The sequence below is a fragment of the Nostoc sp. JL33 genome (assembly GCF_017114985.1).
GTDB lineage: Bacteria > Cyanobacteriota > Cyanobacteriia > Cyanobacteriales > Nostocaceae > Nostoc.
This window is the reverse complement of the sequence record NZ_JABXKP010000069.1, coordinates 1-48392: the sequence shown is the minus strand read 5'-3', so window position 1 is coordinate 48392 and position 48392 is coordinate 1. Positions and strand designations below refer to the sequence as shown.

The 48392-nt window shown below is 41.3% G+C and carries 48 protein-coding genes and 2 pseudogenes; 33 read left to right on the top strand and 17 right to left on the bottom strand.

All coding sequences use genetic code 11. The features are described from left to right. Nucleotides 1-56: 56 nt before the first annotated feature. From HWQ23_RS19625 to HWQ23_RS19610, 4 genes and pseudogenes are all read right to left on the bottom strand, one after another. Entirely contained in the window at nt 57-1433 is a 1377-nt protein-coding gene (locus tag HWQ23_RS19625) for a DUF2330 domain-containing protein (RefSeq protein WP_292831461.1), read from the bottom strand. Nucleotides 1434-1638: 205 nt separating this feature from the next. Then, a pseudogene (locus tag HWQ23_RS19620) lies at nt 1639-1770 on the bottom strand (Na+-transporting NADH:ubiquinone oxidoreductase, subunit NqrB); the annotation flags it as partial. Between the two features lie 430 nt (nt 1771-2200). Then, nucleotides 2201-3574 carry a DUF2330 domain-containing protein gene (locus HWQ23_RS19615; RefSeq protein ID WP_292831458.1) on the bottom strand — a complete coding sequence of 458 codons (1374 nt, stop codon included), beginning with the start codon at nt 3572-3574 and terminating at the stop codon, nt 2201-2203. Nucleotides 3575-3994: 420 nt separating this feature from the next. Continuing rightward, the gene (locus tag HWQ23_RS19610) at nt 3995-4861 is read right to left on the bottom strand and encodes an RnfABCDGE type electron transport complex subunit D (RefSeq protein WP_292831455.1); all 867 of its coding nucleotides are present in this window, start codon (nt 4859-4861) and stop codon (nt 3995-3997) included. A gap of 45 nt (nt 4862-4906) precedes the next feature. Between HWQ23_RS19610 and HWQ23_RS19605 the strand changes: the two genes are divergently transcribed. The 4 genes from HWQ23_RS19605 (at nt 4907) to HWQ23_RS19590 (ending at nt 7595) form a co-directional block, all read left to right on the top strand. Next, nucleotides 4907-5047: a hypothetical protein gene (locus HWQ23_RS19605; RefSeq protein WP_292831452.1), complete on the top strand. Its 141-nt coding sequence runs from the start codon at nt 4907-4909 to the stop codon at nt 5045-5047. Between the two features lie 129 nt (nt 5048-5176). Continuing rightward, a complete protein-coding gene (locus HWQ23_RS19600) occupies nt 5177-5857 on the top strand; it encodes a polysaccharide deacetylase family protein (protein WP_292831449.1) in 681 nt (226 codons plus the stop codon). A 65-nt stretch (nt 5858-5922) separates the two neighbouring features. After that, entirely contained in the window at nt 5923-6834 is a 912-nt protein-coding gene (locus HWQ23_RS19595) for a HipA domain-containing protein (protein WP_292831446.1), read from the top strand. Next, on the top strand, nt 6831-7595 hold the full coding sequence (locus tag HWQ23_RS19590; RefSeq protein WP_292831443.1) for an HIRAN domain-containing protein: 765 nt from the start codon (nt 6831-6833) through the stop codon (nt 7593-7595). Before HWQ23_RS19595 ends, HWQ23_RS19590 begins: the two co-directional genes overlap by 4 nt. On the opposite strand, the gene HWQ23_RS19585 is transcribed toward HWQ23_RS19590, so the two are convergent. Further along, complete coding sequence (locus HWQ23_RS19585; RefSeq protein WP_292831440.1) at nt 7592-8569, bottom strand: carbohydrate kinase family protein; 978 nt, start codon at nt 8567-8569, stop codon at nt 7592-7594. The two genes, HWQ23_RS19590 and HWQ23_RS19585, sit on opposite strands and share 4 nt — an antisense overlap. A 364-nt stretch (nt 8570-8933) precedes the next feature. Between HWQ23_RS19585 and pedR the strand changes: the two genes are divergently transcribed. The 5 genes from pedR (at nt 8934) to rfbB (ending at nt 12694) form a co-directional block, all read left to right on the top strand. Continuing rightward, nucleotides 8934-9197 carry a photosynthetic electron transport-dependent transcriptional regulator PedR gene (gene pedR / locus HWQ23_RS19580; RefSeq protein WP_292764399.1) on the top strand — a complete coding sequence of 88 codons (264 nt, stop codon included), beginning with the start codon at nt 8934-8936 and terminating at the stop codon, nt 9195-9197. A gap of 330 nt (nt 9198-9527) precedes the next feature. Beyond that, a complete protein-coding gene (locus tag HWQ23_RS19575) occupies nt 9528-9656 on the top strand; it encodes a hypothetical protein (protein ID WP_292831437.1) in 129 nt (42 codons plus the stop codon). Further along, nucleotides 9653-10357: a DUF6391 domain-containing protein gene (locus tag HWQ23_RS19570; RefSeq protein WP_292831435.1), complete on the top strand. Its 705-nt coding sequence runs from the start codon at nt 9653-9655 to the stop codon at nt 10355-10357. Before HWQ23_RS19575 ends, HWQ23_RS19570 begins: the two co-directional genes overlap by 4 nt. Before the next feature lie 98 nt (nt 10358-10455). Further along, nucleotides 10456-11457, top strand: a complete 1002-nt coding sequence (locus tag HWQ23_RS19565) for a glycosyltransferase (protein ID WP_292831432.1) — start codon at nt 10456-10458, stop codon at nt 11455-11457. 175 nt (nt 11458-11632) lie between these two features. After that, entirely contained in the window at nt 11633-12694 is a 1062-nt protein-coding gene (gene rfbB, locus HWQ23_RS19560; protein ID WP_292831430.1) for a dTDP-glucose 4,6-dehydratase, read from the top strand. Nucleotides 12695-12909: 215 nt separating this feature from the next. Here the strand turns inward: rfbB and HWQ23_RS19555 are convergent, their stop codons facing one another. Together HWQ23_RS19555 and HWQ23_RS19550 are read right to left on the bottom strand one after the other, a co-directional pair. Then, nucleotides 12910-13293, bottom strand: a complete 384-nt coding sequence (locus tag HWQ23_RS19555; protein ID WP_292831427.1) for an ImmA/IrrE family metallo-endopeptidase — start codon at nt 13291-13293, stop codon at nt 12910-12912. A gap of 92 nt (nt 13294-13385) precedes the next feature. Continuing rightward, nucleotides 13386-13574 (bottom strand): hypothetical protein, encoded by a 189-nt coding sequence (locus tag HWQ23_RS19550; RefSeq protein ID WP_292831424.1) that lies wholly within the window; start codon nt 13572-13574, stop codon nt 13386-13388. Between the two features lie 112 nt (nt 13575-13686). Between HWQ23_RS19550 and HWQ23_RS19545 the strand changes: the two genes are divergently transcribed. The 3 genes from HWQ23_RS19545 (at nt 13687) to HWQ23_RS19535 (ending at nt 16322) form a co-directional block, all read left to right on the top strand. Then, entirely contained in the window at nt 13687-14880 is a 1194-nt protein-coding gene (locus HWQ23_RS19545; RefSeq protein ID WP_292831421.1) for a serine/threonine protein kinase, read from the top strand. Nucleotides 14881-15155: 275 nt separating this feature from the next. Continuing rightward, nucleotides 15156-15782: a type I restriction enzyme HsdR N-terminal domain-containing protein gene (locus HWQ23_RS19540; RefSeq protein WP_292831418.1), complete on the top strand. Its 627-nt coding sequence runs from the start codon at nt 15156-15158 to the stop codon at nt 15780-15782. A gap of 204 nt (nt 15783-15986) precedes the next feature. Beyond that, nucleotides 15987-16322 carry a hypothetical protein gene (locus HWQ23_RS19535; protein ID WP_292831415.1) on the top strand — a complete coding sequence of 112 codons (336 nt, stop codon included), beginning with the start codon at nt 15987-15989 and terminating at the stop codon, nt 16320-16322. A 215-nt stretch (nt 16323-16537) separates the two neighbouring features. On the opposite strand, the gene msrA is transcribed toward HWQ23_RS19535, so the two are convergent. Further along, complete coding sequence (gene msrA, locus HWQ23_RS19530; protein WP_292831412.1) at nt 16538-17203, bottom strand: peptide-methionine (S)-S-oxide reductase MsrA; 666 nt, start codon at nt 17201-17203, stop codon at nt 16538-16540. A gap of 128 nt (nt 17204-17331) precedes the next feature. Beyond that, on the bottom strand, nt 17332-18786 hold the full coding sequence (locus HWQ23_RS19525; RefSeq protein WP_292831409.1) for a hypothetical protein: 1455 nt from the start codon (nt 18784-18786) through the stop codon (nt 17332-17334). A 130-nt stretch (nt 18787-18916) separates the two neighbouring features. On the opposite strand from HWQ23_RS19525, the pseudogene HWQ23_RS19520 reads away from it, so the two are divergent. Then, nucleotides 18917-19351 (top strand): annotated as a pseudogene (locus HWQ23_RS19520) (YidH family protein); the annotation flags it as partial. A 198-nt stretch (nt 19352-19549) separates the two neighbouring features. Here HWQ23_RS19520 and HWQ23_RS19515 read toward each other — a convergent pair. Together HWQ23_RS19515 and HWQ23_RS19510 are read right to left on the bottom strand one after the other, a co-directional pair. After that, nucleotides 19550-19777 carry a hypothetical protein gene (locus HWQ23_RS19515; protein ID WP_292831406.1) on the bottom strand — a complete coding sequence of 76 codons (228 nt, stop codon included), beginning with the start codon at nt 19775-19777 and terminating at the stop codon, nt 19550-19552. Between the two features lie 193 nt (nt 19778-19970). After that, nucleotides 19971-22139, bottom strand: coding sequence for a PD-(D/E)XK nuclease family protein (locus HWQ23_RS19510; protein WP_292831403.1), 2169 nt, complete (start codon nt 22137-22139; stop codon nt 19971-19973). Nucleotides 22140-22217: 78 nt separating this feature from the next. On the opposite strand from HWQ23_RS19510, the gene HWQ23_RS19505 reads away from it, so the two are divergent. After that, the gene (locus HWQ23_RS19505; RefSeq protein WP_292831400.1) at nt 22218-23573 is read left to right on the top strand and encodes a proton extrusion protein PcxA; all 1356 of its coding nucleotides are present in this window, start codon (nt 22218-22220) and stop codon (nt 23571-23573) included. Nucleotides 23574-23667: 94 nt separating this feature from the next. Continuing rightward, a complete protein-coding gene (gene mltA / locus HWQ23_RS19500) occupies nt 23668-25080 on the top strand; it encodes a murein transglycosylase A (protein WP_292831397.1) in 1413 nt (470 codons plus the stop codon). A gap of 129 nt (nt 25081-25209) precedes the next feature. On the opposite strand, the gene HWQ23_RS19495 is transcribed toward mltA, so the two are convergent. Both HWQ23_RS19495 and HWQ23_RS19490 read right to left on the bottom strand, forming a co-directional pair. Further along, nucleotides 25210-25443 carry a DUF3134 domain-containing protein gene (locus HWQ23_RS19495; protein WP_292831394.1) on the bottom strand — a complete coding sequence of 78 codons (234 nt, stop codon included), beginning with the start codon at nt 25441-25443 and terminating at the stop codon, nt 25210-25212. A 178-nt stretch (nt 25444-25621) separates the two neighbouring features. Continuing rightward, on the bottom strand, nt 25622-26833 hold the full coding sequence (locus HWQ23_RS19490) for an RNA-guided endonuclease InsQ/TnpB family protein (protein WP_292831391.1): 1212 nt from the start codon (nt 26831-26833) through the stop codon (nt 25622-25624). A 53-nt stretch (nt 26834-26886) separates the two neighbouring features. Here HWQ23_RS19490 and HWQ23_RS19485 point away from each other — a divergent pair, with 53 nt between their 5' ends. Continuing rightward, nucleotides 26887-27063, top strand: coding sequence for a hypothetical protein (locus tag HWQ23_RS19485; protein ID WP_292831389.1), 177 nt, complete (start codon nt 26887-26889; stop codon nt 27061-27063). 64 nt (nt 27064-27127) lie between these two features. On the opposite strand, the gene HWQ23_RS19480 is transcribed toward HWQ23_RS19485, so the two are convergent. Both HWQ23_RS19480 and HWQ23_RS19475 read right to left on the bottom strand, forming a co-directional pair. Next, the gene (locus tag HWQ23_RS19480) at nt 27128-27556 is read right to left on the bottom strand and encodes a hypothetical protein (RefSeq protein ID WP_292831387.1); all 429 of its coding nucleotides are present in this window, start codon (nt 27554-27556) and stop codon (nt 27128-27130) included. 825 nt (nt 27557-28381) lie between these two features. Next, a complete protein-coding gene (locus HWQ23_RS19475) occupies nt 28382-29554 on the bottom strand; it encodes a substrate-binding domain-containing protein (RefSeq protein WP_292831385.1) in 1173 nt (390 codons plus the stop codon). A 1599-nt stretch (nt 29555-31153) separates the two neighbouring features. On the opposite strand from HWQ23_RS19475, the gene HWQ23_RS19470 reads away from it, so the two are divergent. The 9 genes from HWQ23_RS19470 to HWQ23_RS19430 all read left to right on the top strand — a co-directional run bounded on the left by HWQ23_RS19470 (nt 31154) and on the right by HWQ23_RS19430 (nt 41547). Further along, nucleotides 31154-31774 (top strand): hypothetical protein, encoded by a 621-nt coding sequence (locus tag HWQ23_RS19470; protein ID WP_292831382.1) that lies wholly within the window; start codon nt 31154-31156, stop codon nt 31772-31774. Nucleotides 31775-31788: 14 nt separating this feature from the next. Next, on the top strand, nt 31789-32160 hold the full coding sequence (locus HWQ23_RS19465; RefSeq protein WP_292831379.1) for a hypothetical protein: 372 nt from the start codon (nt 31789-31791) through the stop codon (nt 32158-32160). Then, nucleotides 32114-34861: a hypothetical protein gene (locus tag HWQ23_RS19460; RefSeq protein WP_292831376.1), complete on the top strand. Its 2748-nt coding sequence runs from the start codon at nt 32114-32116 to the stop codon at nt 34859-34861. Before HWQ23_RS19465 ends, HWQ23_RS19460 begins: the two co-directional genes overlap by 47 nt. A 110-nt stretch (nt 34862-34971) precedes the next feature. Beyond that, nucleotides 34972-35826: a hypothetical protein gene (locus tag HWQ23_RS19455; RefSeq protein WP_292831373.1), complete on the top strand. Its 855-nt coding sequence runs from the start codon at nt 34972-34974 to the stop codon at nt 35824-35826. Between the two features lie 529 nt (nt 35827-36355). After that, nucleotides 36356-37417: a hypothetical protein gene (locus tag HWQ23_RS19450; RefSeq protein WP_292831370.1), complete on the top strand. Its 1062-nt coding sequence runs from the start codon at nt 36356-36358 to the stop codon at nt 37415-37417. Between the two features lie 240 nt (nt 37418-37657). Next, on the top strand, nt 37658-38482 hold the full coding sequence (locus HWQ23_RS19445) for a hypothetical protein (protein ID WP_292831367.1): 825 nt from the start codon (nt 37658-37660) through the stop codon (nt 38480-38482). A gap of 46 nt (nt 38483-38528) precedes the next feature. Then, nucleotides 38529-39233: a hypothetical protein gene (locus tag HWQ23_RS19440; RefSeq protein ID WP_292831364.1), complete on the top strand. Its 705-nt coding sequence runs from the start codon at nt 38529-38531 to the stop codon at nt 39231-39233. Next, nucleotides 39230-40861, top strand: coding sequence for a hypothetical protein (locus HWQ23_RS19435; protein WP_292831362.1), 1632 nt, complete (start codon nt 39230-39232; stop codon nt 40859-40861). The genes HWQ23_RS19440 and HWQ23_RS19435 overlap by 4 nt, the downstream gene beginning before the upstream one ends. A 116-nt stretch (nt 40862-40977) precedes the next feature. Continuing rightward, nucleotides 40978-41547 carry a hypothetical protein gene (locus HWQ23_RS19430; RefSeq protein WP_292831359.1) on the top strand — a complete coding sequence of 190 codons (570 nt, stop codon included), beginning with the start codon at nt 40978-40980 and terminating at the stop codon, nt 41545-41547. A 199-nt stretch (nt 41548-41746) separates the two neighbouring features. On the opposite strand, the gene HWQ23_RS19425 is transcribed toward HWQ23_RS19430, so the two are convergent. After that, nucleotides 41747-42019 carry a GlsB/YeaQ/YmgE family stress response membrane protein gene (locus tag HWQ23_RS19425; protein ID WP_292831357.1) on the bottom strand — a complete coding sequence of 91 codons (273 nt, stop codon included), beginning with the start codon at nt 42017-42019 and terminating at the stop codon, nt 41747-41749. A 328-nt stretch (nt 42020-42347) separates the two neighbouring features. Then, on the bottom strand, nt 42348-42614 hold the full coding sequence (locus tag HWQ23_RS19420) for a hypothetical protein (RefSeq protein WP_292831355.1): 267 nt from the start codon (nt 42612-42614) through the stop codon (nt 42348-42350). A 250-nt stretch (nt 42615-42864) separates the two neighbouring features. Between HWQ23_RS19420 and HWQ23_RS19415 the strand changes: the two genes are divergently transcribed. The 8 genes from HWQ23_RS19415 (at nt 42865) to HWQ23_RS19380 (ending at nt 48117) form a co-directional block, all read left to right on the top strand. Further along, complete coding sequence (locus tag HWQ23_RS19415) at nt 42865-43497, top strand: bifunctional 4-hydroxy-2-oxoglutarate aldolase/2-dehydro-3-deoxy-phosphogluconate aldolase (protein ID WP_292831353.1); 633 nt, start codon at nt 42865-42867, stop codon at nt 43495-43497. A gap of 113 nt (nt 43498-43610) precedes the next feature. After that, a complete protein-coding gene (locus HWQ23_RS19410; RefSeq protein ID WP_292831351.1) occupies nt 43611-44126 on the top strand; it encodes a L,D-transpeptidase in 516 nt (171 codons plus the stop codon). Nucleotides 44127-44624: 498 nt separating this feature from the next. Then, entirely contained in the window at nt 44625-45164 is a 540-nt protein-coding gene (locus HWQ23_RS19405; RefSeq protein WP_292831348.1) for a L,D-transpeptidase, read from the top strand. A 174-nt stretch (nt 45165-45338) separates the two neighbouring features. Then, a complete protein-coding gene (locus HWQ23_RS19400) occupies nt 45339-46613 on the top strand; it encodes an RNA-guided endonuclease InsQ/TnpB family protein (protein ID WP_334889286.1) in 1275 nt (424 codons plus the stop codon). A gap of 8 nt (nt 46614-46621) precedes the next feature. After that, nucleotides 46622-46807, top strand: a complete 186-nt coding sequence (locus HWQ23_RS19395; RefSeq protein WP_375466651.1) for a hypothetical protein — start codon at nt 46622-46624, stop codon at nt 46805-46807. An 81-nt stretch (nt 46808-46888) separates the two neighbouring features. After that, the gene (locus HWQ23_RS19390) at nt 46889-47452 is read left to right on the top strand and encodes a Uma2 family endonuclease (protein ID WP_292831345.1); all 564 of its coding nucleotides are present in this window, start codon (nt 46889-46891) and stop codon (nt 47450-47452) included. Nucleotides 47453-47567: 115 nt separating this feature from the next. Continuing rightward, nucleotides 47568-47855: a type II toxin-antitoxin system prevent-host-death family antitoxin gene (locus tag HWQ23_RS19385; RefSeq protein ID WP_292831342.1), complete on the top strand. Its 288-nt coding sequence runs from the start codon at nt 47568-47570 to the stop codon at nt 47853-47855. After that, complete coding sequence (locus tag HWQ23_RS19380) at nt 47830-48117, top strand: PIN domain-containing protein (RefSeq protein WP_292831339.1); 288 nt, start codon at nt 47830-47832, stop codon at nt 48115-48117. The genes HWQ23_RS19385 and HWQ23_RS19380 overlap by 26 nt, the downstream gene beginning before the upstream one ends. The last annotated feature ends 275 nt before the right edge of the window (nt 48118-48392 follow it).

Genomic DNA, 48392 nt, shown 5'->3' with positions numbered 1-48392 from the left:
ACTCCCTACTCCCTACTCCCTACTCCCTACTCCCTACTCCCTACTCCCTACTCCCCTCAATATAATCCCAGCCAGGACAGGAAATTTTCCCACCAAGAATATCTCAGATTACCTACACTCAGGTTCATTTTGTTGCGAATGTCTTGAATATTCCAGTTGGTTAGTTTAGCCAAAGTTTGCGCCTCTTGTTCAAAACGCTTGGGCAAAGACCGTTTATATTCTCTACCCGCCTGACACTTGAGTTCCCCTTGGAACGGATGTTGCAAAACATAACGCCCTTGGAAAGATTCAGTATTAGCAGTTTGTTGGAAGATCAGGTCTTCAGGGAATTTGTCGCGGGTGTAGCGGACATGCAACCGGGAGATGAAAACGTTACTGCTAGAAAAAGAACGACGAAAACTGGGACGTACTGGTACATCACTTGCAGAATTATCATCTAACCAAAATACGCCGGCTTGCTTGAGTTCTTCTGGGGTTAGGGGATCGGCAGAACAAGGATCGCAACTACCCATGTCCCAAGCGTATTCCAAAAAACCAACTTTCCGATCTTCTTTGGTATAGGCAGTTTGAAACATGGATTTGTAGAATTCACCAAATTCATCTTTGACAAACAAGGGAATGTTTGCGTCGGAGGGGATTTTCACCGTCCGATAGTTACTGATTTCTGCCTGTCCTTGGGGCGAGAGGATGTAGACAATCAAATCCTGCTCTTTTGTGGCATTGATCATGCCCAAACGAATTGGCAGCATGAATTTAGGTGATTGGTAGGAAATTTGTAGGGGACGGAGGAACTGATAGCCAGATTTCTCAAATTTATCTAAGTTTACTTTGGCAACAAAGAATTTCATCGAGGAGCGGATGTACGGCTGAAGTAGCTGTTTCGCTCCTCTAGGGATTTTGTAGCCATTGCGTTGAAGCCAAGTTTCCAGTCCGCCAGATTCTTTAGCGCTGAGGATCAAAATGTCGTATTCGCCGACGTTGAAACGTGCTTCGATTGTCACACCCAAACTGCGATCGCCCCTTTTCTCAGCTTCTTGACTTCTCGCTGCTGGCGCTGGTGCTGCATCCATCCCAGAGCTATTATTTATTGCCAGACAAGGATCTGAGTCAAAATATTCTACCAATCGCGGCGCACTAAAAGCATCTAGGCGCTGAATAATCTTCGGTTCAACCACACGAACTTGCTCTTTTTGCAGCACCGTTGGCACAGGTATTACTATTGCAAAATCTTTTACCTCGCCTTGAAAGTCGTTTGCCATTGTCATGACAGTGCGTTCGTCTTCCCGCGCTATCACCACCTGAGAAGCTTTGTTATACAGTTTTGTATCAGCTTTAGCTACATAAAATCCACAAAATGCCCAAGCTGCGGGTGCAAAGCACAAAACAGCTACAATTACCAACAAGAATGGCGTTAAAAGTCGAAAAAATCTCATTTTATATCTCTACTTTTTTAGTGCTGAGTTTGGATTAGGAGAGACGCGATTAATCGCGTCTGTACAAGAGTTAGGAGACGCGATTAATCGCGTCTGTACAAGAGTTAGGAATTCTTTCCCTGCTCCCTCATCTCCTCTTTGCCAAGCAAACCCTGTAGCGATCGCAATTGCTGCGGCTATTGTTACCCATGACAATATCCATGTTTGTTGCAAGACTTGTGGCGATCGCTACCCCAATTAACTCTGGTCTGAGCGTCCAGTCTCGTGTACCAATTCCCAAGACTAGGAACAAGCCCAGAAATAGAATTTGATAATCTCGTATATCTTTGAGCAACATTACCCTTTCATTCAGGGATTCCCCGTAGATTTGTCATCAATCTAGACGAGTGCTAACTCAAATAGTATTTCTGTTACAAATTTTGTTACAAAATAGAGCAGTAAATATAATGACTTGAACTTTAGTTTAAGTCCTTGTGATTACCCATATCTTTTTAATCTCTGGCTTCCTTGCCAACCCGCCTGGGAATAAATTCCTCTTGCTTATAGGTTAAGTCCTCTCAACAGGACTAAATACAAGGTTTTAGGTCATGTAGATGGTTAGATGTGTGTTCGGGAAAATTTCAGTCCACTTAAGTGGACTTGAGCTATTAGCCCAGAACCTAAGTTCTGGGCGGGATGCCGATGGAGGCGATACTTTGACTGTTACAAAAATGTGGGTAATGACATCCTCTTAGGCAGAGGGCAATTACCCGAAAAAGTCAATATAATCAAAACCAGGATAAGAAACTTTCCCACAAGGAATATGTGAGATTTCCGACACTCAGGTTCATTTTCTTGCGAATATCTTGGATATCCCAGTTGGTTAACTTAGCTAGAGTCTGCGCCTCTTGTTCAAAACGCTTGGGCAAAGACCGTTTGTATTCTTTACCTGCTTGACACTTAAGTTCCCCTTGAAAGGGATATTGCAAAATATAACGTCCTTGGAAAGATTCACGGTTGGCAGTTTGCAGGAAAATCAAGTCTTCTGGGAATGTGTCGCGGGTGTAGCGGACATGCAGACGGGAGATGAAGACATTACTGCTAACAAAGGGAGTACCAAAATTGGGGAAGACTGGTAAATTACTTGAAGAATTATTAATTAGCCAAAATACACCTGCTTCCTTGAGTTCCTCTGGGGTCAGGGGATCGGCAGAACAAGGATCGCAACTACCCATATCCCAAGCGTATTCCAAAAAACCGACTCTTTTGCCTTCTTTGGTGTAAGCGGTTTGGAACAGGGATTTGTAGAATTCATTAAATTCATTTTTGACAAACACCGGGATATTGGCGTTGGAGGGGATTTTCACCGTCCGATAGTTAGTGATTTCTGCCGCTCCTTCGGGCGAGAGGATATAGACAATTAAATCCTGTTCTGTCGTGGCATTGATCATGCCTAAACGAATTGGCAGCATGAACTTGGGTGATTGATAGGAAATTTGTAGCGGACGCAGGAATTCGTAGCCAGATTGGTTAAATTTATCTAAGTTGACTTTGGCAACAAAGAATTTCATTGAGGAACGGATATAGGGGCCAAGTAACTGTTTCGCCCCTTGAGGGATTTTGTAGCCATTGTTTCTGAGCCAAGTTTCCAGTCCGCCAGATTCTTTAGCACTGAGGATCACGATGTCGTATTCGCCGACGTTGAAACTTGCTTCGACTGTTACACCTAAACTGCGATCGCTATTCACTCCTCCTACTCCTCCTGCTCCTCCTGCTCCTCCTATTGCGCTCTGTGCTAGTGATCTGTTGAAAATTACTGGGGCACAAGGATCTGGGTCAAAATATTCTACCAATCGCGGCGCACTAAAAGCATCTAGTCGCTCGATAATCTGGGGTTTAGCAACGCGAACTTGCTCTTTTTTCAGCAGTGTTGGCACAGGTACTACTATTGCAAAATCTTTGACTTCGCCTTGAAAGTCGTTTGCCATTGTTAGGACAGTACGATTGCCATCTCGCGCGATCACCACCTGAGAAGCTTTGTTATACAGCTTCGTATCAGCTTTGGCTACATAGAATCCACAAAATGCCCAAGCTGCGGGTGCAAAGCACAAAACAGCTACAATTGCCAACAGTAATGGCGTTAAAAGTCTAAAAATCCTCATTTTTTATACCTCAATATTTTGGGTGCTGAGTTAGGAGAGACGCGATTAATCGCGTCTGTACAGGATTTGGGAGAGACGCGATTAATCGCGTCTGTACAGGATTTGGGATAGGACTTACGCAAGAGTTACGGAATAACGTAGACGCGGAGCGGCTTGCCGTAGGCTACCACTCCAGGCGCAGAGAAGCCAGTGCGTTGGGCGGGTTAAGAGACTTGTTCCTTGCGCGTCTCCCCTTCTCCCAAAGGGAGAGGCTAGCGCCTGCCGTAGGATGCCCGCAGGGCTGTAGGGAGAAGCAACTGGCGCGACACGGAGAAATAGGAGTTTGAGGGATATTTTGCGTAAGTCCTATAGGAGAGACGCGATTAATCGCGTCTCGTACAAGAGTTGGGAGAGACGCGATTAATCCCGTCTGTACAGGAGTTAGGAGTGCTGAGTAAGAAGTTCTTCCCCTGCTGCCTCATCTCCCTCATCTCCCACCCTGCGGGAAGCTAAAGCTACATCTCCCTCTTGCCAAGCAAACCTTGGGGCTAACCAGAAAACATCTATTAGAATGGTCAATGGGGCAACCATGAACAGTGCCCAGAAGACTGCGGTGGGAATAAAGAAATAATTCCGCAGGATGAAAGTTAATCCGGCGATGCAAACTGCCCAAACTACCCGCCCAATTCGGGAATTGGGAATCGATCGCGGATCTGTAATCATAAATAGAGCGAACAACAACAACGATCCGCTCATCAACCGATGCCAGTAAACATCCCAAGTCCAACCCAACCAGAGATTGCGAATCGCTTCTAGCAAAGAGTAGGCACCCAAAAAAGCTGCTGTGGTGTCCCAGCGACCAATGCGCTGCAAAGTCATGCCGCCAGTTCCGGCGAATAAGAGTGCATACCACCACTCTTCACCCCATTGTCCCGGCGAAACCCAGGCATCGGAGGTGAGAACCAAGGCGGAAATGATGCCAAAATTACCAGGGTTGAAGAAATGCTTATCACCGAATTTGAAGAGAAATTTGCTAGCGATCGCACTTGCTCCAGCTATTGCCATTGTTGTCCAATGATCAGCCCGCAACAGTAAACTGAGTCCCAGTGAGGTAATTAAAGCACTACGAAGGCTCGTTATTTGTTCTTTCCCTGTTACCCATGACAATATCCATTGGGTTGCTAGACTTGTGGCGATCAATACTCCAATCAACTCTGGTCGCAACGTCCAGTCTCGTGTACCGATTCCCACGACTAGGAACAAGCCCAGAAATGAAATTTGATAATCTCGTATATCTTTGAACAACATTAGCTTTTTATGCAGTGTTTCTTCGTAGATTGATCATCAATTTAGATGAGCGTTAGGTCAAATAGTATTGCTGTGACAAATTTTTTACAAAATACAGCATTGACCTTTCCCAATGGACTTTGGCGAGGTTCAAATACCAAAGCGATCGCTTTGATGTTTGAACCTAAAAGGAGCGCTTATATCTAGAACTCTTTATTTGTCTACAGTGCGTAAGTTCCAGATATAAGCGAGTTAAGCTCTGCTTCCCCCGCTTAACGGTCTTATATTAAATAATCAGTCTAATTATGCAAGATTACGGAAAAAAGAAAAAACTTTATGCAACTAGCTCCTCTGTTCCCAATTTTCTACCGTATTCTCCAACCAAGTTTTCCCAACTGCCTTTGGGCTGGAAATCCCAATTCTAAAGCGATCGCCTTGACTTTTGATGATGGCCCCCATCCTCAATACACACCCGAAGTCTTGGCAGTATTAGATCGTTACAACATTACTGCAAGTTTTTTTTGGTTGGGTGTTTGTGTCAACCGTTCACCAGGCATTGCTAAAGCTGTTAGCGATCGTGGACACTGGATCGGATTGCATGGCTACGATCATCGCTCTTTTCCGATGCTTTCCCCAAATGACCTGAAGGACAGTTTAGAAAAAACCCAAGCTGCCATTTATAACGCCTGCAATCTGCAACCAGAACAAGTGCGCGATGTCCGTCCCCCCAATGGTTTATTTACACCTGCGACTTTAAAATTGTTCTTTGAGTGGAATTACCGCCCAGTTATGTGGAGCGTTGTACCAGAAGACTGGGTGCGGCCAGGCATCACCACCGTGGTAGAGCGAGTTATGCAGCAGGTGAAAAATGGTTCGCTGATTGTTTTGCATGATGGTGCTTGCGGTGGACAAGATGTTGCTGCCACAATTCAAATTCTGATTCCGCAACTGCTACAACAAGGTTATGAGTTTGTGACTGTTGATACTCTGTGGCAACGAGCTAAGGCTAAACATTGACTGTTACATATTTTAAAAATAGGTGAAGTTAATAATTTGTTTTAAATCAGGCTTTCCCATAAATTATGCCAGAGCAGTTTCCGATCATTGACGTTCCCCTAGATGCCTCGGAGGCCGATGAAGATTTGGGAACAAAACCAAAGTTCTGGTTTCGTCATCAGGATCTAGGTCGTTGTCTATTCAAGAAAGCTAGACCAAACACAGGAGAAGATTGGGCAGAGAAAATTGCAGCCCATTTGTGCGAGTTGCTTGGGCTACCTCATGCTGATTATGATCTGGCGGTATACAATCGTGAAAATGGCATCATTTCACCCTCATTTTTACCGTTTCAAGAAGGTGCAATTCTCACCCTTGGTAATGAAATTCTGGCTCGGATAGTATCGAATTATCCACAAGATTCTAAAGACCTATCCCAACACACAATAGACAATGTATTCAATGCTATCGGAGATGCTTCGCTAAATTTGCCCATCAACTGGACACCACCAGAGGGAATTAGTCATCCGACGGAAACTTTTGTTGGGTATTTACTCTTGGATACTTGGATTGGGAATAGTGATCGACACCATGAAAATTGGGCATTTATCAGTTTACAAGAGAAGATTTATCTAGCACCAACTTATGACCATGCCTCCTGTCTCGGTAGGAACGAGCCTGATTCTAAAAGGAAAAGCAGGCTAACCACAAAAGACGCTGGCTTCTCTGTCCAAGCGTATGTAGAAAAATGCAATTCTGCGTTGTATGCTAGAGTTGATGATAAAAGAACCCTCAAGACTTTTAATGCATTTTGTAAAGCGCAACAACGGTATCCAGATGCAGCCAGGGTGTGGTTAAATAATTTAGCAAGGGTGTCAAGCAATGATACGTTAGAGCTTTTTGAGCGTATTCCATCTAATCGCATATCGCAAACAGCAATTGAATTTGCACAAAAAATATTGGAGTTAAATCAAAGTAAGCTGCTGGACACCCTAGGATGAAAACACTTTTTTTAGCTTGGCAAGATTCTAAAAGTCGCGCTTGGCTTCCCATTGGTCGCTTAACATTTGACGGGAAAAAATATAAATTTGTATATACGCAAGGTGCTGTTAAAGCTCAAGCTGAACATAATTTTCAGCTATTGTATTCCTTTCCAGACTTGAACAAAGAATACTCATCAGTTGAACTATTCCCCTTGTTTTCTAATCGATTAATGCGACGCTCTCGCCCTGATTACAAAGGTTATATTGAATCACTAAATATTCCGGAAGGTGAGGATGATCCAGTTAGCATTCTTTCTCGGAGTGGTGGACGCAAGGTAACAGATTATTTTGAAGTTTTCCCCTGTCCAGAACCAGATGAAAATGGTTTATACCACATCCATTTTTTTGTACATGGACTGCGACACCTTCCTGCTTGTGCAACTGAACGGATTAGTCAATTACAAACGGGTGAACTGTTATATTTAGCTAACGAATTTCAAAATCCCTACGACCCGCGTGCATTGCTTTTATGTACTGAGGATCATTACATCGTAGGTTATTGCCCTCGATATATTGTGGATGATGTTTTTAAACTCAAGAACAAAAATCCCGAACTTGTAAAAGTATATGTTGAGCGTGTTAATCCAGTACCGACAGCTCTCCAACTGCGTTTATTGTGCAATATGACCGCAGAATGGCATGAAGATTTTCGTCCATTTTCTAGCCAGGAGTATCAGCCTTTGGTGGCTGATATCCCAGTGGCTTATGCTAGTTCCTAGAGTTGATGTGCGGCTAGAAAAGCTTCGACTTCAGCAGCAGTAGGTTGAGAAGCGATCGCACCTGCTTTAATGGTAGTCAGCGCCCCAACAGCACTGGCATAGGTGACAATACGTTTTGCTGTTTCTGCATCCCGCAAGCTGTGGATGCCGTGCTGACTCAGTTGGTGGATGAATCCTGCCAAAAAGCTATCCCCTGCACCAGTTGTATCAACTACGGGGATGGAAAACGAGGGTAATTTGCCTTCGTTCTCACCCAGACAATAGGTGCAACCATTTTCCCCATCTGTTACTACTACTCCTTCAATTGAAGCCAGACGGTAAGTTATGGCTCCGGGATCTGCGGTTTCAAATAGCCATTCAGCTTCTTCTTTGGAAAGTTTGAGAAAATCGACTCTCTTAAATAATTCTGGAATTTTTTGATGAGCAATGTTTGGCTCTTTCCAAAATACAGGACGCCAGTTGACATCCAGCACAATCTTCAAGTCGTAATGTTCTGCTAACTCTAGAGCGCGGTGAATAGCCTCTTCAGTTTCAGGATAGGCTAATTCCAAAGTACCCAAAACCAGAAAATCTGCCTCTTGAAACAGCGAATTTGGCAATTGTTTAGCTTGCAGGTGTGTATCGGCAAATTCTGAGGTATCATACTGACCAAATCCGGCGAAGCTGCGATCGCCAGCCAGATCCCGTGTAACATAAACTTGCCGCGTTGGCGCTGTGGGATGGCGTTGTACCCCCGTCGTCTCTACACCTACATCTTGTAATAGCTTGACCAGTGCATTCCCTAGTTCATCTTCGCCAACGGCTCCGATAAAGCCGGCTGATGTCCCCAGCTTGACTAAAGCACAGGCTACGTTAGCTGGTGCCCCTCCTGGGTAGGGAGTCCAAGATTTCACTTCTTCCAGCTTTAGCCCCAATTGATCGGCTAAACAATCAAACAAAATTTCACCAAGGCACAAAACACGGGGATTGCTCATCTCATTTTCAATTGTAGATTTCGATTTCGGATTAGGAATTTACAGTATAAAATCTACAATAATTTTTGCTAATCTGTCGCCAGTCCTTCATAGAATTAAATAGCAATTTTAACTACTCCCATAACATGTATATGCTTCTAACACTTTCCAACCTTATCTCAGTGAATAAACCAGATTTTTATTAAAATAAATGTATAATTTAGTACTAAAATTCTTTATAGTTTATATTTATGCCAACTTTAAATCCAAAGAAAATATTGACAATAGTATTACTGCTAACACTTGAAACCCCTACCAACAAAAGAATCCTCTAGAATTAGAAAGAGCGATTAAGTACATATACCAACAGAGGATAGAAATAGTCATGGCTGGTGGCAAGTCTGAGACCCCCGTTAGTCTATCAGACAGAGAACTGCAAATTATCGACTTAGTGGCCACTGGCTTAACTAACCAAGAGATTGCAGGAAAACTGGAGATTAGCAAGCGTACAGTTGATAACCATATCAGTAATATTCTCACCAAAACCGAGACAGAAAATCGAGTAGCCCTTGTCCGCTGGGCTTTACAGTGGGGCAAAGTCTGTTTGAATGATGTCAATTGCTGTCTTCTTCCTAACCAGATCGAATAAACAATTTACTAGTAGCAAGGTAATTGCTCTGTCTGGTATGGTAAAGAGCCAATGAATGAGGTTTACTGATTCTTCCCCTCCTCACGCCTAAGTTTTCAGTGTGAACGCTCTACCAAAAGTTCCGAGTCCGAGGGTCAGCCGGAGTTTATGTTAGTAGAGCCAGCTGACCCTCGGACTCGGAAACTATAACAAAGATCACAATTCCTTTTCAAATTCAGCACAACAGATGTAGGACTTACGCATCAGCAACGGAAAATTAAGGGTTTGGGCAGGGCATTAGGGGCTGGGGACTTTTAGCAGGGGAGCACAGAGGAGAATAATTAATAACCAATGTCCAATGCCCTGTTTGCCCAAACTCAACAATCATCCACAAAAATTAGCAACAATTCAGTGGTGCAAGCGTTACATTTGAAAGAAATCTATCTTGCTCCATCGGCTTGGAGAGCAGTGTTTCAATGAATACTTCTGCTTCTTTTGAGGGTGGCTCGTCTCCCTTTGAATTTTTTAAGTTTGATGTTACGACAGCTATATCTGAGAAAGTTTCGGCCCCAGAATACCGACCTTTAGACTTTCCGCAACCCACACAAGATGCCGACTTACTCAGACAGCTATCGTTTATTCCAGGGTTGAAAGAAATTTTGATGCTGCGGCAGGTTCACGCTTTAGAACATGCTACTGTTTGGGTTCTTAGCGAATCAAAAAGTGCCTATCCTGCCACAGGAGAACCCACTAACCTTCAACTAGATAACGAACTATTGGGCGGTTTGTCTACTGAGCAGGGATTCTACCTCTATGGTGAGGTTAATATTAGTGATTTGCGGCGTGCGGTGACACTTGCTCGACATCGCATCACCAGTGGAGAATGGGATTTGGCTGTACATCCGCGTTGCGGCACAAATTTATCAGTAGCAATGCTCTTAACAGCTGGACTAGCTGTGGGTGTGCATCTGTTGCTACCCTTTCGACCAATCGAGCAACTTATAGGTTTGGGGTTAGCAGCGACGACAGCCGCAGAACTTGCACCTGATTTAGGTTCTATGGCACAGCGTTATTTAACAACTGCCATTCCTTTTAACCTAGCAATTGAAAATATTAGCCGTACACGCGACGTTTGGGGGCATGAGGCACATTTTGTTAAAGTCGGCTGGCAGGAAGAATGAAGAGAGGAAGAGGGGATGAGGGGGACAAGAAAAAATTTTCTCCGTAGTCTTCCCTATCTACCTCATCTCCCCCCATTCCCTACTCCCTTAAAAAAATTATGAGAAAACTTTACTTTTTACTCCCCGGTACAGATGGCAAATTTGCCTGTGGTGGTCTTTGGGCTGAGTTAAAAGCCCTTAATCTGGCTGAAAATTTCTGTAGTGCTGATGTTGTAACTTACCGTCAACGGGAAAAAGGTAAGCTTTTTATTGATGATTTGCTAAAAGAGAAAAATTTAAGTGATGTAATTTTTGTGATCAGTTGGGGATTTGATATAGCTCAACTCGTGGCTAAACTTAAACAATACAATGTTGTTTACCATGCACATAGCGCAGGTTATCCATTCAGGCTAAGAGCGAGTATCCCGATCATCACTGTTAGCCGTTATACAATGGGATATTGGGGAGAAAAATCGCCCAATTCTCTGATTTATTATTTGCCCAATCAAATTTCTGATGAGTTTCAAAATTTAGGTCTGGAACGGGATATTGATGTTTTAGTTCAGGCTCGGAAATCTTCTGAGTATTTAATTAAAGAATTAATTCCAGCGTTGCAAAAACGCTGTAAAGTATTGGTTGTTGATTCCTATGTAGAGGATTTACCTGGACTATTCAACCGAGCTAAGGTTTACCTCTATGATTCGGCTGAGTACTGGGCACAACAGGGTGTTAGTGAAGGATTTGGTCTACAACCAATGGAAGCTCTTGCCTGTGGTTGTCAAGTGTTTTCTAGTGTCAACGGTGGGCTGGCTGATTATTTAGATCCTGGATTTAATTGCTATAAAATTGCTGGATATTCTCAAGAATATGATGTCCAACGGATTCTGAAGGTAATTGATTCTTCAGTAGGTTTTAGTTTGTCTGAAGAGTTTTGGGCTGAATATCGAACTGAAAATATTATTAAGCGTTTCCAAGTTATTCTGGATGAGTTAAATGAGTTTTTTGACCACAAAATACAGCAGCCATCTAATATTAAGAGTTTGACAAGAATACGTATGCTAAAGTTATTTGCAGAGAGGATATACAGTAAATTGACGAAGAAATACTTTCACTTGAAATAGAGACTTCCAAATAAAAAAATATTCAATTATTTATTGTGGGGTGGGCAACATGAGCGCCCAGTAACCAAAGGCGGGCAAGATGCCCACCCCACAAGATTGGATAAATTATTTATGGAAAATTCCATAAACGAACCGCTCCAGGCGCACAGATCACAGAGAGAAGAGAGGGAATTGGATGATTCGGCGGTTATTAGTTACTGGAGGTGCGGGGTTTATTGGGGCGAATTTTGTCCATCATTGGTGTCAGGTTTATCCAGATGATCGGGTGGTGGTATTGGATGCGCTTACCTATGCGGGGAATCGTCTGAATTTGGCGTTGGTTGAGGGAAAAGAGAATTTTCGATTTGTCCAGGGGGATATTTGCGATCGCACCATTATAGATGAGTTATTATCAACCGAAAATATTGATGCGATCGCGCATTTTGCTGCCGAATCTCATGTTGATCGTTCGATTCTTGGGCCGGCTGCTTTTGTGCAAACTAATGTAGTCGGAACTTTCACGCTACTAGAAGCTTTTCGGCAACATTGGGAGGCAAAAGCACAGCCATCTGATTATCGTTTTCTACATGTTTCTACTGATGAAGTCTACGGTAGTCTGGGCGCAGATGATCCAGCTTTTTCTGAAACTACACCCTATGCTCCAAATAGTCCCTATTCAGCCTCCAAAGCCGGCAGTGACCACTTAGTGCGTGCTTATTATCATACTTATCAACTTCCAAGCATTATCACAAATTGCTCTAATAATTACGGCGCTTATCAGTTTCCCGAAAAGCTAATTCCCCTGATGTGCATCAACACTTTAATAGGTAAACCATTACCTGTTTATGGTGATGGTAAAAATGTGCGGGATTGGCTTTATGTGGGCGATCATTGTGGTGCTTTAGATGTGGTAATTAATCATGGCCAACCAGGAGAAACATACAATATTGGTGGCAACAATGAGGTAGAAAATATTAACCTCGTGCAACTTTTGTGTCAGATGATGGATGAATTAGCACCTGATTTACCAGTACGTCCGGCAAAAGAGTTGATTACTTTTGTCAAAGATAGACAGGGACATGATCGAAGATATGCAATTAATGCGAACAAGATTAAAACTCAGCTTGGTTGGACGCCTTCAGTAACAATTGCTGAGGGTTTACGTTTAACTGTTGAATGGTATCTTAATCATCGTGATTGGTGGGAACCTCTGCTGTCTGCGGAATATCAAGCTTACTATCGCAAAAATTATCTGTAGAATCACCTAAAATTGGGCTAACTTCTAACGAGTAATTGTCTAAAATTTCTATGGGGAACTAATTTGGGGAACTCCAAAAAATAAATTATTCCATCTTGTGGGATGGGCCGAAAAGCCCGTCCTTGGTGATTAGCGGGCAAGATGCCCGCACCACAAGAAATTTTTGGATATTTTTTTATTTGTCAGTCCCTTGTCATAATATAAGCGGCCAAGAATTATGCCTGGATGTCTATTTTGATTTTGAGCAAATTCTTCAATTGCTTTACGAAAAAGACTTTTTCACTGCTGATAATAAATTCATTTAATGTCTGAGAATTTATTAACCATTCAGAGGCTTTTTCATTAGCTTCTGTTTCCTGATCATTCTCTTCTAACGCATCCAAGTTGTCCAAATAAGCACCTTGATGTCCTAAAACAATATGCGCTAACTCATGCATGAGGGTGAACCAGAATGAATCTATCCGGTCATATCTCAATGTCAACGCGATAACGGGATTGCTGTTTAAATATAAGGCTGCACCATCCAAGTAGGTTTTGCTTAAATGCGGCACAATTAGAAAATGTACACCTAAATCTGCTAGCAATTTAGGAATCCGCACTATACTTTCTATTTGTTTAGCACAAGCAAGAATTTCAGGTATAGCAGACTCTAGTTTTTTGCGTTCAAAACTAGCAACGGTTTGTTGTTTAGCTAGGTTCTCAACTCGTTCTCCCCTGCTCCCTGTACACGCGCAACGACGCGCAAGGATGCTAACAACGCGCCGGAATCGTTATCTTCTGTATATTCCTGAAATATTTCGGTCAAATAATCGTTAATTTCTTCCGGGTGCTTGCGGAAATACTCTTCTTCTAATTCATTAAGTGTTTTAAATTTTCTCACGGCTTAGGTACTCCTTTTTCAAAAAATTATCTAGCTCCCACAGTTTCTCTAGATAATGACTATCCTTAATAGTAAGGGAATCAGATCAGCGTAAATTGCCAGCAGGTGTAAGATGCTGCAACCAGAACAGATATTACAAGACCGTTATCAGATTCAACGGCAACTCGGCAACAATGGAATTCGTCAAACTTGGCAAGCATTGGATTTACAAGCCTCTGATGGCGAAAATTCGGTCGTTGTGGTGAAACTTTTGGCCTTTGGCGGTACTGTGCAGTGGGATGATTTAAAACTTTTTGAGAGGGAAGCACAAATTCTTAAACAGTTAAATCATCCCCGCATCCCCCGATATATAGATTATTTTTGTATCGACGATCGCACACTCTGGTTTGCCTTAATACAAGAATATATCCCTGGTGAGTCGCTCAAGGATAAACTTGCTGTTGGCAAAAGGTTTAGTGAAAAGCGAGCGATAAAAATTGCCGTTGAGGTTTTAAATATTCTCACGTATCTACATGAGTTGAATCCAGGAGTATTACATAGAGATATTAAACCGAGTAATTTAATCTGGGGCGAAGATAATCAGATTTATTTAGTTGATTTTGGCGCAGTTCAGGATAAAGCGGCAAGAGAGGGCGTTACTTTTACCGTTGTAGGTACTTATGGTTATGCGCCAATGGAACAATTTGGCGGTCGCGCGGTTGCGGCTTCAGACCTCTATGCACTGGGAGCGACTTTGATTCATTTGTTAACTGGGACTTCCCCAGCTGATTTACCCCAGCAGGATTTACGGCTGCAATTTACAGACCGAGTTAACCTCAGTCCCAGTTTTGTCAGTTGGCTACAAAAGTTGATAGAACCGGCTCCAGAACAACGATTTACTAATGCTCGCCAAGCGCTAGAATCTCTCAAATCTGGTTTAGTGGTCAAATCTGCAAATAAGAATCAAGTTTTGCCGCAAAAAGAAATAATCAACAATTCTGGATGCGGGATAAATAATTACAATGAAACAGTCCCAGAGGAAATTCTCGGTTGGAATTGGGGTGCATTTCTTGTACCTTGGTTGTGGATGTGGACAAATCAAGTGTGGTATGGCGTGTTCTGTTTTGTACCCCAAATTGGTTGGGTAATGGCGATCGCACTCGGTGCAAAAGGCAATGAATGGGCTTGGAAAAGTAGACGGTGGCGCAGTATTGAACAATTCAAAGCGCATCAAAGAGGCTGGGCGATCGCTGGTATTTTAATTGGAGCGCCTATTAGTATTATGTTATGGGTGCGAGCGATCGCTTTGCTCAAATCTCTACTGTAAGGTAAGCCTTTTGGGTAAATATCAAGAGAGGGTTTTTTAGCCAGATAAGTAAGAAAAGATTGGGCGAATAGAATAGAGCCTCCGGCACGCTGACGCGTAGCTTGCTTCTCCGTAGGAGTACGCTACTAGACAAAGCTTAGTTCACCTCCGTGGACTAAGAAAAAATCAAGAGTTTTTAACCTGCGGAGGCAGGTTTTGTCTGTATAGCCGCGACTTCTAGTCGCCAGGGCTAGTAATAAATTAGACTTTCCAAACAAGCTCTAAAGGTTCAACAAATGGTTCAAATTCTTCAAGGAAAAGATATCACTCTAGCCCAACTTATTGATGAATTTGGTCTACAACTTGCAGATGATGAGCATTTTTTTTCAGAGTGGCAACATGATTTACCTGAGTTGAGTGACTTAGAAAAGCAATCTCTTAACGAAGTCAAGGTAGAATATTTGCATCTCTCGAAATATCCTATTTTGGAACCTGTAGTTAAAATGGTGGTGCTATCTCCACTATTGCGTCTAGCAGGTTTTTATCAACCGCCTTTTTACATCGCCTCAGAACAAGAGGTAAAAATCTCTTCTGAAGACGAAGGCACGATTATCAGAGGACGTATTGACATCTTGGTGTTGCATCCTCCATTTTGGGTTCTCGTTATTGAGGCAAAACGAGCAGAATATTCTTTAGTCCCAGCAATTCCCCAAGCATTGGCTTATATGTTGGCAGATGCAACTTCGGCTAAACCTGTTTTTGGGTTTATTACCAATGGTAATGAATTTAGATTTATCAAACTGCTAAAAACTGAAACTCCACAATACGCTCTATCTGATTTGTTTGCTTTAGATAGTCGTGATGATGTATATATTGTCCTGAAAGTGTTAAAGCACCTAGCTCATTTAATTCGTAATTCGTAATCTTGTAGGGTGCGTTATGCCTTTGGCTAACGCACCATCTCAATACTTTCGGTATTTTATGCGTAGGCGTAGCCCGTCGTAGACATCGCTAACACACCCTACGAAACTCATCGCCAAGTAATTTATTATTAAATTGTTTAGCTGTAGATAATCAATAATATTTTGAAGTGGCAAAAATTTTATACCCATAAATAATCTAATATTATGTGGCAGCCAGACCCTCAAGAATTATTAATATTTTTCATCCTAATAATTGTATCATGTTTTTTTGGAGGAGCAATTGCTGGAATAGCTACTCTAATCATCACAAGGAAAAGAAATTTTTATATTGAAATATTTAGACTATTAATTGGGGCTATAGGAGGGTATGAAGGTCTAGTAATCTTTTTTATTTTTAATCTTGAAGACAAGAATCCAAATGAAATACTTAAATTCATTATTTCTGTTCATCAAAATTTCACTGGATTTTTAATTCCGAGTATGCTAGGGGCAATAGGTGCAAGTATAGCTATATTTATAATGAGAAAGGTATTTCGCTAGCGTTCATAAATTCCTGAACTATAAGGCAATACGGTTCGGTTAAGCCCAAAAAGAAAAATGTGTAGTTGGGTTGAGGAACGTAGCTCGCTTATTCTTAACTAGACAAAACATATCCCTCTCCGACTCGGAGAGGGACAGACTTGAACTAAAGTTCAAGGCAGGGAGAGGTTCGTCGAATTCACGTTAAGTTGACTACCCTACCAACTCCATTTCTATCAATTAACTTGCGATTCAACTACACCCACGGGACAAGAAACATTTGTCCCTCCCAAACCACAATATCCGTTGGGATTTTTAGCGAGGTATTGCTGATGGTAAGCTTCAGCGTAGTAAAATTCAGGTGCATCTAAGATTTCTGTGGTAATCTTGCCATAACCTGCACCGTTGAGAGCTTGCTGATAAGCTTCCCGCGATGCTTCTGCTAGCTGCTTTTGACTTTCGGAATATACATAAATTCCCGAACGGTATTGAGTGCCAGCATCATTACCTTGGCGCATCCCTTGGGTGGGATTGTGACTTTCCCAAAAGACTTTGAGCAGTTCAGAATAACTAATCACTTTGGGATCAAACACAACCAACACGACTTCATTGTGGCCGGTTCGTCCACTACATACCTCTTCATAAGTGGGGTTGGGTGTAAATCCAGCAGCATAACCGACTGCGGTAGTGTAAACTCCTTTAAGTTGCCAGAATTTGCGTTCTGCACCCCAAAAACAGCCCAAGCCAAAAATTGCTTTCTCTAATCCATCGGGATAAGGAGGCTTCAGGGGATTTTTGTTGACATAATGAGCCGCCGGTACTGACATAGATTGTGCCCTTCCTGACAAAGCTTCGTCAGCAGTGGGTATAACTTCCTTTTTGCCAAATCCGAATAGTGCCATTGATTTTGACTCTGATATACATCTTTACCTTATTTACTATTTTAACGCTGTAAAGATTCTGGCATCGCTTGGGATTTTCTCAGAGCCATCCTTGGACTGTGTTGACCTTTACAAAAACAGTTCTGAAATCAAGCTCTTTCTTTCAGCGCCTGTTTTGCAATAGTACTAACCCTGTAGTCCGAATCATTGCTTAACCGCTCCAAAATTGAAATCGGTATATTGACATTTGTGGCAACTTTTCTGCGAAGATAGCGGTCAGAATCAACCGCGAATTGTTCTAGCAAATGGACAGGAGTATTTGGATGAGTAACAATAGCGTCTAAAGCAGAACCCTTACATTCATGCTGTGATTGGTTTACTTTTGGATAAAGCTTCTCCAGCCCATCTGAGGGTGTATTGGGATTTTCAGCGAGATTTATGAAAAGCTCAATGTGTACGTGAGCCGAGCCTTGATCGTTGATAATTGCAAGCAGTATAGTGGGTGGTGTTTTCAAAGAGGATGCGATCTCCGTCAATACATGATAGTCATTCTTCATCTGCGACAGAGTTTCTAACACTTTTGGCGTGATGTCAGAACTTCTCGCCAATTGAACCGCACGTTGTCTAAGCATGATTTCATTTGATGACGAGAGTCGTTGAATTTGCTTAACCAAGAACTCTGCAAAAAACTCTAGAACCGTAGAGGTTGCATTGGGATTGCTTGCGGCTTTGAAGGATACATATTCATCTGTATCCTGCGCGAGTTTTTCTAAAACCTTTGCAGAGGTTGAGGGATGAGCTGCAACCAATAGCCGAACAGAGGCTCGTCGATCGCTTGCTAACTGCTCTAGCAAGTCGATGGATGTTCCAGGTTTTCCCTCCATAAAATTGATGATGGCGATCGCAGTTTCTGAAACATTTGGATGGTTCTTGACCAGATCACGAATTTCTTTTTCATTTTCTCCCGCTAGTTTTTCCAATATTGCGCTTGGTGCTTGAGGATTTCGAGCAATTGCTTTATGCATCCTAAAATTTCTCCAATCTGCAAACTGATTTAGCAGGGATAAGGGTGCTTTGGGGTTCTCAGCGATCGCAATTTTGACGACATAGAAGCTTCCACACTCGGCTAGTTGAAGCAATAACGATTCAGAAGTGTTCGGATTTTGAACGATGGCGGTAAAGAGGTCATCCAAATCAGATTCATCAGCATTTTCGTCATCCCAGAAACGAGGCGGGTTTTCTACAAGTTGTTCCAGGATGTGAAGAGGTGTCTTTGGATTTCTAGCCACGGCACAAAGAATTTCCTCATCCTCGATTTTAGATAACTGAGCGATCGCCCTTTCACTAGTTGTTGTGCTACGCGCTAAAGAGAGTCTAACGAAATGACTCTCAGGATTTTCCAGCAGCAAAAGATTGAAAATCGGGTTCGCCGTAATTGCGTCTGGAAACTCCTTACCTAATTTCAGCAACACTTCCGTGGGCGTATTCGGATTTCTAGCTACAGCCTCACGAACTTCTGGCTGAGGATGTAAAGATAGCTCCTCAAGCACCACAACCGAGGTATCGTCAGCCGAGGCTAATGCAAAATCGTTGTCATCAAGCATAGTAAAGAATTAGATTTTAGATATATAATTAGTCTTCCCAAATCTCAGGGTACTTTTACATTAGACTTTTACGAAACTTCATCGATGTTATGAATACTTTTGAAGGAGAACTTGCCATCAAAAAATACTCATGGATAAAATACCAAAAATTGATCGTCAAAGGGAGCATCAAGCGAACGAACGTACTTTTCTGGCTTGGCTACGCACTTCTATCGCATTGATTAGCTTTGGAATTGCGATCGCCCGATTTGCTCTATTTTTACGTCAGCTTAATCTTGCCATTACTCAACAAGAACCTTATGTAAATCCATTCTCTAATTCCGAAAATTTGGGTCTTGCTTTAGTAATTTCTGGGATTTTCACAATTGCATTAGCTGCGTGGCGATACAATCAAGTTTTCTGGCAAATTGAACAAGGGGACTATAGACCAAGCCGGTTAATGGTTTGGATAATGACTGGAGTAGTAATTATTTTGGGACTTTTCTGTATTCCTTTGCTCTTAAGGCGTGATCAAATACCTTCTCATTCTCCTGTACAAATTCAACCACAGTCCCGAAATTTGCAAAGATCAATCCCAAACCTAAATGTTAGAAAGGTGATAATTACTACTCAATACAAACGAATATTTTTGTTTGTTAAATTTGTCATTAAATAATGGTTAATAAGTCTTATAAGAATCTGATTTGATTTTTGAAAAAGACTAAGCGAGAATAGGCAACAGGTTAACTTACTTGTGCAATAATGCAATTTCTAAGAGCGAATACTATTTTAAGTTATCCCGTGCGGCAGCACGAACAATGCTGTTGGGGTCTTGCGTTAGTTGTTCGCAAATCTCGCGCTCAGTATTCGGGTTTTGAGCGATCGCATATCTTTCTGGCCAAAACCAAGATTTATAGTATCTTGCCAAAAATGAACTCGGTATATGAGGATTCATCAGAACCAAAAAGCGAGAAAATGATGGGCGATCGGGAAATTTTAGACATCGATCCAAGAAAGGAATCGCCGCTTCTGGTTCTTAAGTCAGCGAATAGAATTCGCGGCTACACAAACGAACGCGAACAGCGTCTCGCAGAGAAGTCCGCCTGCGCGGACTAAGGAAAAATTGAGTGTTTTCATAACCCACGGAGGTGGGTTTTGCCTGTGTAGACGCGGTTTCTAACCGCCCTTTTAACTTTGAATAAGTTTTATATAACTGAATGCGTTACACAAGCATTCACTAAGGGTAAAAGCGGCCCTAATTGCTCTTGTCCATTCACCGCTAAATCGCTGTGACACAAATAAACTCTCTCGGATACACGAGACATTAAATCTGTCAATATCCTCCGCAGTCTTTGTTCTTCTGCTAATTTCTCATCTTCTGCTGTCCAAGGTTCGCCTAACCTGTCTCGCAAGAAAAACGGCGCACCGAACAAAGTCGCCGCGCCACCTTTCGCCCATAGAGGTGAACCAGCATCCAGCCAAAAATGCCAACGGTGCGATCGCCTACTAGATCGATATTGAAATATAGTTGCTAAGGTGACAGCCTTTCTGACTCCACCAATGGGGCGCACAGGGTAAGGATTGGCAGTAATAGTACCACGTCGCAATAGTTGAATGAATTCAATAATAGTTGTGTGAGGCGTTGTCTCAACTGGGGCAATTTGTCGTAATCTGGTGTCAATTTCCCAGTAGTGTTGGGCGGTTTCTAATAATTCCCGCAATGCTGCTAGTTGTTCGTAGGGAAGATTACTACCATTCCACAAGAAGCGCTGAATTGCTCTGTCTAAGAGAGAAATCGGACTGGGGATTAAACGCAATTCTTGTTGCGATCGCTGCTGTTCTAACCACTCTAATATCTGATTATAAGCTGTCGTCGCTGCATAACCAATTCGATCCCAGCGCTCAAAGGCTGAGACTGATAGCAAGTTGGGGCGATCGGGATGGGGTAAAAAGCAGTAATCTGCAATCAAACCAGCACGTACCGGGTCAATATCAGTAGAGACGCGATTAATCGCGTCTGTAGAGTTTTCTAGGGGTTGTTGTTTCCGACTCAACACAACTAACATTTCTGCCACGGCATCCCGATCTACTAAGCGTCCCAAGCCGGGATAAACTAGTGCCAGCATGGTGAGCAATGCGCGAATGATCGGTGAACTAACTAAGGGACGTTGGTCATTAAGCGATTCTACTTGGATGTTTTGCTTAACGAGGATTTCTACTAGAGTATAACGAGCGATCGCATCTAAACCTGGTGCTATAATCGCCACTTGTTCTGCTTCCACTTCCTTTGATTGGATGGCATCAGCAATTACCTCTGCTGTTTGCCGCAATAGTTGGGCGCGGGAGGTAGTTTGAATTGAATGCACAATCTCAGGTAAGCTTGACAATAGCATCGGTTCTGTTACCAATTCCACCATCTGTTGAGTGAGTTCCTCACCAAGGAACTCAGGAGGCGGCCCGGTCAAGATTTCTACCCGACAGCGCTCTGCTAGCCCTTCTAGGTAGTTAGGGTCTGCTCCCAATCCCAATCGCACTGCACCATCGGGATTGTAGCTAAACGCCCCGACTGCGCCTTGATCTAATAGCAACTCAAACAAAAGACGCGCTACGCTAGGATATTCATCAACATCATCCGCCAGTACCGCCTGATAGCGTTTAGCTAGGTGCTGCTGGTAATTGCGATCGCTTAACAAATGCTGACTATAAAGTTCAGTAATAATTCCATAAGTCAGTAACCCTCTCTCTAAACACCAGTTACGCCAATCTAGGAGCAAAGATGCCAAAAATTCCGGCTCTAAAGTTGTAGTATTTTCCCCCAGACCCCTGGCCAAAATCTGGGCAATATCTTCGCAAGGTATACCACTGTAAGCTGCTAATTGCAATAAGTCTAGAATGCGACGCACCAAGCGAGATTCATTTACTCCCGCAACACGTAAAATTTCTTCGTCTAATTGGGAACGCCAGAGTTTGGTTGCTAATTCTTGTTCAGTTTCTGGCCGCAATCTTACCGGAAACTGTGCCTTCAGGCTCAACGAGTTAATTAGCAACGGCCAAAATAAAATAACTTCATCCTGGAAAAAACCTAGCGGCGTCTTCGCACGAACCGGATATTTACCTAATGTAGATGTAACAATTATATCTCCTAATTCTCGACGATTATCATCATTGGCAGCTAAGACTAAAACTCCTGGCTCTGTTTGTTTAAGATATAAAAATTCGGGTAAATGACCAGCTTTTTTACGTCCTGATTTTTTAGTATAAAATGATTCAGTATACTGTTTTTCCGGTTGTACCCAATTACAAAATTGCTCTACCAAGCGAGCCGTCTTACCACTGCGGCTAGTGCCAACAATCCAAACCGAATGAGAAACCACAACCTTTCTCCCTGTAGATTTGCTAGTATACCTCGTGCGTTAACTTAAGGTTAATAGTCACCAAATAATGCTGGATGATTGTCTGCAATGAATAACTCTGTTTTTAGCCAAAAAATCTATTCTTTCTTACTTGCTGCTTATCGATGGTACTTACAGACTCCTGAACGTTGTTTAAATCAAGCTTACGATGCAGCATTAAAGATTAAGGAAATAGAAGATAAGCATTTCAATGGTAATAAAATAGACAGTGACTCAGCCATGTACAGTAATAGCGTGATGGATTATTTTGAGTCAGACCTAAAAAAGCTATTAAAAATTGCGAGGATGCGGCTTACAGAGTTGAGAGCAAGCCGTTGGTTTCTAAATGAAGAGAATCAAAAAGCTGCTCAGAAAGCAGGTATAGAGTATCTAAATCCTTCTTTGGTTTTGGAAAAGCTAAACTTCATCGATCAAGTTATATCCAAATACACAACAACTTCTGATCAAATAGCTTCTAACGCTTTAGTGGTCACACCTCCAAATCTACCAGTTAAGTCTGTGATATCTGAGGAGAATTCGCTCCTCGTCAATACTCCAACGTTACCACCCAAAATACAAATTCCAGACTTAAGGAAAAAACCACAACCAAAGGGTAAAACCGATACAACAGGCGTTTTACCCCGCTCTATTTTAAGTACTATCACTCGTCTGCAAGTTGAATTAGACCCTAATTCGGAAAAAGAGGTAATTCAGAGTTTTCGTCAGACTCAAAGAAGAACAATAATATCTATCAGGTTTATTTTACTATTGATTATCGTACCACTTTTGACCCATCAGATAGCAAAAGCTTTCGTTGTCGGGCCAATTATTGAGCGGTTTAGAAGCACTGACCAAATGCAGATATTTATAAATTCCGAAATGGAAGAGGAAGCCCTTGCAAAATTAGAAATATTTGAAGAAAAGCTCAAGTTTGAAAATCTGATTACAAAAGCCCCTTCACTTTTGCCTGAACGGATGGAAGCTGAAATCAGTAATAAGGCTATTGAGCTTGCTGAAGAATTTCGTCGCGAAAGCTCTAATGCGATCAAAAATGTTTTTGCAGATATTTTCTCAGTGGGTGCTTTTATCTGGCTTTTGTTAGTCAGCAAGTCTTCTCTTGCTGTGCTAAAAGATTTCTTTGATAATATTGTCTATGGACTTAGTGATAGTGCCAAGGCATTTATCATCATTTTGTTTACTGATATATTTGTAGGATTCCACTCTCCTCATGGCTGGGAAGTACTACTAGAAGGTGTATCGCGCCATTGGGGATTACCAGCAAATAGAGATTTTATCTTCTTATTTATTGCCACATTCCCAGTGATTTTAGATACAATTTTCAAATATTGGATCTTCCGCTATTTGAACCGGATATCGCCTTCAGCTGTTGCGACTTACCGTAATATGAATGAATAGGGCATTGGGGAACAATTTTTGTGTTGTAAAATTAAATTATTTTTGATTTTTGATTTTGAGCGAGGTGGGATAATCTCAAAAATTTTTAATTTTGATGAAAAAGGCACTTGCTGGATTAGGAAAGTTTAACAAAGTTATCGCGATCAGCTTACCTGTGGTTTTGTCAATTTTGCTGGTGCGTATGCAATCTTTGACATATCGGGAACTTAGTCCGCCAGAATGTCGTTTGCAAAAGTGGAATATACCAGTTTCCTTGACTGCTGAAAATCAAGATGCATTTACACAAAAGCAAAAAGTACCATTAATCCAGAGACTACCAGTTACTTGTTGTCAAGGTGATACCTCTTGTTTGGATGAAGTACTCTATGGACAGATAGCAGTTAAACAATTCAAAATTCAAAATGACGCTCTCTCCCAGACGCGCTCTCTACACGGACTCGTTGGCGGAGCCTCTCCAAGAGTTGAGGCTGCGCTAACAAAATTAAAAAATGAAGATCCAGAGAAAAAGGCGCTGATAAGTGCGATCGCTCACAGTCTCGAATACCTGCAAACAGCTAATGCTGCGGCTGCTTATCAAAACTATCAGGTAGCTGGGATTACGCGCGATCGCGTCATCAAAAGTTTGAAAAGATTCCGCGAACTCTTATTAAAAACTAATTCTGCAATCGAATTACATCAAGCCATCCTGCGGGAATTTGTTCTTTATCAGTCAATCGGTCAAGACACCAAAGGTTCGGTTTTATTCACCGCCTATTATGAACCGCTTTACGCAGCCAGTCGCGTCCCTACAGCAGAATATCGTTATCCTGTTTATCGATTACCTGCTGATTTAAACTCCTGGTCTAAGCCTCATCCTACACGCTTGGAATTAGAAGGAGTAGATGGTTTACAAGGCGCAAAGGGTAAATTGCGAGGATTAGAGTTGTTTTGGTTTCGCGATCGCCTTGAACCATATCTAGCTCAAATTGAAGGTTCAGCAAGACTTCAGCTTGCCGATGGGACTCAGACAACAATCGGCTATGCTGGTAATAACGCTTATAACTACAAAAGCATTGGGCGAGAATTAGCGAATGATGGCAAATTACCGCTACAAGGTATGACTATGCCAATTATTCTCGACTATTTCCAAAAGCATCCCCAAGAATTAAATATTTATATTCCGCGCGATCGCAGCTTTGTTTTTTTTCAAGAAAATCACGGTGAGCCAGCCCAAGGTTCTATCAACGTACCACTAACAGCAGAGCGTTCTATTGCTACAGATAAATCTCTCATGCCTCCTGGTGCTTTAGCGTTGATTCGCGCTTCTATTCCCTTTGTTAATCCTACCGGAAAAATGGAGGAGCATATCGTTAGTCGCTATGTTCTTGACCAAGATACCGGAGGTGCAATTAAAGGTGCAGGTAGGGTAGATTATTTTTTAGGTACTGGGAAATTAGCAGGCGATCGCGCTGGTGTTACAGTCAGCAATGGACAATTATTTTATCTATTACTCAAGTCCCAGAATTAAACACACTCGCATTTTAATACTAAGATTCCCGACTTCTCTAAAAACTCGGGAATCTTAGCCTTTGGGCGTAAATAAAGTACACATTCCAAATCAATGAAACGCTTGAGGTAAGTAATTACGAATTACGAATTACGCTTCTAAATCCATCTCAGTATCGTCATCGTCATGATCATAAGGGATATCGTCAAGGTCGATCATTTCTGAAATTTCTTCTACTTCATTTAGATACTCAGATTCTTGATGTTCACGCTCGATTAGACGACCAGTTGACTTTAACCATTCCAAAAGAATAAACTCATTACTTGTACGAATTACAGGCGCTCGTTGGTTACGAGGTTCTTCACGCAAAGGACTTATAGGCATAAAAAAAACTCACTTTGAATTAAGGGTCAGCGTGCAAAAACAGGAAAATTGTATACTAGGGTTAAAAGTCTATAACAACTCTTTTCTCAACAGATAAAATGTGACTCATTGAGTTTTTTATCTCAAGTCCCTCTAGTTACTTACCATTAAAATCTCTTCGTTTGACATACTCACCGGACTAAAGTCTCGGGGAAACACTTGACACTTCACCGAGATGTGCTGGAGAACCAGTCTTACCTTCTCTCTGTGTCCGTTTAGAGTCGTGGCAATGCCCTATCCCGACTTTATTTATATTTTTCGCGGCATTCTGATCTCGGTCGTGTTCAGTTCCACAATTTAAGCACTGAATCGACCGGATTTTTAAATCGAGTTTGCCCCATTTGTAGCCACATTCAAAACAGACTTGGCTTGTAGGCTCCCATCGGCTTATAACGTGAAAAACTCTATTAAACTTCTGCGATTTAGCCTCGCATAACGTTCTAAATTCTCTCCATCCCTGAAAACTAATAGCTCTAGCAAGTTTGCAATTTTTGACCATGCCTGAGACATTTAAATCTTCCAAAACGATAACTTGGTTTTCACTAACAATTTTGGTAGATAACTTGTGCAAAAAGTCTTTACGGGCATCTGCTATTTGGTTGTGCAGCTTTGCGATTTGAATCCGAGTTTTATTCCTACGTTTTGAATCCTTGGGTTGGCGTGCTAGCTTTTTCTGGAGTTTGCGAATTTTTTTATCAAGCTTTGAGTAGTCTGGACTTTCTGCTTTCTCTCCGTTACTCATTACAGCAAAAGTATTAATTCCTAAATCAATACCAATGCTTTGGTTTTTAGCGTCAATATCAATAGGCTCAACTTCTACTACAAAGCTCAGGAAATAGCGGTTAGCGCAATCCTTGATTACTGTAACGGAACTTGGGGCTGACGGCAATTTTCTAGACCAAATTGGGTTGACGTTACCAATTTTGGCTAGATAAACCTCATCCCCTTTGATAGAAAATCCGCCAATTCTGAACCGTGCCGTCTGTTGATTAGTTTTCTTTTTGAATTTAGGACTACCTAATTTTTTACCTTTTCTCTTACCCTTGAGCGAATCAAAAAAGTTTTTGTAGGCAACTCCCAAATCCGCAACTGACTGTTGCAACGGGATATTAGAAACTTCAGACAGCCATTCCCGTGCATCAGTTTTCTTTGCTTGGGTAATTACTAACTTTTGCAAGTCGTTATTACTTGGCAACTTTGTCGTTCGCGTAGCGTCGCCCGCTACGCTAACAGACTTCTTGCACAAAGCCAAAGCATCATTCCATACCACGCGAACACAACCAAACAACTGAGCTAAAAGCTGTCGTTGTTGGTCTGTCGGGTAGAAACGGAATTGATATCTGGCTTTCATGAATGTTTATAATGTGTTATATATGAGTATACCAATAAACACAGCTTAATACAATGCCTTTCCAAAAAAAACACAATCTTGGATTTACCAGTAGTAATCCGTTAGATAACGAACCCATTTGCTTCAAGGGGCGGATTGGGCAAAAACAAGCACTTAAGGATATTCCTGATTGGCAGAACAAGATTAGGGATTATGTTGATGAATTAATCAATAAAAAGCCGTCCTTTTAGGACGGGGCTTGTATCCCATTAATTTCGGTCAGTCCTAATAATAAATCTTCAAGCAGACGCGATCTCACAAGGCATTTGGTAGCTTGGGGAGAGTTTCATACATATTAGAGGGCAATGCAGACAATCTGTTAGCTACAGCCACTGCATCAGCTAAGTTACTAAATTGACACCGGACTATATCTTGTCCATTTCCTGAAGGAAATCGCTTCCTAGCTTTGTTAGAGACAGCACAAATAATCCCTAAAGCTTTGGCAAACCCATCTTTTGTCAATATTGTTTCTTGCGCGAACCCTTCAACAGGAATAAGGCAAACCTCAAACCGATAGCCCGGCCTGGGAGAAACAGCTATGTCGATATATGGTTTATCTTCTTTTCTGATTCGGCGTAAATATTTGGCTGTCGAATTAGGATCATGCAAATCAGTCCCAAGGGCGTAAGTAAAGAAACAATCTTCTGTGAGGGATTCAGGACGGGTAATTATATCCGTTGGCATAAGTTCAACTACTATCCGTATCTTGTCTGGGTTTGTGACACATTAGACTTGTCCGTTCTTCTTAGCACATTTTTTCACAGCAACATGTATCATTTATCACAGGAGGTATTGCAATACAGTTCTGCTCACTAGAAATTTCAAGTTTTGGAATGCTGAAGACTCTCATCTTTAAAGGTCTTAGCTGTATTAACTTTCAGACTATGACCCATCCGTTGAATATCTCTCAACGCATATAAACTGACATAAAACACCTCCTGAATCAAAGGGTGTAGAGATTTAGATTCGGAGAGGTGTCTATATAGTCAGTTACATGACCGAAAATATTTCTCAACTAGCTGATTATAACATAGTTGGCGATCGCATCATCTGCTAAAGTAGAGTAGGCACTGTTTACCATTCATTCGCCCAGCCGAAGAAGAGAAGAGGCTACGCTATCAATACGGTTCGGATAAGGTTTTTTGATGATACGCCGCTAATCGCAAAGACGCGATAAATCGCCGTCTTTACAATAATCAGTCCAATGCAAGAGACGGCGATTTATCGCGTCTCTTGTCTTAACCGAACCGTATTAGCTGTGCTATCGCTTTTACCAAACCGTGAAATAGGGCGTTGCTGATTAAGAGTATGAATTTTGTTTCGCGTAAATGGGCAAAAACAAAGGTTCCAAGGGTTTAACTTGGAAATTTCATACTTAAATTCAACAACGCCCCTGATAGATATTAAAGTCTGCAAACAGAATTAACAGCTATTCTTCCACAGGCTGCTAGGTCAATTTATAAACCTAATTGCAAGGAGAAGAATCTAAAAAAGTATTTACGCAACTATTTAGAACACACCTCTAGATGCAGTTTTAATGCTAGCGGGAAGAGGAGCATATCCCAGAGAAGTAGCTTTGGCATCCCCAGCTGATCCGAAAGCCGAGGTGATGAAGGTTTTAAAAGCATTTACTATCGTAGCATCTGAGTAAAAGAGCAAATAACTTGCTGTGGAAATTGGATAAGCTCCTGCACGGGTTGGATCGTTCAAATTATCAATTCTAACCAGCTTATTATTAGTACCGTATTTTACGATAGTCCCACCGAGAAGAGCGTCTGTAATTGCAGCTGTTGAGGGAGCAATGTAGTTACCTGCCTTGTTACGTAAGACTGCGGCAGGTAGATTTTTACTTAAGCGCGTAGCACTATCCACATAACCAATTGCACCACGAGTACTCGCGATCGCAGTGGCTACACCACCACCACCACTAGCGGCAATGAAAGTGCTTGGCCAACTAACAGTTGTACCCGCTCCTCTATTCCATACATTAGCTGCTGGAATACCTGTAGTCGCAGCAGGCTTACACGCAGTATTGAGATGACTGGTTAAAACAAAAGTGCTACCACTTGAGTCACTACGACGTACAACTTTGATGGGTACATTAAGTGCTATTTGGCGGCCGTTATCTGTACTAATGCTGGGAGCGTTCCAATTTGTGATGCTACCGTTCAAAATACCACAGTAGCTAGCTCGTGAAAGCTTAATTCCACCTGCTGGTACAGTAAGACCAGCACTGTTATAAGCTAATGTGATTCCGACACCAATCACAGGCACTTGGACGTAACCACGACCGCCACGAACTGTTTGTGTTGCTGCTACGGGGTCGTCACTAGCTGCAAAAGAGATTGGGCTAGGAGTACCAGATGGTGCGGTTTGAGTGAAAAAAGCTGTTAACCCTGCGCCACTACCAACTGGAGAATATGTGAATGTGAAGCCCGGAGCGACTGTTTTTAGACCTGCAAGCAAAGCATTTACAGTGCTTGCACCTGCACCATTACCTAGTGAGGTCTGAGCTAGAGATTTCTGAGTAGCAGATTGAGCTACTACTAAACCAATTGTGATGGCAAATACAGTAATTGAACTTGCCAAATTGGTCAATTGACGATTAGGATAAAAAGCCATGTCAAGCTCCTTCAAATTATTTTCCGGTTCAACACCTATAAAATCAAAATCAATTGTCAAACTGGCGATTATAAATAACCTTCTATAAACACAGCAGATTGGCATTAAAAAGGTTATTGATCAATCAATAGTTTGCACAAAACACTGAAGAATCTAGAGCAAATCAAAGGCAAGCTTTTAAATATGTAGAGGGCGTTAAGCTATTGCTATTCCACCCGATTACATAATTGTTTGCTAGTTAAAAACTATAGATTTCCTAAGTAAGTTTGTAGAAATAAACATTCCGTGGCTTTAGGATAAGGGAGTGGTTACTAGGTACTATGAATCATGCCTCAATTCCCATTCTCAGTCTCTTATTCCGCTTTAAAAAGCCATGTTTAACTTTACCCACTTACTTATTTGGGATGGCAATCTTATCTGAATTATGAAAATCACTTTCTCTAATGTAGACGTGCCGCAGTTTGCCACAAGCTACCGCTAAGGTGCGAAGTAAAGAAAGTCAGGATTTCACGAATCTTTTAGGAATGCTATAGCTAATAACTGTTAAAAGTTGCCAACGAAATCAACAGTATAATGCTAAGGTAAAGCTCAAGTCATGATTACATTATGGAATGATTAAAAAACTTAAATATATTTTTGGAGTTTAGGGTGTTTAAAAAGTGGTTTTTGTAGCGTTTTTTTTCAATTCGTCAGAGGAAAATCTAAAAGTTCCGCTTATATATGGTTTTGCTTATTAAGCTTTTTTTAGACCTTTTAATAAGTAATTAATAGAGTTTAGGCAGTTTACAAATTAGTCAGCGTGTGTATTAACGAAAACACGTTGTTTCAGCATTTTACCAACCATGCTTTTATTAGTTGCTTCGGCGTAGCCCAACCTAAGCGTCGCAAAAAAATAGCTGAAAATGTCGTTATAATACCAGAAATATTTACTAATATTTGGTATTTTATGTCAATCAGGAAATTTTGGTATCATTTATGACAATTAACCAATCGATGAAAAAGAGGGGGAAGGGGGAAAGTGATTTAATGCCTATACCCTTTTCCTTTTCCCCATCTCCGGTAAACATTCGGAATATTTAGGTAAAAGGATAAAGCGTGGTATATTTCCTGCTATGGACGGTAGATTGATTAACGCGGATATGGATGGTAGTGCTAACATGATCTGCAAAAGTATTCCCAAAAGCCTTTGTAGATGGGATACTGTAGCCACTGAGTTGCAAACTTCCCCAAAGTTGTAGCAAATTTTGTAGTGATTTGTAGTACCTTAGGTAAAGATAACATCTTACAAAAGGGTTGGTTGGAGGAATAAAATGTTTTCTATACAACTTGTAACTATGCTGCCAAGAATTGTCTCGCGTTTCTAGCGAATTCTCCAACCTTTAATTAAGGCAAAATCGCTGGGATAGAAAAAGTTTAGGAGGACTGTAGCAGTTCTGGTTTAAAGCTCGAAACCTAGTTTCTCAAACTACGCATACTTACCCTTTAAACCAAATTTAATATTTTATTAACTTAACTTCATAAAAGTTTATATAGAATGTAAAACCTTACTGTGAACTTCATAACTTTCATTAAAAATGAATGTTAAATCATGTTAAATTGTAAAATACTGTAAAATTTTAGACAACCAATACTCATAGTACACCATAGGAAAATTAGAAAATGTCTAGACAAAGTTCTCACGAGAGAAACTTTTTCAAAGCTTTAACTGGTAGTGCAGTCAAAATATCTCATAAGTTAAGACTGGGACTGGAATCCGGCCTGATTATTCTGGTTGAGTCTGTACCTTTTTTGATTGCTTGTGCCGTACTTGTAAGTGTTATCAGCCTAAAAAGTCCTATCCTGCTTTTTTGTTTACTAGTTGGTAGTTTAATTACACTTATCACCCAGCAAATTGGGGAGCAGGTGAATTTACCAAGGCGATCGCTAGTATTATTACAAATTTTAGCAGCAGCGATCATTCTGAGTTTATATTGGTTAGACTGTTTTGCAGCCCCCGCACAAGCACAGTTTTTTGGGGAAGCTGAAAAGTTTTTCAGAAGAACCTTGCAAAGTGGTACAGGAGCAAATGCTGGTGGTGGCGACGCAGCAGTAAGTTTAATATTTAACGTGTTGCGGGCAATTTACTTACTGTATATTGCAATCTCTCTGGTTGGTGTGATTAACGCAGTGCGTAAAGATGAAGATTGGCAAAGTATTGCCAGAACTCCCCTATTAGTGATTGTTGCTGTTACCATTGCTGATGTACTCACACGCTTTGTAATTGGCGATAACAGTAAATAATTCAGATATTTAAAATGTCTCAAGAGCGGGAACAAGAATTTCGTCCAGTCAATCAGGTTCTGGGAAGCCAACCTTCATTAGGGCCAATTCCGGCCGATCAAATTCTTCCTTGGACGGTAATCGCCTTAGCCTCATACTTTATTATCAATGGGATTTTTGGTGGTATTTTTCAAGAAGAGTTTCAAAAATGGTTGTGGACAGTACTAATTACTGGTTGGGGAATCGGAACTTGGTGGATTTTAACTGGTGGTAGGAGTTGGAGCTTTTTAAGTAAATTTATTGGCGTTCCCGCTTGGACAAGAGGCTTTGCTCGTTATCAAAGCTTATTAGAAGTTAACCATGAAGCAAAAAATCGGAAAACAAAGCGTCGGCGTCGCCGGAAATGAAAGTAGATTAACACCATTTGAAGATGCCTTACACTTGGCAACAATGCTACGTGTCGCAATGAATGGACGTGATATTGGCGCTTACCTTTTGACAAAAGGCACTCAAAAAGATCGCTTCTGCTTTGTTTTTGGTTTTGACTGTAAGGGAATTCATACCACCTTAAGACCTGAACAAATCGATACACTTTTTAATAATATTGAAGCCGGATTGAAAGACATCCCTAGCGGTGAAAGAATGACACTGCATTTGGGATCTTTTAGTTCAGACAAAGAGCGCCAAAAAGAATTAGCATCATTAATAAAAAATACGCCATCACGAGACATAAAATATTTGTTGATGGCGGAAAGAGCTAGAGTAAAAGAACTGACGATTTCTGGTATTCGTAAGCCAAAATTTTTGCGGATTTATGTCACTTACACCATTGAATCCAACTCCAAAAATGCAGATGATTGGATAGAGAAGCTTTTAGTCAGGGCTGAATCATGGTGGTTGAAATTCAAAGGTGAACTCTCAGATGTAGAAAACCAGCGCATTGAAACCCTGATCACAAATGCTTACAAACAGGGTTTTCTGCGTTGGGAACAAATTTTATCTAACCAAATGGGATTGGATGTCAAGCCTTTGAAAGCTGAGGAACTCTGGGAGGAAATCTGGAGAAGGTTTAATGATACAGATCCAATAGATATTCCCCAGTTAATGACTTTAGATGAACAAGGACTGCACGAGGAAGTTAATTCAGATCTAGCTAGTACTAAATTGCTTATAGACAATATCCACGGCACAACTTTGCTGATGGAGTCTAGCGTACCTTGTGCCGATCGCCGCTGGGTTAATGTTAACAATCGTTATATTGGCGCACTGTCATTTCTCGAAAAACCCGGAGGTTGGTCAAATAAATCTACCCAACTGCGCTATTTATGGGAACTGTTGGCCAGAGAAAGAGTAGTAGATACAGAGATTTTTTGTGAATTGACTGCTGCAAATCCAGCCGTGGTGAAAACTACCTTGCAACGAGTGCTGAAGCAGTCAAACATGACGACAATTATGGCTCAGGAAAAAAGTAAAACTATTGATGTCAACGCTCAATTAAAGTTGAAGAAATCGGTAGCAGCACAAGAACAATTATATGAAGGTGCAGTCCCGATTTATACGAGTGTCGTCATTTTGGTACATCGTCCAACTGTAGAGCAATTAGATGAGGCAACAAGATATATTGAAAACTGTTTTCAACGTCCAGCAAGAGTAATTAGAGAAAGTGAGTACGCCTGGAAAATTTGGCTACAAACTCTACCGATAGTTTGGGAAGGTTTGTTAGCAACACCCTTCAACCGTCGCCAGCTATATTTAACAAGTGAAGTTCCCGGATTAATGCCTTTAGTTTTAACTAAAAGAGGTGATAAAGAAGGCTTTGAGTTGATTGCAGAAGAAGGCGGGACACCCGTACATTTAGATTTATTTAATCAACACAAAAATTTAGCTTTGTTTGCCACAACTCGTGCTGGTAAATCGGTGTTGGTATCAGGGATTTTAACTCAGGCTTTGGCGCATGGTATTCCTGTTGTGGCGTTAGATTTCCCCAAACCTGATGGTACATCTACTTTCACTGACTATACAGAGTTTATGGAGGCAAATGGAGCCTATTTTGATATCTCCAAACAATCGAATAACTTATTTGAACAGCCAGATTTACGATCACTAGATCCAGAACAACAGCGCGATCGCTTTAACGATTATACCGCCTTCCTAGAATCAGCTTTAATGACAATGGTTTTAGGATCATCCACTGAAAGTCAAATTTTATCGCAAACCGTGCGATCGCTGCTCAACTTAGCATTAGAAGCTTTCTTTACTGATGAGGGCATAAAAGAGCGATATCGACAGGCGATGGCGGGAGGATTTGGCACTCTTGCTTGGCAGAAAACTCCTACCTTAAAAGATTTTCTGTTTTTCTGTTCACCAGAACACTTGCAGCTAAGTTCTTTAGCTGGGAGAGTAGAAGACGCTCTGAGTCAAATTCAGTTACGCTTGCGGTTTTGGCTTTCTAGTCGTGTGGGACAAGCGATTTCTGCACCATCCAGCTTTCCTACCGATGCACAACTTTTAGTTTTTGCGCTCAGAAACCTATCAGATAGCGAAGATGCAGCCGTACTATCCTTGAGTGCTTATTCAGCAGCACTACGACGCGCACTCAGCAGCCCAGCTTCCATATTCTTTATTGACGAAGCACCAATTCTATTTGAATTTGAGCAAATTTCTGACTTAGTTGGCAGAATTTGTGCCAACGGTGCTAAAGCCGGCATTAGAGTCATCTTATCAGGACAAGATCCTGATACTATTGCCAAATCTAAAGCTGCATCTAAAATTTTGCAAAACCTGACAACACGATTGATTGGACGCATTCAGCCAGTTGCAGTTGATAGTTTTGCAGACATCTTGAAATATCCCCGCCAAGTTATTTCTCGTAATGCCTCAGAAAGCTTTTTTCCCCGCAAAGAAGGCATTTATAGCCAATGGCTGCTAGATGATAATGGGATTTATACATTTTGCCGTTACTATCCAGGTTACGAACAATTAGCAGCAGTTGCGAATAATCCCTCTGAACAAACTGCACGTAGCAAAATGATGCAACTGCACAGCAATAAATATGAAGCAATTTCTGCATTTGCACGTCAGTTAGTGGCTAATTTACGTAGTAGTTAATCGGGTTATGTCAGCAGTTAACAGTGATTCAAAAAGTTAGAAATCATAGTTAAAAAGTTAAATTTCGGACTCACTACTTAATTTCGTCTAGCTTTTTCAGGCACAAATGTATGCAAAAAACTACCATTTTGACTTTTACGTTACTATCCCTAGCAATCCTACCAGCAATGGCACAAGTTCAACTGGGATCGGGTTTAGGCGAGGTTTGGACTAATTTTAAATCATATTCCGCAGAGATGGGAAAATACTTTCAAGATAATCTGAGCGAGAACTTAAAGCCTGTAGAAACATACAGTCAAAATGCTCTTGAGAGTTCCAAGGGAAATACAGAATTGAAGATACCTAACCCCGTCGATGCGGGACAAAGGGTTCGTGATAGCATTATCAACGAATCTTATCGTTCAGAATCTAAAGCAAGCCGCTTTGAAAATAATGCAGCAGTACGGGCAAATGGAGTTAGAAATGAAGTCTCTCGTTTTATTACTCGTGGATCAGCGGAAGCTATTCTTGGTAAAGATGGACAAAATCGGACACAAGTAAAGTTAGAAAATACTGAAAGCACATTAAAAAGTATTAGCGATATGAGCGACCAGGCAGAGGTAGGGAGCCAAGGATTTATTGAGAAAGCTCGCAGTTTAATTCCTACAAATGTTTCTAATGGAGCTGCTACTGCTGGAGATATTGCAACTACTGGTGCTATTTCGGCTTTAACACAATTAATAGGTGCTACTCAATTGGAAAGCATTAAGATTCAACAGGCACAATCACAAATTGTTGGTGAAACATTTGCTCAGACAATACAAACAAATCAGTCTTTACAATATTCTAATTTAAATTTAGCAAACATTTCTCAGCAGACAGAAGAGGCGAATCGCGCTCGGAGAGTAGATACATCTACAGAAGCGGCGCGACTTTTACGAGCTACTTCTCAACTAGATTTGTTTGGCAGAAAAGTTGTGAAGTAGGATTTTAGGATAAAAAAACTCTAATTTTCCAGACAAATTTTAAAATCCTTAAGAGGTTGTTTGAAAAGTGGTTGCCTGTGATTTGAGGGACTTATTGATCCCCCCTAGCCCTTCTTAAAAAGGCTACCGTGTACACACAAGTCGAATTACCCCCCTTAATCCCCCCGATATATTGGGGGGAAACAATAAATCTAGTTCCCTCCCCTTTATAAGGGGAGGGTTAGGGTGGGGTAAAACCTTGGTTAATCACCTATTTCAGACTTGTGTGTACACCGTAGCCTTAAAAAGGGGGGAACCGGAATCAAAGTCCCCCTTAAAAAGGGTGATTTCGAGGGATCTAGAATGTTTTGCTACCGACAAGAGGACTTTTAAAACATTCTCTAAACTTCTGACAAACCAACAAGAAGTCTAAAAAACAGTTTGGTAAGGTGCGTTACGCTGTCGCTAACCCACCGAAAGCATCCGGGATGGTGCGTTACGTTCCTAACGCACCCTACGAAATCTAAAAAAAACAGCCCATCAACTCAAAATGCAACTTGCTATTCAACTAATTTTTGCCCAAGTAGGCCGCCAAGTAGGGATTGATGACGTTCTCGATAATGGTGCGGCAACTTCCCAAAGTATTGCCCAAGGTTGGGACAAACAATGGCTAGATTTATTACAAAACAATACCAGTAATAACTTATATGGAGCGCTGACAAATTTGGGTATTTTTTTTGCCGTAGGAACCCTGTTATTTTTTATGATACAATTCCTCAAAGACTTAATATCCTACGAATATACCCGTCCCATATCAGCTTTAATTTGGCCTTTTGTGGTGGTGATTCTCTTAAATAATTCAGGGAAGGGAAGTATCCTTTCTAATCTGACACTGGGATTACGGGGTTTTTTAAACAATGTGAATCAGGAAGTAGTGGTATCAGCAGATGCGGGTAAAATGTACCAACAAGCACTGAATATGAGTATTGCAGAAGAAGTAACTGGTTCTTTTCTGCGTCCTTGCCAATCGCTAACTGGCACTCAACAAAGTCAATGCTTTGTCCAAGCTGCCGATAAAATCAACATTCTCTTGCAGAAATATAGAGATACATACGGAAAGAGAATTTGGATAAATAGGCTACAAACTAAAGTAGATGATATTAGATATGACAAAGGCTTTGTATCAGAAACCTCATTTAATTCTTTGTTAGGTTCTACAGTCCAAACAAGCATCAAAAACTTTTTAGTTTCCTTGCAATATGCCTTTCAGAATCTCATAGAAGCTACTATGTTGCTGATAGCACTTTTAGCCCCAATAGCTGTAGGTGGGTCTTTACTGCCTGTAGCTGGTAAGCCAATTTTTGCATGGCTGACCGGATTTTTATCTATTGGAATCGCCAAGATTTCATTCAATATTATTGCTGTGCTGACTGCCGCAGTTATTGTAAATGGGCCAGGTCAAAATGCTAGTGCTGATCCAGACTTAATGTGGTTCATAATTTTTCTGGGAATTTTAGCACCAATTTTATCGCTACTTGTGGCTGCTGCTGGCGGTTTTGCAGTCTTCAGTGGGATCAGCAATACGGCTTCTTTAGTAAGGGAGAGAATATAAATTCAAAATTCAAAATTCAAAATGAATAAACTCAATTTTGGCAAGTGTCCTGACTGCTGAATTATATGCAAATCGTAATTAATATAAGACCTCTTGCAAAAGTCCCTAGCACCCCACCCCCAACCCCTAAGAGCAAGCGGGGAGGGGAGACAAAGCGTAGCTTTGGCGGGGTGGGGTTCTTATTTTTGATTTCCGCAAGAGGTCTATTAGCTGAAGTTTTTTGCAGGAGAAGATGAGTAAATGGTGCGTTTACTGGAAAAAAGACAAAGAACAGCAAGTGTTTTGACAATTTTTGCGATCGCTAGCTTCAGTTTACATATATTAGTTTTACTTTTATTCTTATTCCAAGGGATAAATATTCGCCAACTCAGTGTGAGAAAATCTCCCAACTTTGTGCAATTAATCGATGGTAAACCAGTAGCTAATATTGATGATTTAGCAAGAGAACCAGAAGCAATTCGCCAATTCATCAGCAAAACGATGATATCAATGTTTAGCTGGTCTGGAACCTTACCACCACAAACTATCGAAGAAGTCGCAAACCCCAAAGCAGATTTAGGAATTCTGATTCAAACACCTCAAGGGAGTAGCCAAAAAATTAGTACCACCAGTTGGATAGCTAGTTTTGCCTTATCAGAAGACTTTCGCAAAGGTTTCTTAAGCACAGTTGCAGAAATGACACCGCCAGAAGTTTTCTCTGAAAATACCAGCCAAGTTATGACATCACAATTAGTTATTAAGCGGGTTTATCCGCCAAAACAAATTGCACCAGGTAAGTGGCGAGTCGGTATGGTAGCCGACTTAATTCAAAAAAACCGAGTAGGTGGTGCAAAACTCATAACTCCTTTTAACAAAGATTTCCTTGTACGTGCAGCAGATTATTTCGGTAATCCCCAAGCTGACAATGGTACAGACCTGCAAAAAGCAATTTATAGTGTCCGCGCTGATAGATTAGAAATTTATGAAATCCGTAACTTATGTTTGCTAGATAACTACAGTAACCTTAACCAAGATAGATTAAAGCAATGCGGATCTGGACAAACATCTGATAGCTTTATAAGATAATCGATTTCTAATTCACTGGCTCATAGTTCAATTTATATAATTATTAATGCAATTACTCCAACCAGAAAATAGGAAAAATAGCCCCTTACCACTGTTAGTAGTAGGAACATTTGGGTTACATCTATTTACCTTGCTTTTACTAATATTTAACGGGTCTATGTTACAACAGTTAAGTAGGCAACTCACACCTCAAAGCTTAGTGCAACTTGTTGATGGTCGCACTATAACCGTAGACCCCCAGCCAAATTTAGAGCGACAGCCAGAGGCTATTCGCCGCTTTGTGGGTGAAACTATGAGCTTAATGCTTACCTGGTCACAACAACAGCCGCCAACACAAGTCTGGGAAATTACCTCCCAACTGGTAGCTGATGATTTTAAACAAAAACTTAAGTCAGAAGTTACTAACTTAAATCCAGATAGTCAATTTGAAAATGTTAATAGAGGAGCGGAGAATGTATTAGTAATCCAAAAAATTTCTCAACCTACACAAATAGGCGATGGAAAGTGGAAAGTGGATATGGTTGCCAATCAATTAGTTTTTAGCAGTTCTGATAAGTTGGGAAAATCAGTTTCCTTTAATAAACAAATTTTAGTTAGAGCAATAGATCAACCAGCACCTTCACTACCAAATGCAGCACTACCGTTGCACTTCGCAGCTTACCGCCTTGGTGAAGCCAGACTAGAAATTTATAATGTATGTGAAATCCAAGATCAAAATTGTTCTGTAAATCCAACCAAAGCTCTACCATGACTAGATACTCAATTCCTACGGAAACGCCTCCCCCAAATGGATTTACCCTAAGCAGCGACGATGGCCAACCAAAAGTAGAATCTTTAGATTGGGAATCACACATGTCAAGGTTGGTCGGCTTTGAAGAAGAATCTTCTACTGATATCCCAGGATCAGAAGACTCTGTAACGGCGCAAGAGTTTCTTTCTCAACCACGAGAAGTTCAGACTAAGCAAGCCTTCTCATCTAATCCCTTTGCAAAGTTAGCTTTGGTAGGGGCTGCTACCTTGGTGATAGTTTTGGTCGGTGGTGTGTTTTTGTCCAAGTTGATGACTACCAGCAGTCAAAAGCCAAAAAATATTGTTTCTCCAGAAGCGCGATCGCAGCCCACTAATGAATCTAGCTCTCAACAGCTAGGGGCTGAAGTAGATAGTCTGAAAACGAAATTAGCCCTGAGTGAACAAGCACAGTTGGTAAAAGCCGCCCAACAACAGCTTAGAATTGCCAAATCAACGCCGACAGTAGCCTTACAACAACCCTCAGTTTCTTCCAGAGCGAAACAGGAAGTGATACCAACACCCGCACCAACAGTTTACGTACCTCGGCCAGTAACAGTTGAGCGCATCGTTAAAGTACCTGCTTCTCAACCTTCTACATCACCCCAGCTACCAGTTGTCAAGCCAAGCACTCAACCGCTAGTCAATATAACTCCACCATCTCCACCAAGCCCACTTCAAGAGTGGGCAAGGTTAGCAAAGTTAGGTAGCTACGGTCAAGTAAATGCTACCAATCAAGCTATCGCAGCTGCTCCTGAACCTGTAAACAATCCGCAGGCGCAGGCACAGGAACAGACACCGAACCCCAATCCTGCTCCTGCGGTGAGCCAAGCGCAACCGCAGGGACAGAAAACCGTACCAGTTGGGAGTAGTGCTAAAGCTGTATTGGCGACAGCGATATTTGGGGAAACTACTACTAAATCAGGCGGTGGTGATGAAGCAGGCGAAGGGAAAAACGTATTTGTGATCCGATTGAAAGAAGCGCTAAAATCTACGGATGGTGCGATCGCTGTACCTGCAAACACCGAATTTCTAGCTGAAATTCGTTCCCTTTCCGAACAGGGTCTTTTGCAGATGAACGTAGTCAAAGTTATCTCGAAAAATGATGGCAACCTTACAGAACAAAGTTTACCCAATAATGCAATTATTATTCGCGCTACCCAAGGTAAACCTTTAATCGCAAATAAATTTCCCAGTCAAAGTTCGTCTATAGCATCAATGGATGCAGGACTATTCGTTTTGGGAGGTATTGGTAAAGCAGCAGAGTTAGTAAATCGCGCTGATACTAAACTCCTGCCTTTATATGGCGGCACCAACGTCGCTAATATCGATGGCGAGAACACTCCCAATCCCAACACTGCCAACACTCCCAACAACGGCAACAACGGCATCATTACTGGTTATGCTACTATCACTGAGAACAGACGCAACCTTGGAGCTGCGGTTCTGGAAGGTGGTATGAACTCTGTAGTACCCCAAATTGCCCAACGTAATCAACAGGCGATCGCTCAAATGTCACAACAAACTGGTGTTTGGTTTTTGCCAGCAGGCACAAATGTTGAAATATACGTTAATCAACCAACCCAGCTTTAGGAGATAGGATTTATACCAATTTTATATTTTGGATTGGGTAATGGTAATTGGTAATTAGTTTTTTCCATCTTTCCCATCTCCCCTTGTTCTCTCTACCAATCTACCCATTTGCAACCATGAAAAATAATACTAACTTGTCAGGAAATACCCCACATAATTCTTATTTCCTACCTATAGCTTCCTTAATTTTCTCGGTTGCTATGTTCTTGTTAGTAGGCCGTGCTGTAGCTAATAACGCCGTTCTGCGTTCCATGTTTTCCTGCCAAGCACAGGGTTTAGGGGGACTAATACCTACAATCAAAATTTGGTATCAAGAAGGAACAAACTTAAGCTTTATTCCGGCTGGAGAAGTAATTAAAAAAGTTTGGTTAAACGATCCATCACAGGTAACTATAGATTTTGATGGCCCCGTATGTATGCAGTTTGGTGAACAAGCTAATAGTAGTGGAGGAGATTGTAAAAATTCCGCAGCGAATGTAATTCAACTCAGACGAATTAAAAAACTGGACATTCCTGGACTTCCTCCTACTAGCAATACACTTTTAACAGTTGTTACCGAAGGGCAAGGTAAAAATAAGTTGTATACTTTTCGAGTGATATATGGAACAGATAACCCTGAGTATCACACTTTAGCAATTTTTCCCGATTCTGGTCAGGAAGGATCTTGTGTAAGAGTTTCACAATAAAATTTTTTTCCGACTTGCCGCCTTTTGTACCTATCTTTTCCATAGTTACCACTTTCCCGGAAAATAGTAACCCTTCGTAATTAAAAAAACAGCGCCAGCCTAATGACAGGCTGGCGCTATTTTTTTGATTTAATTCACAGTTAAAAATAGTTAAATGAATTTACTAAATCTTCCTCATTCATTAACCGCAATTTTGTTTTTATACAGCACCACGGCTCGTTACTAAGTTCCACACGAAAACCGCTATAATTGCACCAAGAACTGCTAGGGCAATACCTGGAATGCTAAGACTAGGAGCTGCTAGAGTTAAGGTTCCCGTACTGAAAAATACACCTAAACTACCGCCAACAAAAGCACCAATGATTCCTAGCACGATTGTTCCCAGAATTCCGCCACCTTGGTGACCGGGATAGATAGCTTTTGCGATCGCGCCAGCAATTAAACCTAAAACAATCCAAGCAATAATATTCATTGTTATTAATTCGGTAAACGTTTTTTACTTCACAAATACATATTACCAATCTTCATCTTTTGATTCCATCTACCATCAGAATTAATTATTAACATCCATAAGGAATAGTTTAATTGCAACGCCGGTTTTTCCATATATGGCTGCATTTAAGTAGATAATCAATTAAAAAAAGCTCCTAGTAGGTCTTTAACTAGGAGCTGATCAAACTATTGCTTGGTAAGTGCAGTATATGCGTTTTTAATTAGCTCTCTCCTCTACTAGAAGAATTAAGCTGAGTTTTCAAAGGCTGTCTCTAAAGTAATGTAAAGGAAGCAAAATCAGGCGATATCTACGACGGGCGTAGGGGACTATTACTGCCAATGACTCGATGGCACAGATATGGGAACAGTCTGCGGTAAGACAAATGCATACTCAGGAAAGTCAGACTCACCAAGGTCAGCAGCATAACGCCCAGAATCGTTCCATATGCCTTAGTACGCCACCAAAATCCTGCGCCTAGTCGCCCAAGCTTCCACAGGCTGCCTATATCCATCCTTTCGGAATCGTGAATGGTAATTGCTAAAGATGCTGCTGTGTTTTGTCGCGCAATTGTCATTTTAATTACTCCTTTATACCTAAACGTTGAGGCATTTAATTTTAAACTACGGTAATTCGATAGATTTTATGATGTTTACATGCAATATCTCATAACTTGATACAAGAAGCAAGTTTTAAGGGCATTGGGCACTTCTACTGAGGGTTGCCCAAAGTAGAGAAGTATTGGGCATTGGTACTGGGTATTAGTATTGAAAATTAGGTATTTACTAGCCAAGTACCAAGTTCCAAGTTCCCAATCCCCAGTGAAAATGCCCAATCAAATTTGGTTATCACAGTTGCAAAAAAATCGAGCGATCGCAGTCATCCGCGCCCCTAAAATCGAAATGGGACAGCAAATGGCAATGGCTGTAGCGTCTGGGGGAATGCAGTTAATTGAGATTACCTGGAATAGCGATCGCGCTGGGGAATTAATCAGTCAACTACGCTCAGAATTACCAGCCTGTACCATTGGTACTGGTACGCTATTCAATGTGCAACAGCTACAATCCGCGATCGCATCTGGGGCGCAATTCCTCTTCACACCCCATGTTGATCCCGCAATGATTCAGGCGGCACAAGAAAAAAATGTGCCTATTATACCAGGAGCTATGACTCCTACAGAAATTGTTACCGCCTGGAGTCAGGGCGCTAGTTGTGTAAAAGTGTTTCCTGTGCAAGCAGTGGGAGGGGCTGCTTATATCAAAAGTTTGCAAGGCCCACTGGGTGAGATTCCTTTAATTCCTACTGGTGGCGTCACTCTGGAAAATGCCAAAGAATTTTTACAAGCCGGAGCGATCGCTGTCGGTTTGAGCGGTGAGTTATTTCCCAAAAAGCTTGTCACAGAGGGAAATTGGGAAGCGATCGCATCTGGGGCAAGAAAGCTGATGCGACAGTTAACTTAACTTAGAATCAAATCCTCAAAAGTTCACGTCTATTAAAGTAATAGATAGGGAAATAAAGGTGAAAGCTGATAAGTTTCTCAAAACCTCGTGATTTGAGTGTGAGTGTATCTAAAATGAAAAGACTGATTTATCCTGAGTGGGTACGTAGCTTACAAATACTTCTCACTGGTACAGCACTGTCCTTAAGTGTTTTTACTACTACTGGAACGAGTGAAGTTTGGGCGAATTCCAAAAATGAAGTGATTGCACAAACAATCCAAACATTACAACAATCGGATCAGCGCTGGATTCAAATTAATCTTTCAAAGCAACGATTAATAGCTTGGGAAGGTGACAAAGTTGTTTATGGAAGCGCTATTTCCTCTGGCAAAAAATCTACCCCCACTCTTGTTGGTACTTTTAAGATTCAATCCAAATTCAAAACTACAAAGATGCAGGGAGAAAACTACAATGTTCCCAACGTTCCTTATGCAATGTTTTACCAAGGTAATTACGCTATTCACGGAGCTTACTGGCATAAGAGATTTGGTACTCCCGTGAGCCACGGCTGTGTGAATATAGCACCTAAACATGCTAAATGGCTATTCGACTGGGCATCAGTAGGGACACCAGTAGTTATCCAGAAATAGTAGGTGAAGCAGCCAAAAAGCAATTTAGGTAAAATCATAAATAACAACGAATCAAGACAATTAAGTGATTCCCAGCAAGATTTTATGCTGGGAGTCTTCGGAGTCGAAATTACTTAATTTCAAATAAAATAGAGAAGAGGGCATTTAACTATTTGCCCAAGAAAATAAGCGTAAATCCTGACAACTGCTATGTGAAATTACAAATGCAAATATAAATTTGGGGAAAGTTTGTATTTAGGCATTTAAATCACAGATTTTTTGTAAATATTGTCCTTTGTAATTAGTCATTAGTCATTAGTTAGAACTGATCATTTAATTAAGGACAAATGACAAATGTGCAAATTTGATGCAGATTAGCATCGGACTTGTTTTGAAAAGCATTAGCGGATGAATTGCGTAAATCCTCAATAGGAAGCGAGTAGTCGATCTGGAAATTTATAGTTTTCCAGAACATTACTTCACTTCATAATTTTTGCGTAGTTTAGAAGGTGAGGCATAATGCAATCTTGGATTCGCAGTGGTAGGATTCGTTCTTCAGGAACTTTTTGTACAGGCGTGGCGCTGATGGTGGCAACTCTATTTTCTTGGTCATCACCTTTAGCAGGTACACCCAACTTTACTACAGCAACAGCCGCGTCAGTAGATGAAAACAGCATCACTGCATTTAATATCAGGCAAACATCCCAACCTCGCTGGATTGAAATTGACCTGTCAGAGCAACGCTTACGTGCATGGGAAGGTAATAAAGTTATTCATTCATACCGCATTTCCACAGGTAAGCGAGCGACCCCCACACCCATAGGTAGATTTCGGATTAATTCTAAGTATCGCACTCACCGAATGCGAGGCAAGGACTACAACATTCCTGACGTTCCTTACACAATGTATTTCTACAGAGGCTATGCCATCCACGGTGCTTACTGGCATAACCGTTTTGGAACTCCAGTCAGCCACGGTTGCGTAAATTTACCTGTTAAGCAAGCTCGCAATCTTTACAACTGGGCTTCAACGGGAACTTTAGTAGTCGTGCGGAAATAATTTGTAATGACGCTCTTTACGCGGACTCGCTAACGTAGTTCGTAATTCGTAATTCGTAATTCGTAATTAAGAATTCCAATTACGAATTATGGTGAGGATGAATTAATCATTGCGGCAATTCTTACGGATCGTGATGCGTAAAGCCCCCGGTTGGAAACCGGGGGATATAAGCGAATGAGCCAAATTTATTTGGCTTTAAAAACAATTCGCCTGTTTTTAAGATATAATAGATATATGCTAAACCTAACTTATATCTATCGCCTAAAACTAAATCAACAACAGTCCCAAACCTATGAAGCATGGCTAGAAACATCTCGTAGGGTTTGGAATTTTGGCTTAGGAGAACGGAAAGATTGGTATAACTCTAGGTCATGCAGAATTGATGCTTGCAGTCTAAAAAGTGAGTATATCATTCCGGCTGACGCGCCCCGACCAACGTTTGCATCTCAATGCAAAGCCTTAACTCAAGCCAGGAAAACTAATCCTAACCTGAGTGCTGCACATTCTCAAATGTTGCAGCAAGTGTTAAGGCGGTTAGAAAAAGCATTTATTGGGATGTGGGAATCAGGAAGAGGCTTTCCCCGATTCAAAAAACAAGGGAGAATGCACTCTTTGTTGTTTCCACAATTAGGGGTTAATCCAATTCAAGGAAGCAAAGTTAAACTTCCTGGCGTTGGCTGGGTGAAAATGCGACTATCCCGACCTATTCCAGATGGGTTTGTGGCAAAGCAAGCCCAGGTGGTGAAAAAAGCTTCGGGGTGGTATGTGATGCTCACACTGCAAGCTAATGTTGATGTTCCAAGCTTTGCGCCACATGGACAACCTATTGGCATTGACTTAGGGCTAAAAAGTTTCTTAGCTACATCCACTGGTGAACAAATTGCTAGACCAAGATTTTTTGTCGATCTCCAACGCCAGATGAAATTGCTGCAACAAAGAGTTAGTCACAAGAAATTGGGGTCAAATAACTGGCGAAAAGCTCAACAGAAAGTGTCACGACTACATGAATACATTCACAACACTCGCGCATATTTTCATTTCAAGTTAGCACATCATTTATGTGACCAAGGTGGAATGATATTTGCCGAGGATTTGAACTTTAAAGCGTGGGCTAAAGGGATGTTTTCAAAGCATACTTTAGACGCAGGCTTTGGTGAATTTCTCTCAATCTTAGAATGGGTGTGTTGTCAGCGCGGGGTTTATTTTGCTAAGGTGAATCCCAATGGAACCAGTCAAACCTGCCCTAATTGCAACCACCACACCGGAAAGAAAGATTTAAGCGAGCGGATACATCATTGTTGTGAATGTGGATTTCAGACAGATAGAGACGTTGCAGCCGCTATGGTGGTGATGCAACGTGGTCTTGCAGCCGTAGGGCATACGGTCAAGATGCTTGGCGAGGGGTTAAGCAATAGCTCCCTTTCGACCCAAGAATCCCCCGTTTTATAAACGGGGGAGTGTCAAAGCATGATTGCCGACTAGGATGGTTAATTGATCCAACGGATCGCTCAATTTTGATTTTCCGTCCGGGCCAACAACCAGAGTTGTTGCAAAAGAGCGATCGCCTAGAAGTTTTAGAGGAGATTGACCTAGAACTAACAGTAGAGCAGGTTTTTAGTTGGCTGAAGATGGAAAATAACTAGCAAAAGAATTAGTTTAGTCTGCGGCAATGAAAGCGAGCATTTTGCTAAAGTGACAGCACATTCCATTAGGATTTAGGAGCTATGAGCTACACAACTACTCAACCTCTAACTTTGGAAGAGTTTCTGAAGTTCCCAGAAACAAAGCCTGCGAGTGAATATATTAACGGAGAGATTATTCAAAAATCAATGCCGAAAGGGAGACACAGCCGCTTACAAGGTAAACTCTGTGCTGTTGTTAATGAAGTCACAGAGAACCAGAAGATTGCCTATGCGTTTCCCGAATTACGGTGTAGTTTTGGGGAACGCTCAATTGTACCTGATGTAGCTGTATTTCAGTGGGAACGCATACCGTTCACTGTTGATAATGAAGTACCTGATAATTTTGAACTTCCACCAGACTGGACGATTGAGATTCTTTCGCCAGAACAAAAACCTAACAAAGTAATTGGCAACATTCTCTACTGTCTAAAGTATGGTAGCCGCCTTGGATGGTTTCTTGACCCTGATGATTTCAGTATTTTGGTATTTCTACCAGAGCAACAGCCAGTGCTACTCCAGGGAGAAGATTTTTTGCCTGTATTACCAGAAATTCAACTTGCGCTAACCGTCAATCAAGTTTTTGGATGGTTAAAAATGGGTGGTTAGAAATACACATTCGCCGTTACGTGTAGCCTCAGCCTAGCATCTGCGCTTTTTTTATGAGAATATAGACATTAATTATATTTATAATACACATGATTATGAATAAAAGAGGTTTTAGATGAACTGGAGAATTGCAGAAGCGAAACAGAGGTTCTCCGAACTGATTCATGCTGTCACTAGAGAACCGCAACTCATCTACAACCGAAATCAACTGGTGGCTGTTGTTGTTGAAGCTGAGATGTTTGAAGAATTTTTGACGTGGCGCAAGCAGCGCGAAAAGATTTCTCTAGCTGATGTTTTCAAAGAACTACGTCAGATAGCTGCTGAAGAAGATTATATCCTCGAAGTACCCTCCCGCCAAGACCGTCCTTATTTCGCTGATGCCATTGATGACTTTTCTCTGTGATACTAACATTATCAGCGAATTAGTAAGACTCCAACCTAACTCTGGTGTACTGAAATGGGCAGAAAGAGTTTCCTCAATAGTTCTGAGTGCAATTACCGTTGAAGAAATATTTTATAGACTGACATTCAAGCCCAACGCTAGAATTCAAATATGGTTCGAGAGCTTTTTGGAAAATAACTGCCAAGTATTACCCATCACCATTGAAATTGCCAAGCGCTCCGGTGAATTGCGAGGTCAGACAATTTTGGATTTTGGATTTTAGATTTTAGATTAAAGAATTGAAAAGAGCAATCAAATCAGGAGCAAGTCATTTAATTTTAGATTTTGCGGAAAGTTGCTCTTGCGGCTCTGCCGCGCCACTTCCTATAACTCTTGGAACCCCCCTTCGGGTTCACCAGTCGCCTACGGCGGGAAACCCTTTCGGCAGTTACTCATGGGGGAGACCCCCTCTGAGCGACTGCCTCACTACAGCGCTGGATTCACCGCAACGGAGTGGCTTGACTTGAGCAAACTTTCCAAGACGGATTAAAGAATTAT

What these genes read in the sequence shown, in the direction of transcription:
- HWQ23_RS19385 (WP_292831342.1), top strand. Translation starts at nt 47,568, where the DNA reads ATGAACTGGAGAATTGCAGAAGCGAAACAGAGGTTCTCCGAACTGATT.
- HWQ23_RS19545 (WP_292831421.1), top strand. Translation starts at nt 13,687, where the DNA reads ATGCTGCAACCAGAACAGATATTACAAGACCGTTATCAGATTCAACGG.
- HWQ23_RS19455 (WP_292831373.1), top strand. Translation starts at nt 34,972, where the DNA reads ATGCAAAAAACTACCATTTTGACTTTTACGTTACTATCCCTAGCAATC.
- HWQ23_RS19565 (WP_292831432.1), top strand. Translation starts at nt 10,456, where the DNA reads ATGAGAAAACTTTACTTTTTACTCCCCGGTACAGATGGCAAATTTGCC.
- HWQ23_RS19615 (WP_292831458.1), bottom strand. Translation starts at nt 3,574, where the DNA reads ATGAGGATTTTTAGACTTTTAACGCCATTACTGTTGGCAATTGTAGCT.
- HWQ23_RS19450 (WP_292831370.1), top strand. Translation starts at nt 36,356, where the DNA reads ATGCAACTTGCTATTCAACTAATTTTTGCCCAAGTAGGCCGCCAAGTA.
- HWQ23_RS19610 (WP_292831455.1), bottom strand. Translation starts at nt 4,861, where the DNA reads ATGTTGTTCAAAGATATACGAGATTATCAAATTTCATTTCTGGGCTTG.
- HWQ23_RS19485 (WP_292831389.1), top strand. Translation starts at nt 26,887, where the DNA reads ATGCCTTTCCAAAAAAAACACAATCTTGGATTTACCAGTAGTAATCCG.
- pedR (WP_292764399.1), top strand. Translation starts at nt 8,934, where the DNA reads ATGGCTGGTGGCAAGTCTGAGACCCCCGTTAGTCTATCAGACAGAGAA.
- HWQ23_RS19535 (WP_292831415.1), top strand. Translation starts at nt 15,987, where the DNA reads ATGTGGCAGCCAGACCCTCAAGAATTATTAATATTTTTCATCCTAATA.
- HWQ23_RS19490 (WP_292831391.1), bottom strand. Translation starts at nt 26,833, where the DNA reads ATGAAAGCCAGATATCAATTCCGTTTCTACCCGACAGACCAACAACGA.
- HWQ23_RS19590 (WP_292831443.1), top strand. Translation starts at nt 6,831, where the DNA reads ATGAAAACACTTTTTTTAGCTTGGCAAGATTCTAAAAGTCGCGCTTGG.
- HWQ23_RS19430 (WP_292831359.1), top strand. Translation starts at nt 40,978, where the DNA reads ATGAAAAATAATACTAACTTGTCAGGAAATACCCCACATAATTCTTAT.
- HWQ23_RS19425 (WP_292831357.1), bottom strand. Translation starts at nt 42,019, where the DNA reads ATGAATATTATTGCTTGGATTGTTTTAGGTTTAATTGCTGGCGCGATC.
- HWQ23_RS19525 (WP_292831409.1), bottom strand. Translation starts at nt 18,786, where the DNA reads ATGCTTGATGACAACGATTTTGCATTAGCCTCGGCTGACGATACCTCG.
- HWQ23_RS19390 (WP_292831345.1), top strand. Translation starts at nt 46,889, where the DNA reads ATGAGCTACACAACTACTCAACCTCTAACTTTGGAAGAGTTTCTGAAG.
- mltA (WP_292831397.1), top strand. Translation starts at nt 23,668, where the DNA reads ATGAAAAAGGCACTTGCTGGATTAGGAAAGTTTAACAAAGTTATCGCG.
- HWQ23_RS19570 (WP_292831435.1), top strand. Translation starts at nt 9,653, where the DNA reads ATGAATACTTCTGCTTCTTTTGAGGGTGGCTCGTCTCCCTTTGAATTT.
- HWQ23_RS19460 (WP_292831376.1), top strand. Translation starts at nt 32,114, where the DNA reads ATGAAGCAAAAAATCGGAAAACAAAGCGTCGGCGTCGCCGGAAATGAA.
- HWQ23_RS19575 (WP_292831437.1), top strand. Translation starts at nt 9,528, where the DNA reads ATGTCCAATGCCCTGTTTGCCCAAACTCAACAATCATCCACAAAAATT.
- HWQ23_RS19595 (WP_292831446.1), top strand. Translation starts at nt 5,923, where the DNA reads ATGCCAGAGCAGTTTCCGATCATTGACGTTCCCCTAGATGCCTCGGAG.
- HWQ23_RS19540 (WP_292831418.1), top strand. Translation starts at nt 15,156, where the DNA reads ATGGTTCAAATTCTTCAAGGAAAAGATATCACTCTAGCCCAACTTATT.
- HWQ23_RS19495 (WP_292831394.1), bottom strand. Translation starts at nt 25,443, where the DNA reads ATGCCTATAAGTCCTTTGCGTGAAGAACCTCGTAACCAACGAGCGCCT.
- HWQ23_RS19470 (WP_292831382.1), top strand. Translation starts at nt 31,154, where the DNA reads ATGTCTAGACAAAGTTCTCACGAGAGAAACTTTTTCAAAGCTTTAACT.
- rfbB (WP_292831430.1), top strand. Translation starts at nt 11,633, where the DNA reads ATGATTCGGCGGTTATTAGTTACTGGAGGTGCGGGGTTTATTGGGGCG.
- HWQ23_RS19440 (WP_292831364.1), top strand. Translation starts at nt 38,529, where the DNA reads ATGCAATTACTCCAACCAGAAAATAGGAAAAATAGCCCCTTACCACTG.
- HWQ23_RS19480 (WP_292831387.1), bottom strand. Translation starts at nt 27,556, where the DNA reads ATGCCAACGGATATAATTACCCGTCCTGAATCCCTCACAGAAGATTGT.
- HWQ23_RS19405 (WP_292831348.1), top strand. Translation starts at nt 44,625, where the DNA reads ATGCAATCTTGGATTCGCAGTGGTAGGATTCGTTCTTCAGGAACTTTT.
- HWQ23_RS19585 (WP_292831440.1), bottom strand. Translation starts at nt 8,569, where the DNA reads ATGAGCAATCCCCGTGTTTTGTGCCTTGGTGAAATTTTGTTTGATTGT.
- HWQ23_RS19415 (WP_292831353.1), top strand. Translation starts at nt 42,865, where the DNA reads ATGCCCAATCAAATTTGGTTATCACAGTTGCAAAAAAATCGAGCGATC.
- HWQ23_RS19400 (WP_334889286.1), top strand. Translation starts at nt 45,339, where the DNA reads ATGAGCCAAATTTATTTGGCTTTAAAAACAATTCGCCTGTTTTTAAGA.
- HWQ23_RS19380 (WP_292831339.1), top strand. Translation starts at nt 47,830, where the DNA reads ATGCCATTGATGACTTTTCTCTGTGATACTAACATTATCAGCGAATTA.
- HWQ23_RS19435 (WP_292831362.1), top strand. Translation starts at nt 39,230, where the DNA reads ATGACTAGATACTCAATTCCTACGGAAACGCCTCCCCCAAATGGATTT.
- HWQ23_RS19600 (WP_292831449.1), top strand. Translation starts at nt 5,177, where the DNA reads ATGCAACTAGCTCCTCTGTTCCCAATTTTCTACCGTATTCTCCAACCA.
- HWQ23_RS19410 (WP_292831351.1), top strand. Translation starts at nt 43,611, where the DNA reads ATGAAAAGACTGATTTATCCTGAGTGGGTACGTAGCTTACAAATACTT.
- msrA (WP_292831412.1), bottom strand. Translation starts at nt 17,203, where the DNA reads ATGGCACTATTCGGATTTGGCAAAAAGGAAGTTATACCCACTGCTGAC.
- HWQ23_RS19605 (WP_292831452.1), top strand. Translation starts at nt 4,907, where the DNA reads ATGAGCGTTAGGTCAAATAGTATTGCTGTGACAAATTTTTTACAAAAT.
- HWQ23_RS19625 (WP_292831461.1), bottom strand. Translation starts at nt 1,433, where the DNA reads ATGAGATTTTTTCGACTTTTAACGCCATTCTTGTTGGTAATTGTAGCT.
- HWQ23_RS19445 (WP_292831367.1), top strand. Translation starts at nt 37,658, where the DNA reads ATGGTGCGTTTACTGGAAAAAAGACAAAGAACAGCAAGTGTTTTGACA.
- HWQ23_RS19420 (WP_292831355.1), bottom strand. Translation starts at nt 42,614, where the DNA reads ATGACAATTGCGCGACAAAACACAGCAGCATCTTTAGCAATTACCATT.
- HWQ23_RS19465 (WP_292831379.1), top strand. Translation starts at nt 31,789, where the DNA reads ATGTCTCAAGAGCGGGAACAAGAATTTCGTCCAGTCAATCAGGTTCTG.